Annotated in this window: 65 protein-coding genes, 1 tRNA gene and 1 pseudogene (1 of these 67 only partly in view); 32 read left to right on the forward strand and 35 right to left on the reverse strand. The window is 70.4% G+C overall.

Features of this window, described 5'->3' with window-relative positions; translation table 11 throughout:
• Positions 1 to 179: 179 nt before the first annotated feature.
• From ACWEJ6_RS34575 to ACWEJ6_RS34590, 4 genes are all read right to left on the reverse strand, one after another.
• On the reverse strand, positions 180 to 917 hold the full coding sequence (locus ACWEJ6_RS34575; RefSeq protein WP_358289230.1) for an energy-coupling factor ABC transporter ATP-binding protein: 738 nt from the start codon (positions 915 to 917) through the stop codon (positions 180 to 182).
• Positions 911 to 1666, reverse strand: a complete 756-nt coding sequence (gene cbiQ / locus ACWEJ6_RS34580; protein WP_387679267.1) for a cobalt ECF transporter T component CbiQ — start codon at positions 1664 to 1666, stop codon at positions 911 to 913. The genes ACWEJ6_RS34575 and cbiQ overlap by 7 nt, the downstream gene beginning before the upstream one ends.
• Positions 1667 to 1689: 23 nt before the next feature.
• Entirely contained in the window at positions 1690 to 2697 is a 1008-nt protein-coding gene (locus tag ACWEJ6_RS34585) for an energy-coupling factor ABC transporter permease (protein ID WP_387679270.1), read from the reverse strand.
• A 74-nt stretch (positions 2698 to 2771) separates the two neighbouring features.
• Positions 2772 to 4628, reverse strand: coding sequence for a glycosyltransferase family 2 protein (locus ACWEJ6_RS34590; RefSeq protein WP_452429221.1), 1857 nt, complete (start codon positions 4626 to 4628; stop codon positions 2772 to 2774).
• Positions 4629 to 4899: 271 nt separating this feature from the next.
• On the opposite strand from ACWEJ6_RS34590, the gene ACWEJ6_RS34595 reads away from it, so the two are divergent.
• Together ACWEJ6_RS34595 and ACWEJ6_RS34600 are read left to right on the forward strand one after the other, a co-directional pair.
• The gene (locus ACWEJ6_RS34595; RefSeq protein ID WP_387679276.1) at positions 4900 to 5292 is read left to right on the forward strand and encodes a hypothetical protein; all 393 of its coding nucleotides are present in this window, start codon (positions 4900 to 4902) and stop codon (positions 5290 to 5292) included.
• Between the two features lie 313 nt (positions 5293 to 5605).
• On the forward strand, positions 5606 to 6547 hold the full coding sequence (locus tag ACWEJ6_RS34600; protein WP_452429223.1) for a D-2-hydroxyacid dehydrogenase family protein: 942 nt from the start codon (positions 5606 to 5608) through the stop codon (positions 6545 to 6547).
• Positions 6548 to 6563: 16 nt separating this feature from the next.
• Here the strand turns inward: ACWEJ6_RS34600 and ACWEJ6_RS34605 are convergent, their stop codons facing one another.
• Positions 6564 to 7133 (reverse strand): CGNR zinc finger domain-containing protein, encoded by a 570-nt coding sequence (locus ACWEJ6_RS34605; protein ID WP_452429225.1) that lies wholly within the window; start codon positions 7131 to 7133, stop codon positions 6564 to 6566.
• Positions 7134 to 7204: 71 nt separating this feature from the next.
• Between ACWEJ6_RS34605 and ACWEJ6_RS34610 the strand changes: the two genes are divergently transcribed.
• From ACWEJ6_RS34610 to ACWEJ6_RS34620, 3 genes are read left to right on the forward strand one after another with little or no spacing between them, the layout of a single operon-like run.
• Positions 7205 to 7954 (forward strand): class I SAM-dependent methyltransferase, encoded by a 750-nt coding sequence (locus ACWEJ6_RS34610; RefSeq protein WP_452429227.1) that lies wholly within the window; start codon positions 7205 to 7207, stop codon positions 7952 to 7954.
• A gap of 54 nt (positions 7955 to 8008) precedes the next feature.
• Positions 8009 to 8779, forward strand: coding sequence for an arylamine N-acetyltransferase family protein (locus tag ACWEJ6_RS34615; protein ID WP_452429229.1), 771 nt, complete (start codon positions 8009 to 8011; stop codon positions 8777 to 8779).
• A gap of 40 nt (positions 8780 to 8819) precedes the next feature.
• Positions 8820 to 9524 carry a class I SAM-dependent methyltransferase gene (locus tag ACWEJ6_RS34620; RefSeq protein ID WP_452429231.1) on the forward strand — a complete coding sequence of 235 codons (705 nt, stop codon included), beginning with the start codon at positions 8820 to 8822 and terminating at the stop codon, positions 9522 to 9524.
• Between the two features lie 15 nt (positions 9525 to 9539).
• Here the strand turns inward: ACWEJ6_RS34620 and ACWEJ6_RS34625 are convergent, their stop codons facing one another.
• On the reverse strand, positions 9540 to 10043 hold the full coding sequence (locus tag ACWEJ6_RS34625; protein ID WP_452429233.1) for a hypothetical protein: 504 nt from the start codon (positions 10041 to 10043) through the stop codon (positions 9540 to 9542).
• Positions 10044 to 10389: 346 nt separating this feature from the next.
• Here ACWEJ6_RS34625 and ACWEJ6_RS34630 point away from each other — a divergent pair, with 346 nt between their 5' ends.
• From ACWEJ6_RS34630 to ACWEJ6_RS34645, 4 genes are all read left to right on the forward strand, one after another.
• The gene (locus tag ACWEJ6_RS34630) at positions 10390 to 11058 is read left to right on the forward strand and encodes a hypothetical protein (protein WP_452429235.1); all 669 of its coding nucleotides are present in this window, start codon (positions 10390 to 10392) and stop codon (positions 11056 to 11058) included.
• A 466-nt stretch (positions 11059 to 11524) separates the two neighbouring features.
• The gene (locus ACWEJ6_RS34635; protein ID WP_452429237.1) at positions 11525 to 12556 is read left to right on the forward strand and encodes a hypothetical protein; all 1032 of its coding nucleotides are present in this window, start codon (positions 11525 to 11527) and stop codon (positions 12554 to 12556) included.
• A gap of 104 nt (positions 12557 to 12660) precedes the next feature.
• On the forward strand, positions 12661 to 13221 hold the full coding sequence (locus ACWEJ6_RS34640; RefSeq protein WP_452429239.1) for a DUF6461 domain-containing protein: 561 nt from the start codon (positions 12661 to 12663) through the stop codon (positions 13219 to 13221).
• 124 nt (positions 13222 to 13345) lie between these two features.
• Entirely contained in the window at positions 13346 to 14368 is a 1023-nt protein-coding gene (locus ACWEJ6_RS34645; protein ID WP_452429241.1) for a hypothetical protein, read from the forward strand.
• Here ACWEJ6_RS34645 and ACWEJ6_RS34650 read toward each other — a convergent pair.
• Positions 14276 to 14662, reverse strand: a complete 387-nt coding sequence (locus tag ACWEJ6_RS34650) for a DUF5984 family protein (RefSeq protein WP_452429243.1) — start codon at positions 14660 to 14662, stop codon at positions 14276 to 14278. The two genes, ACWEJ6_RS34645 and ACWEJ6_RS34650, sit on opposite strands and share 93 nt — an antisense overlap.
• A pseudogene (locus ACWEJ6_RS34655) lies at positions 14568 to 14762 on the reverse strand (DUF5984 family protein). The gene ACWEJ6_RS34650 and the pseudogene ACWEJ6_RS34655 overlap by 95 nt, the downstream one beginning before the upstream one ends.
• A gap of 343 nt (positions 14763 to 15105) precedes the next feature.
• On the opposite strand from ACWEJ6_RS34655, the gene ACWEJ6_RS34660 reads away from it, so the two are divergent.
• Positions 15106 to 15240: a hypothetical protein gene (locus ACWEJ6_RS34660; protein ID WP_452429245.1), complete on the forward strand. Its 135-nt coding sequence runs from the start codon at positions 15106 to 15108 to the stop codon at positions 15238 to 15240.
• Positions 15241 to 15272: 32 nt separating this feature from the next.
• Positions 15273 to 15986 (forward strand): DUF3027 domain-containing protein, encoded by a 714-nt coding sequence (locus ACWEJ6_RS34665; RefSeq protein ID WP_452429247.1) that lies wholly within the window; start codon positions 15273 to 15275, stop codon positions 15984 to 15986.
• 715 nt (positions 15987 to 16701) lie between these two features.
• On the opposite strand, the gene ACWEJ6_RS34670 is transcribed toward ACWEJ6_RS34665, so the two are convergent.
• Together ACWEJ6_RS34670 and ACWEJ6_RS34675 are read right to left on the reverse strand one after the other, a co-directional pair.
• On the reverse strand, positions 16702 to 17622 hold the full coding sequence (locus ACWEJ6_RS34670) for a hypothetical protein (RefSeq protein WP_452429249.1): 921 nt from the start codon (positions 17620 to 17622) through the stop codon (positions 16702 to 16704).
• Positions 17615 to 18079, reverse strand: coding sequence for an RNA polymerase sigma factor (locus ACWEJ6_RS34675; protein WP_387679871.1), 465 nt, complete (start codon positions 18077 to 18079; stop codon positions 17615 to 17617). Before ACWEJ6_RS34675 ends, ACWEJ6_RS34670 begins: the two co-directional genes overlap by 8 nt.
• Before the next feature lie 232 nt (positions 18080 to 18311).
• On the opposite strand from ACWEJ6_RS34675, the gene ACWEJ6_RS34680 reads away from it, so the two are divergent.
• On the forward strand, positions 18312 to 18776 hold the full coding sequence (locus ACWEJ6_RS34680; RefSeq protein WP_452429251.1) for a hypothetical protein: 465 nt from the start codon (positions 18312 to 18314) through the stop codon (positions 18774 to 18776).
• Positions 18777 to 18855: 79 nt separating this feature from the next.
• Here the strand turns inward: ACWEJ6_RS34680 and ACWEJ6_RS34685 are convergent.
• Together ACWEJ6_RS34685 and rlmB are read right to left on the reverse strand one after the other, a co-directional pair.
• Positions 18856 to 18928: transfer RNA gene (locus ACWEJ6_RS34685), tRNA-Thr, on the reverse strand.
• Between the two features lie 20 nt (positions 18929 to 18948).
• Positions 18949 to 19920, reverse strand: coding sequence for a 23S rRNA (guanosine(2251)-2'-O)-methyltransferase RlmB (gene rlmB, locus ACWEJ6_RS34690; protein WP_387679325.1), 972 nt, complete (start codon positions 19918 to 19920; stop codon positions 18949 to 18951).
• Positions 19921 to 20318: 398 nt separating this feature from the next.
• Here rlmB and ACWEJ6_RS34695 point away from each other — a divergent pair, with 398 nt between their 5' ends.
• Both ACWEJ6_RS34695 and ACWEJ6_RS34700 read left to right on the forward strand, forming a co-directional pair.
• Positions 20319 to 21053 (forward strand): class I SAM-dependent DNA methyltransferase, encoded by a 735-nt coding sequence (locus ACWEJ6_RS34695; protein WP_452429253.1) that lies wholly within the window; start codon positions 20319 to 20321, stop codon positions 21051 to 21053.
• A 104-nt stretch (positions 21054 to 21157) separates the two neighbouring features.
• Positions 21158 to 21490: an NIPSNAP family protein gene (locus tag ACWEJ6_RS34700; protein ID WP_364326352.1), complete on the forward strand. Its 333-nt coding sequence runs from the start codon at positions 21158 to 21160 to the stop codon at positions 21488 to 21490.
• A 46-nt stretch (positions 21491 to 21536) separates the two neighbouring features.
• On the opposite strand, the gene cysS is transcribed toward ACWEJ6_RS34700, so the two are convergent.
• Complete coding sequence (gene cysS / locus ACWEJ6_RS34705; RefSeq protein ID WP_387679330.1) at positions 21537 to 22928, reverse strand: cysteine--tRNA ligase; 1392 nt, start codon at positions 22926 to 22928, stop codon at positions 21537 to 21539.
• A gap of 43 nt (positions 22929 to 22971) precedes the next feature.
• Positions 22972 to 23388 carry a PPOX class F420-dependent oxidoreductase gene (locus ACWEJ6_RS34710; protein ID WP_452429256.1) on the reverse strand — a complete coding sequence of 139 codons (417 nt, stop codon included), beginning with the start codon at positions 23386 to 23388 and terminating at the stop codon, positions 22972 to 22974.
• A 29-nt stretch (positions 23389 to 23417) separates the two neighbouring features.
• On the opposite strand from ACWEJ6_RS34710, the gene ACWEJ6_RS34715 reads away from it, so the two are divergent.
• Positions 23418 to 24473, forward strand: coding sequence for a DUF2637 domain-containing protein (locus ACWEJ6_RS34715; RefSeq protein WP_452429258.1), 1056 nt, complete (start codon positions 23418 to 23420; stop codon positions 24471 to 24473).
• Positions 24474 to 24577: 104 nt separating this feature from the next.
• Here ACWEJ6_RS34715 and ACWEJ6_RS34720 read toward each other — a convergent pair whose 3' ends face one another.
• The 4 genes from ACWEJ6_RS34720 to ACWEJ6_RS34735 form a co-directional block, all read right to left on the reverse strand.
• On the reverse strand, positions 24578 to 24847 hold the full coding sequence (locus tag ACWEJ6_RS34720; protein WP_352322341.1) for a GlsB/YeaQ/YmgE family stress response membrane protein: 270 nt from the start codon (positions 24845 to 24847) through the stop codon (positions 24578 to 24580).
• Between the two features lie 98 nt (positions 24848 to 24945).
• Complete coding sequence (locus tag ACWEJ6_RS34725; protein ID WP_352322343.1) at positions 24946 to 25236, reverse strand: GlsB/YeaQ/YmgE family stress response membrane protein; 291 nt, start codon at positions 25234 to 25236, stop codon at positions 24946 to 24948.
• Between the two features lie 187 nt (positions 25237 to 25423).
• Positions 25424 to 25894 (reverse strand): 2-C-methyl-D-erythritol 2,4-cyclodiphosphate synthase, encoded by a 471-nt coding sequence (gene ispF / locus ACWEJ6_RS34730; protein ID WP_358289293.1) that lies wholly within the window; start codon positions 25892 to 25894, stop codon positions 25424 to 25426.
• 17 nt (positions 25895 to 25911) lie between these two features.
• Positions 25912 to 26394, reverse strand: coding sequence for a CarD family transcriptional regulator (locus ACWEJ6_RS34735; RefSeq protein ID WP_043624891.1), 483 nt, complete (start codon positions 26392 to 26394; stop codon positions 25912 to 25914).
• A gap of 251 nt (positions 26395 to 26645) precedes the next feature.
• Here ACWEJ6_RS34735 and ACWEJ6_RS34740 point away from each other — a divergent pair, with 251 nt between their 5' ends.
• On the forward strand, positions 26646 to 27227 hold the full coding sequence (locus ACWEJ6_RS34740; protein ID WP_352322347.1) for a copper chaperone PCu(A)C: 582 nt from the start codon (positions 26646 to 26648) through the stop codon (positions 27225 to 27227).
• Positions 27228 to 27282: 55 nt separating this feature from the next.
• On the opposite strand, the gene ACWEJ6_RS34745 is transcribed toward ACWEJ6_RS34740, so the two are convergent.
• On the reverse strand, positions 27283 to 27975 hold the full coding sequence (locus ACWEJ6_RS34745) for a response regulator transcription factor (protein ID WP_352355444.1): 693 nt from the start codon (positions 27973 to 27975) through the stop codon (positions 27283 to 27285).
• The gene (locus tag ACWEJ6_RS34750; protein WP_387679874.1) at positions 27972 to 29144 is read right to left on the reverse strand and encodes a sensor histidine kinase; all 1173 of its coding nucleotides are present in this window, start codon (positions 29142 to 29144) and stop codon (positions 27972 to 27974) included. Before ACWEJ6_RS34750 ends, ACWEJ6_RS34745 begins: the two co-directional genes overlap by 4 nt.
• A 132-nt stretch (positions 29145 to 29276) precedes the next feature.
• Between ACWEJ6_RS34750 and phoU the strand changes: the two genes are divergently transcribed.
• Together phoU and ACWEJ6_RS34760 are read left to right on the forward strand one after the other, a co-directional pair.
• Entirely contained in the window at positions 29277 to 29921 is a 645-nt protein-coding gene (gene phoU, locus ACWEJ6_RS34755) for a phosphate signaling complex protein PhoU (protein ID WP_387679339.1), read from the forward strand.
• Between the two features lie 201 nt (positions 29922 to 30122).
• A complete protein-coding gene (locus ACWEJ6_RS34760; RefSeq protein WP_452429262.1) occupies positions 30123 to 30860 on the forward strand; it encodes an SAM-dependent methyltransferase in 738 nt (245 codons plus the stop codon).
• A gap of 27 nt (positions 30861 to 30887) precedes the next feature.
• Here ACWEJ6_RS34760 and ACWEJ6_RS34765 read toward each other — a convergent pair whose 3' ends face one another.
• The 4 genes from ACWEJ6_RS34765 to mshA form a co-directional block, all read right to left on the reverse strand.
• Positions 30888 to 31094 (reverse strand): hypothetical protein, encoded by a 207-nt coding sequence (locus tag ACWEJ6_RS34765; protein WP_352319699.1) that lies wholly within the window; start codon positions 31092 to 31094, stop codon positions 30888 to 30890.
• Between the two features lie 276 nt (positions 31095 to 31370).
• Complete coding sequence (locus tag ACWEJ6_RS34770) at positions 31371 to 32114, reverse strand: phosphoglyceromutase (RefSeq protein ID WP_352355458.1); 744 nt, start codon at positions 32112 to 32114, stop codon at positions 31371 to 31373.
• 39 nt (positions 32115 to 32153) lie between these two features.
• Positions 32154 to 32633, reverse strand: coding sequence for a type III secretion system chaperone family protein (locus ACWEJ6_RS34775; RefSeq protein ID WP_357967206.1), 480 nt, complete (start codon positions 32631 to 32633; stop codon positions 32154 to 32156).
• A gap of 42 nt (positions 32634 to 32675) precedes the next feature.
• Complete coding sequence (gene mshA, locus ACWEJ6_RS34780; RefSeq protein ID WP_452429265.1) at positions 32676 to 33953, reverse strand: D-inositol-3-phosphate glycosyltransferase; 1278 nt, start codon at positions 33951 to 33953, stop codon at positions 32676 to 32678.
• Between the two features lie 94 nt (positions 33954 to 34047).
• Between mshA and ACWEJ6_RS34785 the strand changes: the two genes are divergently transcribed.
• Positions 34048 to 34794: an SDR family NAD(P)-dependent oxidoreductase gene (locus ACWEJ6_RS34785; protein WP_358289304.1), complete on the forward strand. Its 747-nt coding sequence runs from the start codon at positions 34048 to 34050 to the stop codon at positions 34792 to 34794.
• Between the two features lie 5 nt (positions 34795 to 34799).
• Positions 34800 to 35591 (forward strand): class I SAM-dependent methyltransferase, encoded by a 792-nt coding sequence (locus ACWEJ6_RS34790; RefSeq protein WP_397154074.1) that lies wholly within the window; start codon positions 34800 to 34802, stop codon positions 35589 to 35591.
• Between the two features lie 37 nt (positions 35592 to 35628).
• On the opposite strand, the gene ACWEJ6_RS34795 is transcribed toward ACWEJ6_RS34790, so the two are convergent.
• Positions 35629 to 36138, reverse strand: coding sequence for an O-acetyl-ADP-ribose deacetylase (locus ACWEJ6_RS34795; RefSeq protein ID WP_452429268.1), 510 nt, complete (start codon positions 36136 to 36138; stop codon positions 35629 to 35631).
• Between the two features lie 88 nt (positions 36139 to 36226).
• Here ACWEJ6_RS34795 and ACWEJ6_RS34800 point away from each other — a divergent pair, with 88 nt between their 5' ends.
• The 5 genes from ACWEJ6_RS34800 (at position 36227) to ACWEJ6_RS34820 (ending at position 38939) form a co-directional block, all read left to right on the forward strand.
• Positions 36227 to 36583 (forward strand): BlaI/MecI/CopY family transcriptional regulator, encoded by a 357-nt coding sequence (locus ACWEJ6_RS34800; protein WP_352319711.1) that lies wholly within the window; start codon positions 36227 to 36229, stop codon positions 36581 to 36583.
• Positions 36580 to 37485: a M56 family metallopeptidase gene (locus tag ACWEJ6_RS34805; RefSeq protein WP_452429270.1), complete on the forward strand. Its 906-nt coding sequence runs from the start codon at positions 36580 to 36582 to the stop codon at positions 37483 to 37485. Before ACWEJ6_RS34800 ends, ACWEJ6_RS34805 begins: the two co-directional genes overlap by 4 nt.
• Before the next feature lie 61 nt (positions 37486 to 37546).
• Entirely contained in the window at positions 37547 to 38041 is a 495-nt protein-coding gene (locus ACWEJ6_RS34810) for a helix-turn-helix domain-containing protein (protein WP_352355473.1), read from the forward strand.
• A 3-nt stretch (positions 38042 to 38044) separates the two neighbouring features.
• On the forward strand, positions 38045 to 38455 hold the full coding sequence (locus tag ACWEJ6_RS34815; protein ID WP_352355475.1) for a hypothetical protein: 411 nt from the start codon (positions 38045 to 38047) through the stop codon (positions 38453 to 38455).
• A gap of 124 nt (positions 38456 to 38579) precedes the next feature.
• Positions 38580 to 38939 carry a DUF2516 family protein gene (locus tag ACWEJ6_RS34820; RefSeq protein WP_352319719.1) on the forward strand — a complete coding sequence of 120 codons (360 nt, stop codon included), beginning with the start codon at positions 38580 to 38582 and terminating at the stop codon, positions 38937 to 38939.
• A 16-nt stretch (positions 38940 to 38955) separates the two neighbouring features.
• On the opposite strand, the gene ACWEJ6_RS34825 is transcribed toward ACWEJ6_RS34820, so the two are convergent.
• Positions 38956 to 39564 (reverse strand): SGNH/GDSL hydrolase family protein, encoded by a 609-nt coding sequence (locus ACWEJ6_RS34825; protein WP_452429274.1) that lies wholly within the window; start codon positions 39562 to 39564, stop codon positions 38956 to 38958.
• Between the two features lie 115 nt (positions 39565 to 39679).
• Between ACWEJ6_RS34825 and ACWEJ6_RS34830 the strand changes: the two genes are divergently transcribed.
• Entirely contained in the window at positions 39680 to 40414 is a 735-nt protein-coding gene (locus tag ACWEJ6_RS34830) for an alanyl-tRNA editing protein (RefSeq protein ID WP_452429276.1), read from the forward strand.
• On the opposite strand, the gene ACWEJ6_RS34835 is transcribed toward ACWEJ6_RS34830, so the two are convergent.
• Positions 40411 to 41328 (reverse strand): TetR/AcrR family transcriptional regulator C-terminal domain-containing protein, encoded by a 918-nt coding sequence (locus ACWEJ6_RS34835; RefSeq protein ID WP_452429278.1) that lies wholly within the window; start codon positions 41326 to 41328, stop codon positions 40411 to 40413. The genes ACWEJ6_RS34830 and ACWEJ6_RS34835 overlap by 4 nt on opposite strands.
• Before the next feature lie 111 nt (positions 41329 to 41439).
• On the opposite strand from ACWEJ6_RS34835, the gene ACWEJ6_RS34840 reads away from it, so the two are divergent.
• Both ACWEJ6_RS34840 and ACWEJ6_RS34845 read left to right on the forward strand, forming a co-directional pair.
• Positions 41440 to 42528, forward strand: coding sequence for an FAD-dependent monooxygenase (locus ACWEJ6_RS34840; RefSeq protein WP_452429280.1), 1089 nt, complete (start codon positions 41440 to 41442; stop codon positions 42526 to 42528).
• Positions 42529 to 42555: 27 nt separating this feature from the next.
• Positions 42556 to 44160 carry a DUF2207 domain-containing protein gene (locus ACWEJ6_RS34845; RefSeq protein ID WP_387679371.1) on the forward strand — a complete coding sequence of 535 codons (1605 nt, stop codon included), beginning with the start codon at positions 42556 to 42558 and terminating at the stop codon, positions 44158 to 44160.
• 30 nt (positions 44161 to 44190) lie between these two features.
• On the opposite strand, the gene ACWEJ6_RS34850 is transcribed toward ACWEJ6_RS34845, so the two are convergent.
• Entirely contained in the window at positions 44191 to 45099 is a 909-nt protein-coding gene (locus ACWEJ6_RS34850) for an asparaginase (protein WP_358289333.1), read from the reverse strand.
• Positions 45100 to 45159: 60 nt separating this feature from the next.
• Here ACWEJ6_RS34850 and dtd point away from each other — a divergent pair, with 60 nt between their 5' ends.
• Entirely contained in the window at positions 45160 to 45591 is a 432-nt protein-coding gene (gene dtd, locus ACWEJ6_RS34855; RefSeq protein WP_452429283.1) for a D-aminoacyl-tRNA deacylase, read from the forward strand.
• Between the two features lie 5 nt (positions 45592 to 45596).
• On the opposite strand, the gene ygfZ is transcribed toward dtd, so the two are convergent.
• The 4 genes from ygfZ to ACWEJ6_RS34875 form a co-directional block, all read right to left on the reverse strand.
• On the reverse strand, positions 45597 to 46535 hold the full coding sequence (gene ygfZ / locus ACWEJ6_RS34860; protein WP_387679379.1) for a CAF17-like 4Fe-4S cluster assembly/insertion protein YgfZ: 939 nt from the start codon (positions 46533 to 46535) through the stop codon (positions 45597 to 45599).
• Positions 46536 to 46599: 64 nt separating this feature from the next.
• Positions 46600 to 47013 carry a Fur family transcriptional regulator gene (locus ACWEJ6_RS34865; protein ID WP_357967168.1) on the reverse strand — a complete coding sequence of 138 codons (414 nt, stop codon included), beginning with the start codon at positions 47011 to 47013 and terminating at the stop codon, positions 46600 to 46602.
• A 313-nt stretch (positions 47014 to 47326) separates the two neighbouring features.
• Positions 47327 to 47623, reverse strand: coding sequence for a DUF2470 domain-containing protein (locus tag ACWEJ6_RS34870; protein ID WP_387679382.1), 297 nt, complete (start codon positions 47621 to 47623; stop codon positions 47327 to 47329).
• A 2-nt stretch (positions 47624 to 47625) separates the two neighbouring features.
• Positions 47626 to 48114, reverse strand: coding sequence for an FABP family protein (locus tag ACWEJ6_RS34875; RefSeq protein ID WP_352319740.1), 489 nt, complete (start codon positions 48112 to 48114; stop codon positions 47626 to 47628).
• A 68-nt stretch (positions 48115 to 48182) separates the two neighbouring features.
• Here ACWEJ6_RS34875 and ACWEJ6_RS34880 point away from each other — a divergent pair, with 68 nt between their 5' ends.
• Both ACWEJ6_RS34880 and ACWEJ6_RS34885 read left to right on the forward strand, forming a co-directional pair.
• A complete protein-coding gene (locus tag ACWEJ6_RS34880; protein WP_452429286.1) occupies positions 48183 to 49676 on the forward strand; it encodes a sugar-binding protein in 1494 nt (497 codons plus the stop codon).
• Positions 49677 to 49685: 9 nt separating this feature from the next.
• Positions 49686 to 50048 (forward strand): DsrE family protein, encoded by a 363-nt coding sequence (locus tag ACWEJ6_RS34885; protein WP_352319743.1) that lies wholly within the window; start codon positions 49686 to 49688, stop codon positions 50046 to 50048.
• A gap of 4 nt (positions 50049 to 50052) precedes the next feature.
• On the opposite strand, the gene ACWEJ6_RS34890 is transcribed toward ACWEJ6_RS34885, so the two are convergent.
• Both ACWEJ6_RS34890 and ACWEJ6_RS34895 read right to left on the reverse strand, forming a co-directional pair.
• Positions 50053 to 50766, reverse strand: a complete 714-nt coding sequence (locus tag ACWEJ6_RS34890; protein ID WP_452429289.1) for a type 1 glutamine amidotransferase — start codon at positions 50764 to 50766, stop codon at positions 50053 to 50055.
• Positions 50756 to 51985: a Mur ligase family protein gene (locus ACWEJ6_RS34895; protein ID WP_358289348.1), complete on the reverse strand. Its 1230-nt coding sequence runs from the start codon at positions 51983 to 51985 to the stop codon at positions 50756 to 50758. The genes ACWEJ6_RS34890 and ACWEJ6_RS34895 overlap by 11 nt, the downstream gene beginning before the upstream one ends.
• Positions 51986 to 52166: 181 nt before the next feature.
• Between ACWEJ6_RS34895 and ACWEJ6_RS34900 the strand changes: the two genes are divergently transcribed.
• Positions 52167 to 52577 (forward strand): YjdF family protein, encoded by a 411-nt coding sequence (locus tag ACWEJ6_RS34900; RefSeq protein ID WP_452429291.1) that lies wholly within the window; start codon positions 52167 to 52169, stop codon positions 52575 to 52577.
• Positions 52578 to 52595: 18 nt separating this feature from the next.
• Here ACWEJ6_RS34900 and ACWEJ6_RS34905 read toward each other — a convergent pair whose 3' ends face one another.
• Positions 52596 to 52701 carry the final stretch of an ATP-binding protein gene (locus ACWEJ6_RS34905; RefSeq protein WP_358289352.1) on the reverse strand. The gene runs 2864 nt beyond the window's last position, so the window shows 106 of its 2970 coding nt (coding positions 2865-2970); the start codon falls outside the window, past its right edge; its stop codon occupies positions 52596 to 52598.

Genomic DNA, 52701 nt, shown 5'->3' on the forward strand with positions numbered 1-52701 from the left:
TTCTTCTTGGTCGTTGAACCAACTACCGGAGACCTCTTCTTTTAACGATCAACGACACGCCCAACCACGTCGTGATCTTTCGAAACACGGCCTAGACCGGACTAATCACGCGCTGGACGCGGCGCTGAGGGTTCTTACCCAGCCGGCCGCCCGGCCCGCGACCTGGGGACCAGGTTGCCTCACCCGGCCGGGACGGCGAAGCCGTACGGGAGTTCCAGGCGGTGCCCGGCCAGCAGCTCGGCGTCGGCCAGCAGCTCGCGCGTGGGCCCGTCGGCGGCGATCACGCCTCCCGAGAGGATCAGCGAGCGCTCGCACAACTCCAGCGCGTACGGCAGGTCGTGGGTGACCATGAGCACCGTCACGTCCAGCGAACGCAGGATCTCGGCCAACTCCCTGCGCGCGGCCGGGTCGAGGTTGGAGGACGGCTCGTCGAGCACCAGGATCTCCGGCCGCATCGCCAGCACCGTGGCCACCGCCACCCGGCGCCGCTGGCCGAACGACAGGTGGTGCGGCGGCCGGTCGGCGGCCTCCAGCATGCCGACCCGGTCGAGCGCGTCGCGGACCACCCGGTCGAGCTCGGCGCCCTTGAGGCCGGCGTTGGCCGGGCCGAAGGCGACGTCGTCCCGGACCGTGGGCATGAAGAGCTGGTCGTCGGGGTCCTGGAAGACCAGGCCGACGCGCTGCCTGATCTCCTTGAGCGTGTCCTTGCGCACCGGGACGCCGCCCACGGCCACGCTGCCGTGCCCGGCGGTGAGGATGCCGTTGAGGTGCATGACGAGGGTCGTCTTGCCGGCGCCGTTGGGGCCGAGCAGCGCCACCCGCTCACCGCGGCCGATCGCCAGATTCACGCCGAACAGCGCCTGAGTGCCGTCGGGGTAGGCGTAGGCCAGGTCACTGACCTCCAGAGAGTTCACCATGAGAGCCCCAGAACCGCGAGTGCCACGACGGGCAGGGCGAGCGCCGCCGCCCACTGCCCGATGGATGCCGAAATATCTTGAATTATCGGCATCCGTCCAGCGTAGCCGCGACTCAGCATCGCCAGATGCACCCGCTCGCCCCGCTCGTACGAACGGATGAACAGCGCCCCGGCCGAACGCGCGATCACCGGGATCTGCCGGAAGTTGCGCGCCTCGAACCCGCGCGACTCGCGGGCCACCCGCATCCGCCGCATCTCCTCCAGGATCACGTCCATGTACCTGAGCATGAACATGGCGATCTGCACCAGCAGGCTCGGCAGCCGCAGCCGCTGCGCCCCGACGAGGATGACCCGCGGCTCGGTGGTGGCCGCGAGCAGGATCGAGGCGATCACCCCGAGCGTGGCCTTGACCAGGATGTTCCAGGCCGCCCACAACCCCGGCACGCTCAGCGAGACCCCGAGCACCGTCGTGCGCTCGCCCATCCCGATCACCGGGATCAGGAACGCGAACAGCACGAACGGCAGCTCGATCACCATCCGCCGCAGCACGTGCCCGACCGGCACCCGCGCGGCCAGCGCGACGCCCCCGAGCAGCGCCGCGTAGACCGCGAACGCCCAGAAGCGCTCCCGCGGCGTGGCCACCACGACGACGGCGAAGACGAAGACGGCCAGCAGCTTGCACTGCGGCGGCAGCCGGTGGACGAGGGAGTCACCCGGCAGGTAGAGATCGTGCCGATGCCCCGCGCCCACCGTCACTCACCGTCTCTCACAGATCAGACCCCCACGTTCGTACGGCTGCGCGCGGCGAACGCCACGGCCCCGGCGATGAGCAGCACCAGCCCGACGCCGACGATCCCGGCCACGCCGACCGGGATGCCGCCCACCTCACCGTAGTCGGCCAGCGCCCACGACCCGAACGCGTGGTCGGCCGCCTGGCCGCTGAAGCCCTTGTTCTCGGCCACGGCCTCCAGCCCGTCGGGGTCGGAGGCGGCGAAGAAGGACACCACGCCGGCCAGCACCAGGGTCAGCCCGATCCCGCCCAGCAGGAACGGCTTGAGCGCGCCCGGCCGGGCCGCCGGCGCCGGCTCGTCCACGGTCGTGGTGGCGCCGTCGGCCCCCTTGAGCACCAGCGGCTTGGCCAGCCCGCGGGCGCCGTACACCAGGTCGGGCCGGACGGCCAGCACGGCGGCGACGGTGGTGGCGGTGATCAGCGCCTCGCCGATGCCGATCAGCACGTGCACGCCGCCCATGGCCGCGGCCACGGCCGACACCTCGATGGGCGCGGTGCCGCCGATCCAGAACAGCACGGAGAACACCAGCGCCGAGGCCGGCACCGAGATCAGCGCCCCGAGGAAGGCCCCGAGCGTCACCCCGCCCCGGCCCCTGGCCATCGCGGTGACCAGCCGGAAGACGCCCCACCCGACCAGCACGGTGACGATGCCCATGATGGTGATGTTGACGCCCAGCGCGGTCAGCCCGCCGTCGGCGAAGAACACGGCCTGCACCAGGAGCACCACGGCCATGCAGAGCACCCCTGTGTAGGGCCCCACGAGTATCGCCGCCAGCGCGCCGCCCAGCAGGTGGCCGCTGGTGCCCGCCGCGACGGGGAAGTTCAGCATCTGGACCGCGAAGATGAAGGCCGCCACGAGCCCCGCCATGGGCGCGGTCCGGTCGTCCAGCTCGCGACGGGCGCCCCGCAGGCAGACCGCTACCCCGGCGGCCGCCACCGCTCCGGCGGAGACGGATGTAGCTGCGTTGAAGAAGCCATCGGGTACGTGCACGGCAACGCCTCCAGAAGGACGAACAAATCCTCCTCACTTTAGAGCATCGCCTTGCACCTGCACATAGGTGGCAATTACTGAAGGAGCTTCCTGAGGATCGTTCGCGGCGTCAGCCGGTGCACGACCGTGCTCAGCCGTCCCTTCCCCGAGGTCGCGTACGGCCGCACGCTGCGCAGCAACGCCGCGCCCCGCCACCTGCGCGGGCCGGCGACCGTGGCGGCGTCGGTCTCGATCCTGAACAGCGCGGGCGGCCCGCCGAGGTCGAGCTCCAGGTAGGCGTCCCAGGTGCCGGGCGGGAGCCGGCCCACCGCCGGCCGGGCCGCGAAGCCGCCCCCGGGCAGCGCCGTCACGCGCTCGGCGCGCTCGCGGCCGGTACGCCGTTCGCGCCAGACGATCTGCCTGATCGCCGCGCACTCGGGCACCTGCCCGGCCACGCTGACCTCGCCGTGCACGACCAGCCGGTGGCCCAGCCCCCACCTGGTCCGCTCCAGCCGGACGGTGCCGGGCACGGCGACGACATGGCCGCCGACGTCGATGCTCAGGTTGCCGTTGTCCCTGGTGAAGTACGGCAGGGTCACCACGCCGCCGATCAGGCGGGGCTGCGGCCGGGTGACGCCGTTGTCCCGGTCGGCGCCCAGCCGGCCGTGGCGCACCACCCCCTCCAGCTCGACCGCCACCCGCAGGTCCCAGACGCCGGAGGCGAGCGCGGCGGCCTCCACCCGGGCGGTGAACTCCGCCCCCTGCCGCTCGGCCGGGACGACGAGCTCGGCGTGCGGGTCGTTGCGGGGGCGCAGCACCAGGGCCACGCCGTCGTCCTGGCTGATGCCCTCCAGCCCGGCCGTGCCGCTCACCACCAGGTGGTCCTCCTCCCAGCGCAGCCCGGTCAGCCGCCGCCGCACGGTGGCGCTCTCGATGCGGGCCAGCCGGACCAGGCGGTCGACGTCGCCGAGCGCGGCCACGCGCTGCTTGTCGATGGTGTTCAGCCGGGCGTGCACGCCGGGGGTGAACCACTCGTCGCACAGCGCGGCGACCTCCTGGGCGATCTCCTTGCGGCGCACGTCGTCGCTCTCCAGGAACACCGTGCCGAGCTGGCTGAAGGCGTCGAGCCTGAAGTGCCGGCGCAGCAGGTGGTCGCGCAGCGGGCCGGGCTCGACGTGCCGGGCCATGAGCCGGATGGGCCGCCGGATCATGGTCAGCCAGGCGATCGGGTCGCGGCTGCCCGCCTGCTGCATGATGCTGCTGCCGTCGGACCTGGAGACCAGGTGGTAGCAGTCGTAGTCGGCGACCACCGAGATCACGCCGGCGTGGCAGTAGGCGTGCACGGTGAACATGATGTCCTCGCCGACCAGCATGTCCTCGGCGAAGCGGATGCCGTGGCGCTCGACCATCTCCCGCCTGAACAGCTTGAAGCAGCTCAGGCTGTTGTAGACGTTGCTGTCGGCGAGGGTCAGGCGCTCGGCGTTCTGCTGGAACATCGAGGCCGGGGCCCGCCTGCCGTGGCCCACGATCTTGCCGAGCACGATGTCGGAGCCGTTCCTGTCGGCCATGGCGACCATGCGTTCCAGCGCCTCGGGGCCGAGGTGGTCGTCGGCGTCGCAGAAGAAGACGTACCGGCCGGTGGCGTGGGCGAGGCCGACGTTGCGCGGCCGGCCGGCGCCGCCCGACCCCTCGATGTGCACGACCTTGACGCTGGACTGGTGGTAGGTGGCATAGAGGTCGAGGAGCTCGGCGCCGCCGTCGGTGGAGCCGTCGTCGACGACGATGATCTCCTTCTTCACCCGCTGCACGAGCGCCGAGGTGAGGCACCTGTCCAGATAGGGACGGCAGTTGTGCACCGGGATGACGACGCTGACGTCGACCGTCTCGTCGTTGTTACCCGCCGCCGACATCGCCACCACTGCCGTCACCTCGGAGTCACGTTGCGCCGCCATGTCGTTTCAGTATGTGACGAACGCCCGTCGCCGCGGGGGGCGATCGGCCGTCTTGGAGTCACCTATTTGCCGACCCCGGCGATTCGTTGCATTCTTCGGATAGACCCCACAGATGGCTCTAATCAGCACATTCACCAGGGACCGAATGAGTTTCAGGGGAAAATCCTCGACCTGTCAGAGGAAGAAAACTCTCCGCCGGGATCAGGGACGTACTCCGTGGGCGTCTCAGGTCATCCTCCGGCGGGGTACACACGTCTACAGTTAGGCAACCTTGACCGGGGAGGTGGCGGTAATGGCATCGAATCTTCGCTGGCATCGGGCGGGCGGCACGGGTATGGGCAAGGCCGAGTTCGCTCGTTCATCGGCGCGCCTGACGGAGCTCTTCCAGTGCTCGGCGATGCTGCGACGTACGCGACTGCGGGCCGAGGAGATCGTCGACGAGGCCCGCGCGCTGCTGGCCGAGGCCGAGGCCGAGGAGTTCGCCGACCCCGACCGCATCGAACGTCTGCGCGGCCAGCTGGAGGAGGCCCGGGCTTCCTACTCCAAGGTGCTGACCGCATATGTCACGATCTGCCGCAGGATCAACCAGGAGCGGCAGGAGATTCTGGCGATGCAGATGGACATCGAGTTGAACCGCGATTCCGGCCTGTCGGGAGTCGCTTGATGATTTGTCCGGGACAATTCCCGGAACCCTCGGCGGAATGACTCCCCCTCCCTCCGGTCCGCGCCTCCCCTGAGAACGTTTCAGATAGATGTGAACCTATGTGACACCTGAGACGTCTTTTGTTCAGGGAGGCCCACCATGCGCGTCCTTGACGGTCTGGCGTCGCCGGACCTGGAGGAGCTCAACCTGGAGCTGATCCTGGTCGCGGCGCTGCACGAAGAGGCGGAAAGGCTAGCCGCCGAATGAACGGGCTCCAGCTCCCCGGCCCCGCCGGGGAGCTGGAGCAGGGGGCCGCGGCGTAGGATCACGGATCATGCTGCGCTGCGCCGTCCTCGACGACTACCAGGGCGTGGCCCTCGGGCTGGCCGACTGGTCGCGGGTCCGGGCCACGAGCTTCCGGGCCCACTTCACCAGCCAGGACGAGCTGGTGGCGGCCCTGGCGGACTTCGAGATCGTGGTCCTCATGCGGGAGCGCACGCCGTTCGGCTCGGAGCTGTTCGAGCGGCTGCCCCGGCTGCGCCTGCTGATCACCACGGGCATGCGCAACGCCTCCGTCGACCTCGACGCCGCCCGCGCCCGCGGGGTCACGGTGTGCGGCACCGGCAGCGCCTCCACCCCGCCGGCCGAGCTGACCTGGGCGCTCATCCTGGGCCTGGCCCGCCACCTGGTGCCCGAGGCCACGGCGATGCGCTCCGACGGCCCGTGGCAGAGCACCGTCGGCATGGACCTGCACGGCGGCACCCTCGGGCTGCTCGGCCTCGGCAAGATCGGGGCGCAGATGGCCCGCATCGGGCAGGCGTTCGGCATGGACGTCATCGCCTGGAGCCAGAACCTGACCGCGGCGCGCGCCGGCGAGCTGGGCGTGCGGGCGGTCGCCAAGGAGGAGCTGTTCGCCGAGTCCGACGTCGTCTCCGTCCATCTCGTGCTGAGCGAGCGCACCCGCGGGCTGGTCGGCGCGCGTGAGCTGGCGTTGATGCGGCCCAGCGCCTACCTGGTCAACACCTCGCGGGCGGCCATCGTCGACCAGGCCGCGCTGGCGTCGGCGCTGCGCGAGGGGCTGATCGCGGGGGCCGGGCTCGACGTGTTCGAGACCGAGCCGCTGCCCGCCGGGCACGAGCTGCGCAGACTGCCCAACGTGCTGGCCACGCCGCATCTCGGGTACGTCACCGGCGGCAACTACGAGACCTACTTCCGCGACGCCGTGCAGGACATCGACGCGTTCCTGGCCGGCGCGCCGATCCGCGTCCTGGGCTGACCCGGCTCACCACGGCTCACTCCGCCTTCGTCCTGGCCCGGAAGGCGGCGGTCTTGACGCGGTTCTGGCAGGCCGTGGAGCAGAAGCGGCGGGTGCCGTTGCGGGAGACGTCCACGTAGACGCGGTCGCAATGGGGGGCGGTGCAGACGCCGAGCCGGTCGCTGAACTCGCTGCCGAGCACGATCGCGAGCCCGGTCGAGCAGCTCGCCGCCCAGTCGCCCGCCACCGAGCCGCCGGGGCCGTGGAAGTGCAGGTGCCACGGCTCGCCGTCGTGGCGTTCGAGCATCGGCCTGGCCCTGCTCTCCTCCAGCAGCGCGTTCGTGGCCATGGCGGCGGCGTCGACGTCGCCGTCCGCCACCGCGCGGAACACCATGCGCAGCCGGGCCGCGATCTCGGCCAGCTCGGCGGCGTCGGCCGCGCCGATCCCGCGGTGGCCGGAATAGACGCTGCCCAGCGCGCCGGAGGCGGCCGCGGCGAGGTCGTCGGGGACGGGGAACTCGCGCCCGCGCTGCTCGCCCGGGGTCAGCGCGTTGACCAGCGCCACCGCGACCCGGACGATCGCATCTGTGTGACTGTTGTAATCCACTTGACCGGTTACACCTTCGCGTTCTAAGTTGTGACTGCTCAAATCTTAGACGACAGTTACAAGGAGATCTGATGCTCACTCAGGAAGCCGCGCTGGCATGGATCGAGCGTTGGGACCGTCAGCAGGAGGGCTATCTGCCCGACCGGGAGGCCCGCTTCACCGCGCTGATCGACGCGGTCGAGGCGCTGGGCCGGCCGGACCCCGTGGTCATCGACCTGGGGTGCGGGCCGGGATCGTTGTCCGCCCGGCTGCTCGAACGCCTGCCCGCGGCCACCGTGATCGCCGTCGACGCCGACCCGCTGCTCCTGGGGCTCGGGCGGGCCGCCTACCCGGGGCTGCGGTTCGTCTCGGCCGACCTGCGCACCGGCGGGTGGACCAGGGCGCTCGGCCTCGACCGTCCGGCCGACGCCGCCGTGAGCACCACCGCGCTGCACTGGATCTCGCCCGAGGAGCTTCAGGAGACGTACGCCGAGCTGGCCGGCGTGCTGCGCCCCGGCGGGATCCTGCTCAACGGCGACCACATGGACTCCTCCTCCCCCACCCTGGCCCGGCTGGAGCACGCCGTGCACCAGCGCGAGACCGACCGCGTCTTCGGCGACCGCCGGCCCGAGGACTGGCGCGCCTGGTGGGACGCCATCGCCGCCGACCCCGCCTTCGCCGACCTCAACCAGGAGCGCAGCACGGCCGGCGCCGCCCATCACGGCTCGGAGTCCCACCTCGTCGAGCAGCACGTCGGCGCGCTGACCAAGGCCGGGTTCGGCGAGATCGGCACGTTGTGGCAGCGCGGCAACAACCGCCTGCTGTGCGCCGTGCGAAGCTGACCCACGCCGCCATCCGGCGGGCGCAGGCGGGCGAGACGTGGTTTCCTGTAGGTCATGGACGAGTCGCAAGTCACCCGCTACCTGGACAGATTCGGAGCGTCCCGGCCGGTGCCGCCGGACGTCCACGGCCTGCGGGCCCTGCAGCTCGCGCACCTGCGGGCGGTGCCGTTCGAGAACCTGAGCATCCACCTCGGCGAGCCGATCTCCCTCGCTCCCGACGCCCTGTTCGACAAGCTCATCGCCCGCCGCCGCGGCGGCTTCTGTTACGAGCAGAACGGCCTGTTCGCCGCGCTGCTCACCGCGCTCGGCTACCGGGTGACCCTGCTCGCGGCGCGGGTGTTCGGCGGCGGCCGGCCGGGGCCGCTGTTCGACCACCTCGCGCTCCGCGTCGACCTCGACGAGCCCTGGCTGGTGGACGTCGGCTTCGGCGACTTCGCCGACGAGCCGCTGCGGATCGACGAGCGCGGCGAGCAGAAGGACGGCGCGGGGGTGTTCCAGATCGTCCCCGCTCCCGGGGAGCACGGCGATCTCGACGTGTCGCACAACGGCGAGCCCGCCTACCGGCTCACCGCGCGGCCGTACGAGCTGGCCGACTTCGTGCCGACCTGCTGGTGGCAGGCGACCTCGCCGGACTCGCACTTCACCAGGTCGCCGGTGTGCTCGATCCGCACGGCGGAGGGGCGTACCACGATCAGCGGGCGCAAGCTGATCGTCACCCGGCAGGGCGAGCGCGCCGAACGCATCCTGAACGAGAACGAGCTGCTTCCGGCGTACCGGGAGCACTTCGGCGTGACGCTCGACCGGGCCCCGGCGGCGGGAGCCTGACCCGGGGGACGTCACACCGGCTGCACTACGGTGGCCGATCATGGCCGACTACATCTCTCCCGTCTTCTACGATCTGCTCGCCGTGCACAGCCACGTACCGGGCGTGCGCGAGAAGTTGCCGTCCCTCCTGGCCGGGGTACGCCGCAGCGTCCTGGAGGTGGGCGCAGGAACCGGCCTGATCACCACGTCCCTGGCCGAGTGCACGCCCGCCGAGATCTTCGCGCTGGAACCCTCGGCCACGATGCGGGCGGTCCTGCTCTCCCGCCTGGCCGAACGGCCCGACCTGCTCGAACGGGTCACCGTGCTGCCCTGCGACGCCCTGAGCCTCGACCTCGACGAGCCGGTCGAGGCCATGGTGATGATCAACGTGTTGTACGCCCTGGAGCCCGGCTACCGCAGGCGGCTCTGGCCCGTCCTGGCCGACCGGCTGGAGCCCGGCGGGCTTCTCGTGCTCACCTGGCGCGACGGCGGTCCGCCGAAGCCGCGTCCCATGCGGCACCTGGACTCCCGCCGGGTGGGCCGCCACACGTACACGGTCTCGTCCGAGATCATCGAGTCGGACGACGAACGCGCCACGTGCCGCTACCTCTACCGGATCGCCCGGGGCGACGAAGTGCTCAGCGAGGAAGAACTCGTCGGGCACGCCTACCGTCCCGCCTGGGAGGTCCTGCGGGACGAACTCGTGAGCGCGGGTTACGTCCGCGCCGCCGCCCCCGACGGCCTCCTGGCCTGGCGACGCGCCTGATCTCCCGGGCGGGCCTCAGTCGTCGCTCCAGACGTACCAGCGTCCGTCGAAGTGGCGGTAGGAACCCGGCGCGTCGATGTCGGGCTCACCGTTCGAGCTCCAGGCGAATCCGTAACTGCCGAAGAATCCCGCGTCCTCGATCATGAACCCGAAGGCTCCGCGGGAGCCTTCCAGGTACTTGACGGGATAGAGCCCGACCCATCGCCGCTCCTCGGGCGGCGTCCCGTCTGCCACCGTCTGCGCGAGGTGCTCAAGACTGCCCCGCGACAACTCGAACCGCACCCTGACCGGCGCGCCGACGTAGACCAGTGCCCCTGCCAGAGCCGCGGCCAAGGGCGGCACGACCCAGGACCGCCAGTGACGGCGTAACTCGACCGCCCGGTCCCTCCGGAGCAGAGCGCCACCGAGCACGACAAGCCAAGGAACCCCGAACAACACCCAGCCGACACCGATGGCCATCAACCACATGAAATGCCAGCCGGGAACGCTGGTCGCATAAACCGTTCCCAGAGCCAGCACAACGGCAATCGCTCCCCATGCCCTGTCCCTGACACCCAAGGAACCCTCCGCGCGTGACGAGAGCGGACGCGAGGGCCGCTCTTTTTCCATCCTCGAAATCACCAGTCGGCACCCGATCGTTACGAGATATCGTCCGTCCGGCCGACACCTTTCTCTTACTCTTTTCCCTGCTATATCTTCAAAATGAAGGACACTGATGAAGCTTCTCTTCGCGGGCCTCGCGACCACGGCCGCAGTCGTGTGCGCGGCAGCCTTGCCCGCTCAGGCCGCATCTCCGGCGACCGCGCAGGCCGCCCCCGCGGACGCGGTGAAAGCCCTGAAAGCCCAACTACTACCAGGTAAGGGCGTGAAGATCACCGAATTAAGCAGCATCACCCTGGATTTCACCGTCGACGGCCAGGCCATGCAGGTGGAGGTGAAGACCCGCACCGCCGGCACGCTGGCGTTCGGCAAGGGAAAGGTGGCGGCCGCCGACCTCCGCGTCCGCATGACGTCCCGCCAGAAGGAGTTCGAACCTCCCTACCGGGTCGTGGCCGAAGGCAGGAACGCCTACGTGACCAACCCCGGCATCGCCAAGGCGTTGCCCGCCGGCCGCTCCTGGATCGGCTCGCGGACCAGTGATCGCGAGAACTCCATCCTCGACATGGGCGCCACCCCGGCGGACCTGAAGTTCATGCTGGATCACTCCTCCGAGGTGGCGCCCGGCGAATACCAGGGCACCTCCACCCTCGCCGCCTACCGGCACAACAAGGCGGCCGAAGGCAGCGTCGAGTTCCACCTGTACTTCGACAAGAACAACCTGCTCACCCGCACAGTCGTCGACTCGACCCCGTCCTCGGACGAGGACGACTACGGTCAGATGGCCTTCCACACCGACACCAGCTTCTCGGGCTGGGGCGCCAAGGTGCAGATCACCGCACCGGCGCCCGGCAAGGTCATCAACGAGAAGAAGCTCACCCCGAAGACCCGCAGGGCCGTCATCAAGGCCGGCTACCCGGAGCCCGGCCCCTTCTGACCACCTGGCACAGGGCCCGGTGTCACCGGCCCGCCACCCGCACGCCGAGGCGGGGCTGCCGCCGCAGCCCCGCCGATCCGCTCCGCCAGGTCGGAGCCTCCAGTACGGCGATCCGTTCACTCAACCACTCGGCGACCTTCTCCGGCCTGAAATTGTTCCTCGCCCGGCTAATCGACGACCCCGCCCATGCCTGCGAACTTCCGGAAATGCATGTCGGCCCTCAGGGGGAATCAGTTACCCAACGCTCCCCCGACGGTCGTTTCGGTGACATCCCCCGCGTTCATTGACGCACCTTTCACGGCCCACGAAGGGGAACTTACTTTTCGGCACCGACGTCTGAGAAGAGGTGAGACGTTCCGCATATTCGAGGCTGCTGATCAGCGCATTAGGGGCCCTGCTCACCGCCGGTACAGGCGGTTGCTCGACGCATATCTCGCAATCGGCGTCACGACCGGCTGCCCTTCCTATGGTGCCGGACCTGCCTGCGGCCGAGGACGTCTGGCCCGAGGCGTTCTTCTCGGCGCCACGCTGGTTCAGCGACACCCGCGACGTTCGGCCACTGGCGATGCTCAGCAGGCACGAGGTGCTGATGGCCGACCCGAACGAGCACCGGCCGATCCTGGTGAACTACGACCGGCGGACCGGCAGGCACAAAATCTTGGGGACCATCCCCGAAAGCGCGGCACACTATCACCGGATCGAGAACGTGACCGTCAGCGATTCGCAGATCGTGTGGATCGCCGCAGTCCGCCACCCGGACCGCACGAGCCCCGAGTTGCAACTGTGGACGATGCCGATCACCGGCGGTCACATCCGTTTCGTGGCCCTCGTCGCGCCCGCCCCCGACCGGCCCGGGGGCCGGGACGGCCGGACGTACCGCCTGGAGATCGCGGGCGACCAGATCGTCTGGTGGGACGACCGGGGAGGCTCCGTCCACCGCGTCCCCCTCACCGGCGGAACTCCCGCCCTGATGGGCTCCGGCCACGTCTCCACCTGGCCTTGGGCGCACGACGGCAGGAACACCGTCACCAACCTCGTCACCGGCGAGAAACGCTCCGCCGAAAAGGTCGACGGCACCGACCCGCGCTGCGGACCCGACTGGTGTGTCAGCGGCGTCGCCCGCGCCGCCGGCCGGCTGACTGAAGTGATCGTGCAACGCCGGGACGGCTCACGGCGCAGCATCGTCCCCGGCGGGTTCCGCAGAAACCCTCTCTTCCACGACAGGTTCGGGTTCTTCGATCCGCCGAAGGTCATCGGCGAGGGTTCCTCCATATCCACAGCCCGTGTCGGGACGTTGGAGAACGGCAGCGTGATCTACGACCGCTGCGCCGACAGGTCCGCTGCGCTCCGGCCGAAAACGGGCAAGCCGGCCGAAGGTGAGTTGACCGTTCAGGTCGGCGGTTCCCTCTCCGGCAGCCCGCTGTTGTTCTGGCGGGACGACGCCCGCAAGCGATACACGGTCATGGATCTGGCCGCCCTCCCCGGGCAGGGCTGCTGACCGACGTCCGGCTCGCCCACGGACACCTTCCGCGCGACGCCCACCGCCGGCCGCCTTCCGACGACAGAGCCCTTCCTGTCGGTGCCGACTACCAGCATGACGACATGTCCTTGCAACCCCCCGATGTCTCCTGGCTGCGCGGCGAATACGCCGAGGAGTGCTACAGCTTCATCTACGTGCGCGCCACGCCCGAACAGGTGATCGCGCGCCTCGGCGGCCGCTGGGAGGACTTCACCCCGGGCCCCTTCCTCGAAGAGCCGAACCCCGGGGCCCCTGTCGGCGTCACCTCCATCGGCGACTGGACGTTCATCTCCGAGCCCGACTGGCTCGGCACCTGCGAAGACCTGATCACCGAGCTGTCCACGGGCACCCGCCTCGTCTCCCAGGCCGCACTCGGCGTCAAGGGCCTCGACTACTTCTACTGGTGCGAGGACGGCGAGATCAGATTCGGCTGGGGCGGCGACGACGGCTTCCTGACGGAAACGCCCGCGGAACTCCTGGACACGATGGAGGAGATCGACAGGCTCTACCCGTCGCGTCCCCGGCTCTACGAAGGCCCCGCCTTCCTGCTCGTCGAGCACCTGACCGGCATCAGGACGACGGAGCACCTGCTGAAGAGCTCCCCGTTCAGATGGGGCGCCATCCCACCCACGACCAAGCCCTGACGCCGACGCGTCGAAGCCGAGTCGTCCCCATGGCGCCGTTCGTCGGTGGTCATGTGCCCACGTTTCCCCGCGGGGCGGGATGTTGTGCCACCATGATCGCCTTGTATGCGGCAAGGGAGGCTGTTTGGTCGTCTTCTCCTGTGCGTCGTGCGGCGCCGTGTTGACCGCGCGGGTGGCGCGGGTGGCGCTCCCCGACCACGCCGGCCAGAAGTACGGCCATGACCTGCTCCCCGGTCTGCTGGAGCCGGGAACATACGTCGTGGACCCTGGGGATGGCCGAGCAAGGGCTCCCTTGACGCCCGAACCGGAAGATCACGGCGTCCGGCAATTGATGTACGGCATCACGGGCCCTCCGGACAGGATCGGGATCGCGCCGGGCGACGTCCGCGGAACCGTCTTCATCCCGGACCGGTTGGGCGGCTGCTGTTGCGGCTGGGACGGCCAGTACGGCCCCAACCTGGCCTGCGCCGGATGCGGCCGCCCGGTGGCGACCCGCGTCGACGACTGCGGGTTCTGGCAGGTGGTGTGGCTGGAACCGGACGCCGTGCGTCCCGTCGCCGTCGCCGGTCCCGTCCAACGCGTGATGGACTGGACGGAGCTGCCGAGCACGCCGCCCGTTGATCCGCTGGGTTTCTGGAGCCCCCAGTGGGAGGCCGCAATCGCGGTGGCCCTGGCACATCTGGTGGTGGTCTCGGGCGGCAGGCGGGTGTCCGTCCCTGAGGGGCTCGTCGCGGAGACGTTTCGCCGGACGATCGACAGCCTCCTCCCTCCCGGGCCCCCGGAACGACACCTCGTCCTGGCCGGCCCCGGCCTCTCCACCCCGATCACGGACCTCGCCCTGGTGCCGAAGCACCCGCAGACCGGCGAGGTATGGCCGTGCGACGCGGGCACGGTGGTGCCGCTCGCTGCGGACGTGTGGACGTACCTGGCCTTCGACGACGATCGACGGCTCATGCCCGCGGCGCGCGGGATGCCTGCCGCGGTACGCCGTGACGACCCGCCCGCGCTGCTGCCACACACGCTGTTCCATCCCGATGGGCGCGCATTCTTCAGCTCACTGGAGCGACTGACGGCGGTTCGGCCACCGTGGCTGCGCCGCATCCACGACTCGATGAAGGACCGCCCGTACCTGGCCCCGTTCGCATAGGCCTCCGCGCTCAAGCTCAGCAATCCGCTTCTCCATGGCTGTGATCACCTGACGTCCGAAATCCTCGATCGCTGCGACGAACTCCGAGGTGGGCAAGACGACACGACCAGTGAGAGGACCCGCAAGAGCCACCTCATCGCGGGTCGCGTGCCGACTGAGAGCGGTCCAACAGGACTCCGGAAGGCCATCAAGACCTTCATCATCGATGAGGGACTCCGACGTCCTCCCACAACCGCACCACGTAGTAGTCCACGTAGGGCATGTCGCCGTGTCCCCTGCGCCTGAACAGCTCATGACCGTCGGCCTCGATCCAGTATCAGCCGTCAGTCAGCGCAAACCAATGCAGGACGGGTCGATCACCACCCCATGGCGCGACCTCAGAGAGCGGACGCATCCGGAAGCGAAATTTGATCAACCAATCATCCTTCCTCGCGCCACGGCACCAGACAACCTTCCGATGCCGCCCCCTACACAGCCCTGCCACGGTTCCAAGGCGATCTGATCACGGGCCACGGCAACGAGCTCGGCTTCGCTTATGGTGCGCATATGCGCCGCTTATGCGTGATCGCACCATGCCAGGACGATGATCGGATGCCCCTCTGCGTCGATGACTCGCCTCCCATAGCAGGGTCCACCGGCGTCAGAGACGACCTGCACTTCATCGCGCCGTCTCTGGACGGGCAGAGCGCGGCCGTCTGGCTGTCAGCACCAGCGACGTCAACTTCTCCGCCGACAGCGTGGCGGCTCTCACGCCGGGGCTGGTGCTGGTCCAGGGGTACGCCGACGGACGGTCGCTGGTCGATTGGGACAACATGACGATCACCTGGGAACAGTTCGACCGCCAGGGCCAGGATCCGGCCGGCTGTGAATGATCGCATATAACCCTGAGGATCATCACTGACCAATGACAAATACTCCCGACCATGCTGGCCATAGCGACGCCGAGCGCTCCGCAATTCACGAACGGTGGCTTGCGGAGCGCCATCGCCGTACCGAGGATCCCGATCATCGAGAAGAGTGGTACGCCGAGCAGTGCGGCGCCTGCCGATTCTGGTTCCCGCTGGCCGGCGCGCTGGGCAACGATTACGGTGGGTGCGCGAATGCGGCGTCCCCCTTCGACGGGCGGATCCGTTTCGAGCATGACGGGTGTGACGCCTTCCAGGAGTCGGGAACCTGGTCCGTGCCGGAGGACCACGAGACGTATCGACGGCGGAGGCTGTACCTCGACGCACTGAACAACACGGACGAGCGTGGCTTGTCGCTGCTGCGCGACGCGCTGACCGAAGAGCCCGACCGGGAGCTGGCACTGGCCGTGATCCTGCATGCGCTGGAGGCGGTGACCGCGGAGGAGCGGCGAGAGTGGATCGATCTGGCCCCTGCCGGACAGGATCGGGAGCGAGCCGAAGCCCGCGCGAAAGACCTCGAACTCCTGGCAGGCGAGCCGGCCGGTCAACCCGGCGAGTGGTCGGAGTGGATGCAGCTCAGACTCGCGGCGACCACCTCCGATCCGGCGACCCTCGAAACCCTCGCCCGGGCGGGGCGCACGAAACACGTCAGGCGCCTGGCCACAGAACGCAAGAGGGCGATGCACGACCCCGGCCCCCCGCCCGTCACCTGACGACGAATCGCCCAGCACTTGTACGACTACCTGCTCCCCGGCATCGTCAAGAGCACCGACTCCGACTTCGATGTCTTCGTGGCTCCCTGCCGGGGCGTCAGCACGCAACGAGAACGCTCGGCGCGGGCATCTCTGCTGATCATCCAGTCCGCGAGGGAAGCGGTCCTGACCACGAGGCCGAGGCGAAGTGCTCCACCAGACGAACGACATTGCCCCCGTCACCCAGGCCCACTCTGTTCGTCCTGGGCCGACGGCAGGCGGAATGAACGAACTCACGCCCTAGCCGCGCAGCGAGAGTGTTAGCAAGATCGCAACATTGTTCTGACAAATAACGAAGCCCCTGACGGCATAACGCCTGCTCAGGGGCTTTCTGTTGCAGAGCCGACGAGGGGAATCGAACCCCGTGACGACAGACCGAGCGGCGACCCATCGACCAGCAGACCTCATCCAATCGCAACGACGAAAAGGGCGTCAGCTCACGTAACGCATTCTAAGAGACCGGAACCGAAGTCAGCGATCGTCACGGCCTGCACCACTTCGATGCACACCCGGGCGAGAGAAGCCGTTCCTGATCATCAGACTCCATCCCGTACTACATTCATAGATTTCGTGGGAGCGGGTCGCCGCGTCGTCGGTAGTGGCCGGGTCAGGGCATGCGTCTGGCGAAGCCGCCGGAAGTCCGACCGGGCCAGGACGTGGTCGACGGCGATGGCCCTCAGCGGGGCCGGTCCAGGTCGAACGCCACACCGGCCAGGCGGATCGTCCGCACCCTCGGGTCCTTGAGCAGCTCCCGCAGCTCGCGGACAGAGCTGAGCTGGTCCACATAGCCGTAGGCGAGCCCGGCCTCGGCTGCCTTGCGCAGCCGAGCCAAGGACAGGTCGAAGGATCGCAGGTTGGCGTTGTCGTGGTCCCGCAGCAGGGCGACCCAGTCGCGGAACTGCGGCAGGTTGCCACCGCACATGTCCTCGGTCCTGTCGCCGCCCTTGCCGAGGTCCATCGCGTCGTTCCAGTAGTCGAAGCCCCAGGTGACAGGGAGGGAGCCGGGTCTGCGCTCGTACACGATCCGTTCGGCGCAGGTGCCGTACTGCTTCACGACCGACTTCATCTCGGCCTCGCCGAGCGGTTGCTCGAACTCCACCACCGCCAGCGAGCTGAGGTCGGCGGGCAGCCGGGCGAGCACCGCGCGCACGTCGTCCTTGGGCGCCAGCGTGGTGCCGATGTCGAACAGAGACTGGGAAAGCCTGGTGTGGGCGGTGCTGCCCAACGGCAGGCGACCCACGCGGCCGAAGAAGTCCTGACTGATCGCGTACGACTCGCTCCCGGCCGGCCAGTCTCCGGTCGGCGCGATGGGACGCGCGGCCACCTCGAACGACATCGAGACGGGCGTGGTATGGCAACAGGAGCCGATCGTCACCGTATACGCCGGGTTGTAGATCTTGAATGCGGTGCCGAGCACGGCCTGCATACGGCGTTCCCGGTCGCCGCGGGTCTGCACCAGGGACGACCCCTCGGTCGCGGCCACCGCGAGCAGCGCCAGCACGGCCAGCACGATGGTGACCGTCCTGAACAACCCCCGCCGGACCGCGCGCCGGGTGCGCTTGGGGTCAAAGTCCGGCAGGTCTGGCATTTCAGGCATGTTCATGGCTCTCCTCGTAAAGGTCGGCGAAGGCGGCCCTCGCCCGCCACACCGCGGTCTTGATCGAGTTGTGCGACCTGCCGGTCATCGCAGCCACCTCCACCATCGAGAACCCCTCGAAGTAGACCAGCGTGAGTAGCCGGCGTTGCTGCTCGGGCAACCGTTCGAGCGCGTCGCGCACGTCCAGCGACTCCACGTGCAGCGGCGGCACACCCAACTCGTCAGGGTTCGGTAGGGCCATCTCGCGGCGGCTCTTACGTACGTGATCGACCAGGACGTTGCGCGCGATCGTAAGCAGCCACGCCGCCGCGTTATCACCCCGCCAACCGAGCAGCGCTCTGGTCGCTTTGACGAACGTCTCCTGCGCCAGGTCCTCGGCGAGATGCGGATCGCGGATCCTGCGCAAGAGGAACCCGCACACGAGCGGCCAGTGCTCGCGATACAGCTCCTCGATGATGTCGCCCCCCGAACGGTTTCGATTGCCACGTCACATACAGACGCCACCGCGGCGAGAATGGTCACACGGGTTGCCGATCAACGTGCCGGCTGCATGACATCGCAGCAGAACCAGTGCCGACCCCCCGACCGAGTTCCGGCAAGAGCACCGTCAACGGTGCATCAGGTGAACGGACATGCTGTGGGCGGATTCCAGGGCCCCTTCTCATCGCGTGCCATGCTGAGATGGCGGAATGACCGAAGCCGATCGCGCTGCGGTGCTCGCCTTGCAGAATCTCTTCGCGACGCTGGGCGCCGATGCCCCTCAGGAGTGGGCTGCCTCAGAGATCTCAGAGGACATACCTCAGCTGGCTGGCTTCTTGGCGCTGCGGCGCATATGGCCAGACTTAATCAATGGCTGGGCCACACCGGGAGCGCTGGAAGGCATTCCCGCGGCTGCTCGACTGCTCGCCGACGGCGCGGACCCCACCGACCTTGCACGCGTCGCCCAGGTGGCCGCCTACGAAACAGCGTTCGGCCTCCTCTACAGCCTCACCGCCCACGGCCGCGACGACGACGCACCCACGGACACCCCTGGCTGGCGCCTCATGGAAACCACACCGTCAGGCGAACTCACTGGCAGGGCCGTACAAGGTCTTCATGAGAGCCTGCTCACCATGGACCCCTCAGGGCGCGACGGGCAGGACATCTTCGGCTAGAGACGGTTGCTGTACAACTCTGCTGCACGAGATCGAAAAGGCCCTCCCCCGATCACGGGAAAGGGCCTTCTACGTGCAGAGCCGACGAGGGGAATCGAACCCCTGACCTTCTGTTTACAAGACAGATGCTCTGCCGATTGAGCTACGTCGGCACGGCCTACCAGTGTAGACGCTAGCGGCGCCTGTGACGAGCGACCTCGTACAGTGCCACACCGGCGGCGACCCCCGCGTTGAGGGATTCCGCGGCGGCCTGCATGGGGATGCGGACGACCACGTCGCACTGCTCCCGGACCAACCGGCCGAGGCCCTTCCCCTCGGAGCCCACCACGACCACGAGCGGCTCGGCGAGGAGGTCGGCGTCGCCGATGTCGATCTTTCCGGCGCCGTCGAGGCCGACGATGAAGAGGCCGGCTTCGCGGTATTCGCGCAGGGCGGCCGTCAGGTTGGAGGCGCGGGCGACCCGCAGCGTGGCGAGCGTGCCGGCCGAGGTCTTCCAGGCGCCACCCGTCACCCCGGCCGAGCGGCGGGACGGGATGAGCAGGCCATGCGCGCCGAACGCGGTGGCGGAACGGGCGATGGCGCCCAGGTTGCGCGGGTCGGTGACCGAGTCGAGCGCCACGATCAGCGGGACCTCGGCCGCGTCCTGGGCCAGTTCGACCAGCTCGGACGGATGCGCATAGTCGTAGGCGGGGATCTGGAGCGCGATGCCCTGGTGGACGACGCCCTCCGTCATCCGGTCGAGCTTGTCGCGGGTGACTTCGAGCAGCGCGATCCCGCGCTCAGCCGCGATCTTGATGGAGTCGCGTACGCGGTCGTCGCTCTCGACGCGCTGGGCCACGTAGAGGGCGTTGGCGGGCACCCCGGCCTGCAGCGCCTCCAGCACCGGGTTACGGCCGCCGATGTATTCGGGGGCGTCCTCGGAACGCTTCTGCCGGGCCGGGCCGCTGCCCGGACGACGCGTCTCGCCGCCGCGGTCCTCCCTGGCGATGCGCTCGGACCTGGCCTTGTCCTTGTACCAGTGGCGCATCTCGGCAGGCGGCGTCGCGCCCCTGCCCTCGAGCGACCGGCGCTTCTGGCCCCCGGTGCCCTTGGAGGGGCCCTTCTTCTTCGCGGGCCTGCCCGATGCCCTACCGCCTGCTGCCATGCCATCAAGGGTATCGGCCCGTCGACCCACCCGATCCCGCCGGGCAGCCCCCATCCGATCCCGCCAAGAAGGACGGCCGTCCGCACACGACCGGCCGCGGCACACCCGGCGAGCCGCCTGCCCTCAGAGCGCACGTAACGCGCCGCTCACCACCTCACCTAGCGTCTTGCGTCAGCACATCACCACAAATCGCCTCATCGGGCCGCACGCGAGATCGGGCCGCACGCGACGCCGTGACCGCACATCGCGACGACCGCAGGCCCGCCCGCCCTCTCCCAGCACAGCCCCCACCCCCCAAACCGCCCCCGCACAGTGCAAAAGGCGCCCACCCCGAACCGGCCCCAGACGACTCCGAAAGCGCCCACCCCCACCCCAAAGGCCGGTTATGGTCCTTGGCCATGACTGAGTCCGCCTACCTCCAATCCACCCGAACGGCCTACGACACCGTCGCCCCCGAATACGCCGACCTGCTGAGGAACGAACTCGACACCAAGCCCCTGGACCGGGCCATGCTGGGAGCGTTCGCCGAGCTCGTGCAGGGCCCGGACGCCGGAGAGGTGGCCGACCTGGGCTGCGGACCGGGCCGTGTCACCGCCCACCTCCACGCCCTCGGGGTGAACGCCTTCGGCATCGACCTGTCGCCAAGGATGATCGACGTCGCCCGCCGGAGCCACACCGGCCTCCGCTTCGAAGTGGGCTCGATGACCGCGCTGGACCTGGCGGACGCGTCCCTGGCCGGCGCCGTCGCGTGGTACTCCACCGTCCACACCCCGCCGGAGCTCCTGCCGACGGTGTTCGCCGAGATCCACCGGGTGCTGGCGCCGGGCGGCCACCTGCTGATCGCGTTCAAGGTCGGCGACGAACGCCGCCACCTCAGCCAGGGCTACGGCCACAAGCTGTCACTGGACGTCTACTGGACTCCCCCGGAGCACATCGCCGACCTCCTCGCCAAGGCCGGCCTGTCCCTGGACGCCCAGCTCATCCGCGAACCCGACGAGAGCGAAAGACCCCGCTCAGGCCGCCAAGCCTTCTTCCTGGCCCACAAACCAACCGACAAGCCGACCGACGAACCGACCGCCAAGCCGATGGACAAGCCGATGGACAAGCCGGAAACCCCAAACTCCAGCAGCTAGCCCCCGAGCACGAGCCCCGAAACACTGACGGAGGATGTCAGCGACCACCGAATAACGTGCCCGCCACCCAGCACCACCCCGACCATCCCCCAAGGAGCAGCCACATGATCCTGGAAATCCGCACCTACCGCCTCAAACCCGGCACCCGCGCAGACTTCCTCCGGATCATGCACGAAGAAGCCCTCCCCCTCCTGGCGAAGGCCGGCATCGACGTGGTGAGCAGCGGCGCCTCCCTCGTGGACGAGGACGGCCACGAGGAGGCGTACCTCATCCGCGCGTTCCCCTCGAAACAGACCCGCGACGAGCAGGAGGACGCCTTCTACACCAGCCCGGCATGGCACCAGGGCCCGCGTGAGGGCATCGTCTCGCGCATCGACGGCTACCACACGATCGTGATCGAGACCACCGACGCCGCCGTCGCGGCCCTCCGCGGCTGACGGCGGACGCGAAGGGCGCCCGCCGTCACTCAGGAGCGGCGGAAGGTCAGCGGGCCAGCTCCCAGCGGGCGCCGTGCGGCGTGTCCTCGACCGTGATGCCCGCCGCGGCGAGCTGGTCGCGGATCGCGTCGGCCGCCGCGTAGTCCTTACGGGCCCGCGCGGCCTTGCGCTGCTCCAGGGCCACCGCCACCAGCGCGTCGACCACCGGCGACAGGTCGGAGCCGCCCCCGCGCCACTGCGGCGAGCGAGGGTCGAGGCCGAGCACGTCGAGCATGTTCTGGGTCTCGGCGAGGAGCCGCGCGATGGCCTCCTTGTCGCCCCGCGACAGCGCCACGTTGCCCTCGCGCACCACCTCGTGCACCACGGCGAGCGCCTGAGGCGTGCCGAGGTCGTCGTCGAGCGCGTCGGCGAACGCCTGCGGAAGGGGCGCGTCGGCGTCGACGTCGTGGATCACCTCGGCGGCGCGGGTGACGAAGCCCTCGATCCGCTGGTAGGCCGCCGCCGCCTCCAGCAGCGCCTCCTCGGAGTACTCGATCGAGGAACGGTAGTGCGGCGCGGCCAGGTAGTAGCGCAGCTCCACCGGACGCACCTTCTGCACCATCTCGGGGATCAGCAGCGAGTTGCCGAGCGACTTGCTCATCTTCTCGGCGCCGATCTTGAGCATGCCGTTGTGCATCCAGTAGCGGGCGAAGCCGTCGCCGGCGGCCTGCGACTGGGCGATCTCGTTCTCGTGGTGAGGGAAGATCAGGTCGATGCCGCCGCCGTGGATGTCGAACGTCGGCCCGAGGTACTTGGTGGCCATCGCCGAGCACTCCAGGTGCCAGCCGGGACGCCCGAGCCCCCACGGCGTGGGCCAGGTCGGCTCGCCCGGCTTGGCGCCCTTCCACAGGGCGAAGTCGCGCGCGTCGCGCTTGAGCGACTCGTCGTCGGTGTCGGCCGCGGCCCGCATGTTCTCCAGCTTCTGGTTGGAGAGCTTGCCGTAGTGGTCGGCGTAGGACTGGACGCTGAAGTAGACGTCGCCGCCCGAGGCGTAGGCGTGGCCGCGCTCGATCAGCCGCTCCATCAGCGTGATCATCTCGGGCACGTGGCCGGTCGCCCGCGGCTCGACGGTGGGCGGCAGGCAGCCGAGCGTGTCGTAGGCCCAGGTGAAGGCCCGCTGGTTGCGCTCGGCGATCACGAACCAGGGCACGTCCTCCGCGGCCGACACCCTGATGATCTTGTCATCGATGTCGGTGACGTTGCGGCAGAACGTCACGTCGTATCCGGACCGCGTGAGCCAGCGCCTGAGCACGTCGAAGTTCACGCCTGAGCGGATGTGCCCGATGTGCGGAGGAGCCTGCACGGTGGCCCCACACAGGTAAATCGACGCCCGGCCGGCTTCGACCGGAACGAATTCACGGATGGCGCGCGTGCTGGTGTCGTAGATGTGCAGGCTCACGATGGCAAGGCTAACGCCTCGGGGGCTCTCGTAGGCCGATTACTCAGCCTCGTACCGTGACCTTGTCGGGACGGATCCGGATGATCAGGCGCTCGGTGCCCGGCTTGTCCTCCCACGGCTCGCCCGTGTACTTCTGGGCCAGCTCCTGGATCAACGCGCCCTCGGGGTCCTCCTCGATCGTCACCCGGCCGCGCACCTCCACGTAGCGGTCGGGGCTCTTCGGGTCGATGACCAGCAGACTCGTCCGCGGGTCGCGCTCGAAGTTGCGCGGCTTCACCCGCCCCCGGACGGTCGAGAACAGGACGTCGTCGCCGTCCGTGCGCACCCACACCACCGTCGACTGCGGTCCGCCGTCGGGGTTGAGGCTGGTCACCGTCGCATGATTCGGGGCATCCAGGAGTTCGCGCGCTTCTTCCGGCAGCTCGGGCATGTGTCTCCCTCGATCGGTCGTGATCCCCATTCTTCTGTAGTCTCGAAGGCGCCATGGACGTGACTCCCCCCTCTACGCTCCGTCGCCTGGGCATCGCCCTGGCCGGGCTCGCGGTGGCCGCTCTGACCGGAGCCGCCTGCGCGCTGTCCTTCGACGATCTGCGCGCGCTGGCCGTCACCGGCGAGGCGCGGCAGGACCTCGCCTTCCTCTATCCGGCCGCCTTCGACGCGCTGCTCGTGGTCGCGCTGCTCGGCGTGCTGCTGCTGCGTCCCGCCCGGCCGCTGGTGCGGGCACAGGCCGCCACCGTGCTGGTCCTGCTCATCGTGGCCGCCGCGGCGGCCAACGTGGCGACCGCGCTGCGGTTCACCTTCGACGCGCGCCAGGTGGCCGTGGGCGTGGCCCTGGCGCCCTGGGTCATGCTGGCCGTGGCCCTGTGGCTCTGGCTGCTGCTGATCAAGCACGTCCAGGCTCACCGGGGCGCGGCGCGCGAGGAGGCGGACGACGACGACTTCGTGCCCTTCCACCCGGGCCGCGCGGCCGACACGCCGCCGCCGCTCGTGACCGAGGCGCCCCCGCCGGTGCTGGAGTCCACGCCGCTGGTGGGGCCCACGGCCGCGCCGGAGACGCCGCCGGTCCCGGCCCAGGTGTCCGAGTGGCAGGCCGTGCCGCAAGATCCGGACCCCGAGCCCGTACGCGCCCCTGAGCCCGTACGCGCCCCTGAGCCCGAACGAGCCCCCGACCCCGACCCCGACCCGGAGCCCGAGCCGGAGCTGGAACCCGAACCGGTGCCGGATCCCGAGCCGGAACCCGAGCCCGAGCCCGAGCCCGAGCCCGAGCCGTTGAGGCGGCCGGTCCGGTGGGGCGACCGGGTGAAGCCGACCGACGTCCTGGTCCACCCCCGCACCGACACCCGGGCCACCGACACGCGCGACGTCGACACCCAGCCCGTCCCCGTCATCGAGGACGACCGCCGGACCCGCCCCGCCGCCGACGAGCCCCGGACGCCCCAGAGCGACTCTGAGGCCACCGCGCCCCACCCGGTGATCCACGAGGACACCCAGGCCCCCTCCGGCCGCCTGCGCAGCACTCCGCGCCCGCCGGACCCCGAGGAATAGCGGCCACGTCCCGAAAAAACGCGAGAAGCACGAGAGGCCCGTCCGGGATGATCCCGGACGGGCCGTTTCGTGTGCGTCTATCTCGTCTACACCCCTGGCGCCCGCTAGACCCTGGAGCCGCGGCGTAGGCCGGCGACCAGGCCGACACCGACGATCGCCAGGACGACCTGCATCACGAGCTCGATCCAGTCGATGCCGGGGGTCGTCTCGACGCCGAGCACCTGGGCGATGAGGGTGCCCAGCAGGGCGGCGACGATGCCGACGACGATGGTGAGGATCCACCCGATGGCCTGCCTGCCGGGCAGCAGCAGGCGACCGATTGCGCCAATGACGGCGCCAATCACGATGGCGCCAAGGATGGACTGAATGGTCATGACACGAAACCTCCCCGTGAGAGTGAGCCGTTCACTCTCACGGGGAGCTTCGCTACCCGATCGCCGGCGATTATGCGCCGGCTTTACGAACGAGCAGGTCAGGTCGTGGTTCGGCCGGTACGTCCACCGCGTCCTCCCCAGCCCATCCGCGTCACGAGGAGCACGCCGACCACAGCCAGGACGAGCTGGAGTATGTGTTCGAGCCAGTCGATGCCCTTCGTGTCGGCCCAGCCGAACGCCTGTGCGATCAGGGTGCCGATCAGGGCGGCCACGATGCCCACGATGAGCGTCAGGCCGATGGACATGTTCTGCCTGCCAGGCACTATCAGCCGGGCCAGCGCACCGACGATGGCGCCGATGACTACTGCGGAAACGATCGCGCCGATCATGTGTAGCTCCCCCCGAGACGTTCACATGTCTTAGGTGGGGACATACCCGACACCTGGGGAAACTACCCCCTGAGGAAGGCGGCGGTCCGTACCGCGCCAGTGACGAACCGCCGCCCCCACAGTTGGCGGGTTCGGCGACGACCCGCCGGGACACCCTCACGCATCCCACACATAAGACGCTGAATGCCTAGGAAAGGTTGACCACGAGGGCCGTGGCGATGGCGGCGATCCCCTCGCCGCGCCCGGTGAGCCCGAGCCCGTCGGTGGTGGTGGCCGAGACGCTCACCGGCGCCCCCACGGCGCCGCCGAGCGCCAGCTCGGCCTCGGTACGCCGAGGAGCCATCTTGGGACGGTTGCCGATCACCTGGACGGCCACGTTGCCGATCTCGAAGCCCGCCGCGCGCACCTGGCGGGCGGTCTCCTCCAGCAGGGTGACCCCGGAAGCCCCGGCCCAGCGGGGATCGGACGTGCCGAACAGCCCGCCCAGGTCGCCCAGGCCGGCCGCGGACAGCAGCGCGTCGCAGGCGGCATGCGCGGCGACGTCGCCGTCGGAGTGGCCGTCGAGCCCGATCTCGGCCGGCCAGTGCAGGCCGGCGAGGCTGAGCTCACGCCCCGAGTCCGCCGAAGCGAACGGGTGGACGTCGACTCCGACGCCCACCCGTGGAAGATTCGTGTTCAGGAGTTGAGAACCTCGTCGAGCAGGGCCTCAGCCTTGTCCTCATTGGTCTTCTCGGCGAGCGCGAGCTCGCTGACGAGGATCTGACGAGCCTTCGCGAGCATGCGCTTCTCGCCCGCTGACAGGCCGCGCTCGCGGTCGCGACGCCACAGGTCGCGAACCACCTCCGCAACCTTGTTCACATCGCCGGAGGCGAGCTTCTCCAGATTGGCCTTGTAACGGCGCGACCAGTTGGTCGGCTCTTCCGTGTGCGGCATCCGAAGAACATCGAAAACCCGCTCAAGGCCTTCCTGGCCGACGACGTCGCGCACACCGACGAGTTCCGCGTTTTCTGCTGGCACCTGGACGGTAAGGTCGCCCTTGTCGACCTTGAGCACCAGGTAGGTCTTTTCCTCACCCTTGATGGATCGCTTCGTGATTGCTTCGATCCGAGCAGCCCCATGGTGGGGGTAGACGACAGTGTCGCCGACCTGGAAAGTCATGTGACAAGTACCCCTTCCGCTGTACTCCAGGGTACCACGCATCCACAGGCTCCCGGAACAGTGAAATCCTCATAACTGCAGGTCAAAGCCGCATATTGGGGCTTGACAAGTCCTCGACCGTATGAATCGCATTTCCGGACATAGCGAATGACCTGCAGGGGTGCGGATATGACCATGGATTCAGGTGGATATGGTAGGCGCTGCCCAACACCCCATGCGCCATACCGCGCAAGAGCAAGGAGAACCCGCACGTGACCAGCCGTCGCTGGATTGTCGTAGCCGCCGCGTTCTTGGCAGCCCCCGTGCTCGCGGGCTGCGGGGCAGGATTCGACGCCAACACCAACAAGCCGTACGCCCCGAACGAGGCGGTCGCACTCATCGACCAGGGTGCTTATGGCACGCGCGGCATTCACATCCCGCAGGCGTTCATCCTCGGCCCTGACTCCGGCGCCCAGCTCCCGTGGCGCGGTTCAGCCCCGATCTACCTGAACATCCTCAACACCGCGGGCGCCGCCGACACGCTCCAGGCCGTCTCCGCGGGCTCGGTCGGGTCCGTGAAGGTCGCCACGCCGATCCAGCTTCCCCCCAACCAGCTCGTCAACACCGGCAAGCCGCAGCCCCAGCTGATGCTGGAGAGCATCTCCACGAGCCTCAGAGGCGGCGAGAGCGTGCGTCTGGACCTCCAGTTCGCCAACGCCGGGACAGTGACCCTGAACGTCCCTGTGGTCACGCGCAGCCGTGAGTTCAAGGACTACCCCGCCGCCCCCAACGCCACCCCGGTCGCGACGCCCTCGGCGTCGCCCACCCCCACGGCCACCGAAGAGGCCCACTGACGGCATGAGAGAACCCTTGTTCTGGTACGAACCCACGTACCAGAACAAGGGTCGTTCACTCCTCGGCGGCGTCGAACTTGTAGCCCAGGCCGCGCACGGTGAGGATGCAGCGCGGGTTCGACGGGTCCGCCTCGATCTTGGCCCGCAGGCGCTTGACGTGGACGTCGAGCGTCTTGGTGTCGCCCACGTAGTCGGCGCCCCAGACGCGGTCGATGAGCTGGCCGCGGGTGAGCACCCGGCCGGCGTTGCGCAGCAGCACCTCCAGCAGCTCGAACTCCTTCAGCGGCAGCTGCACCTGCGCGCCGCGCACCGCGACGACATGCCGGTCGACGTCCATGCGCACCGGGCCCACGGCCAGGACGGCCGTCTCCAGCTCCTCCACCACGTCGCCCTGACGGCGCAGCACCGCGCGGATGCGGGCCACCAGCTCCCGCGAGGAGAACGGCTTGGTCACGTAGTCGTCGGCGCCCAGCTCCAGGCCCACGACCTTGTCGATCTCGCTGTCCTTGGCGGTCAGCATGATGACCGGCACCTTCGAGCGCTGCCGCAGCGAGCGGCACACCTCGGTGCCCGGCAGGCCGGGCAGCATCAGGTCGAGCAGCACGAGGTCCGCGCCGTTGCGGTCGAACGTGTCGAGCGCCTCGGGCCCGGTCGCCGCGACCGACACCTCGAAGCCCTCCTTGCGCAGCATGTAGGACAAGGCGTCGGAGAAGGACTCCTCATCCTCAACCACTAGAACTCTGGTCATTTTGCGGTCTCCAGGGGAATCGAGGGTGGTACTGCCACCGCCGTGCCGCCGAAGGCGGGCAGACGGAGGGTGAAGGTGGAGCCGGAGCCTTCCTTGCTCCAGACGGACACCTCGCCCGCGTGGGCCGCGGCGACGTGCTTGACGATGGCCAGGCCGAGCCCGGTGCCGCCGGTCGCCCGTGACCTGGCCGCGTCGACGCGGAAGAAGCGCTCGAAGATGCGCTCCAGAGACTCCTCGGGGATGCCGATGCCCTGGTCGCTGACGCTGATCTCGACGGAGTCGCCGGCCGGACGGACGCTGACCACGACCCGCGTGTGCTCGGGGCTGTAGGCGACGGCGTTGTCGATGAGGTTGCGCAGGGCGGTGACGAGCAGCTCGTCGTCGCCCCAGATGCGCAGGCCCTCGGTGCCGCCGGTGACCAGCGTGATGTCTTTGGCCACCGCCTTGGTGTTGCAGTGGTCGATGGCGTCGTGGACGGCCTCGTCGATGGCGACCTGGCCCGGGGTGGGGATGGGCTCGGCGCCCTGGATCCTGCTCAGCGTGATCAGGTCCTGGACCAGGTAGGTGAGCCGGGCGGCCTCGTGCTGCATGCGCCCGGCGAAGCGGGTGACCGCCTCGGGGTCGTCGGCGGCGTCCTGGATGGTCTCGGCCAGCAGGCTCAGCGCGCCCACGGGGGTCTTCAGCTCGTGGCTGACGTTGGCGACGAAGTCGCGGCGCACCGCCTCGACCCTGCGCCGCTCGGTCTGGTCCTCGGCCAGCACCAGCACCTGGCCGTAGGAGCCGAGGGGGGCGACGCGGACGGCGAAGTTCGTCGTCTCCTGGCCGAACTTGTGGCCGGCGACGTCGATCTCGCTCTCGCGGATCTCGCCGTCGCGGCGTACCTGTCTTGCCAGTGCGAGCAGCTCCGCGGCCATCAGCCTGTCGCCCTTGACCAGCCCGAACGCGCGCGCGGCCGAGCTGGCGCGCAGCACGCGGTCGTGCGCGTCGAGCACGACGGCGGACGAGGGGAGCACGGCGAGCACGGAGGCCACGCCCTGCGGCAGCGCCGCTCCGGTCTCGACGCCGTCGGCTGAATCGGTCCTCTTCGGAGCCTCGATCTGGTTCCGGTAGAACAGGACCGCCAGGGCTCCCACGACGAACCCGGCCAGGGCCGCGAAGCTCATGGCCATCTCACTCATGCCTCCGATGGTAGGTGGCGAAGCCCAAGGGACAGACCTCTCACCTGCGGATGAACGGCCCTTTCCTGGAAAGTTCATCTCGCAGTAGAGGTTCGTTCATCGAGCGGCACGTACGGTGACGACATGCGCGACGCGTACCATGAAGAACTTGATCTCCTGACGGGCAAGCTGGTCGAGATGACGAGGCTGGTCCGCTCGGCCATCTCCCGTGCCACCACGGCCCTCCTCGACGCCGACCTCCAGCTCGCCGAGAGCGTCATCTCCCGCGACCAGGAGGTGAACGCCCTCTTCGCCGACATCGAGACGTCGATCTTCGAGCTGATGGCCAGGCAGCAGCCGGTCGCGGTGGACCTGCGAATGGTCATCACTGCGCTGCGCATGGGCACCGACCTCGAACGCATGGGCGACCTCGCCGTCCACGTGGCCAAGGTGGCCCGGCTGCGGCACCCCGACTCGGCCATTCCGCCCGAGACTCGCTCGACCATCGTGGAAATGGGGCAGATCGCCGAGAACCTGGTCACCAAGGCCGGGAGCTGCGTGGCCTCCAGGGACGTGGAGTCGGCCCTTGAGCTGGAGGAGGATGACGACGCGATGGACCGGCTGCACCGCCGGCTGTTCCGCAACATCCTGGCCAAGGACTGGCAGCACGGCGTGGAGCCGGCGATCGACATCACACTGATCGGCCGGTACTACGAGCGGTACGCCGACCACGCGGTACGGGTGGCGCGGGACGTCGTCTACCTGGTCACTGGCACCCGTCCCAGCTGACGGCCTCCCGGAGGCGAGCTCTTCACCCGGACGCAGCGGGCGGCACCTGTCGGGGGGCCGCCCGCTTCGCACGTCCCCGGCCGGGCACGGGGCGATCCGGCGGGACGAACAGCGGCAAGCAGCGACAGACGCCCGCCAAGCGCCCTGTCTCCTGGCCAAAAGCGGATGCGGTGACGTCTCCGCATGTGGCAGGCTCCGCCGGTGAATCGTGAACAGATCTCCCGACTCGCCCACGCGGACCATCCGATCGCGGCTCCGCTCGACGACGACTCGGTGCGCCGCCTGCTCGACCGCGCCCTCCCCGAGGGCGGCTCACGCGTGCTCGACCTCGGCTGCGGCGGCGGGGAGTGGCTGCTGCGCGCGCTGGGCACGCATCCCAAGCTGCGGGCGGAGGGCGTGGACATCGCCGAGGGCTCGCTGGCGCACGCCCGCGCGAGCGCGGAGGCGCTCGGCGTCCACGACCGGCTCGTCCTCCATCGTGCGGACGCCGCCGAGTTCACCTCGCCGCACGCGTTCGACCTGGTGATCAGCGTCGGGGCGACGCACGCGTTCGGCGGCCTTCCGCCCACGCTCGCGGCGGCGCGCGAGCACCTGGCACCCGGCGGGCGCGTCCTGGTCGGCGACGGTTTCTGGGCCGGGGAGCCGTCCGCCGAGGCGGTGGAGATGCTGGGCGAGCTCACCGGCCTGCCGGCCCTGATGGACCGCGTCACCGCCGACGGCTGGACGCCGGTGCACGGCCACATCAGCACCCGCCAGGAGCTCGACGACTACGAATGGGCCTGGACGGGCTCGCTGGCGTCCTGGGCTCTGGACAACCCCGACCATCCGGACAGGTGCGAGGCCCTCACGACGGCCGACACCCACCGCGCCGAGTGGCTGCGCGTCTACCGGGACGTCTTCGGGTTCGTCACCCTCGTCCTGCGCCCGACGTCCGACTGACGGGCCGCGCCCGCCCCTCGGTCGACGTCAGGAGGCCGCCTGCCGGCTCCTGCACACATGCCGCCGCGCCAGCTCGGCCCAGACCGCGGCGGCACGGGCGTACGGGCCCCTGGCGGTCTCCTCGTGGTCCCCGCGCTCGGTGACCCGCCGCACGAAGAACTGCGCCGCCTCGAAGCACAGGACGTACTCCTCGCAACAGGACGCTTCGACCACGCGTACGAGCCCGCGCGACACATGGGGCTCCCACGTCGGCACGTCAGACCGTCCCGCCCGGAACGCGGGCTTCCCCGGCGGACGGAAGGGGGCAGGAGCGCTCAGCTCTGGCAGAGGTGCTCACATCCCCGAAAGCATAGGCACCTCGCCGCAAGACGGCCCACACATTTCAGTGTCCGGCATCAGTGACATACCTTCCCCGCCGCCGACGCCAAGCCCCGAGCCCTCGCACGGTCGTGCGAAGGCGCCTCGCGCGGCACGCCGGGCGCCGCGCGAAGCGCCCGAAGGGCTGTGGGGTCAGCGGCCCTGGTTGGCCACTGCTTCGATGGCGGCCTTGGCGGCCTCCGGGTCGAGGTAGCGCCCGCCGCGCACCTGCGGCTTGAAGTCGGCGTCCAGCTCGTACGCCAGCGGGATCCCCGTGGGGATGTTGAGCCCGGCGATGTCGTCGTCGCCGATGCCGTCGAGGTGCTTGACCAGGGCCCGCAGCGAGTTGCCGTGCGCGGTCACCAGGACCGTGCGCCCCGCGGCCAGGTCGGGGACGATCTCGTCGTACCAGTACGGGAGCATGCGGTCGACGACGTCCTTCAGGCACTCCGTGCGCGGCATGAGCTCCGGCGGCAGGAGGGCGTAACGAGGGTCGCCGGCCTGGGAGTACTCGTCGTCGTCGGCGATGGGCGGCGGCGGCACGTCGTACGAGCGGCGCCAGAGCATGAACTGCTCGTCGCCGAACTCCTCACGCGTCTGGGCCTTGTTCTTGCCCTGCAGGGCCCCGTAGTGGCGTTCGTTCAGCCGCCAGCTGCGCTTGACCGGGAGCCAGAGCAGGTCGGCCTCGCCCAGGGCGAGCTGGGCCGTCTGGATGGCCCGGGTCAGGAGGCTGGTGTGCAGGACGTCGGGCCGCAGACCGGCCTCCTGCAGGAGCCGGCCGCCGCGCCGGGCCTCGTCCTCGCCCTTGGCCGACAGGCTGACGTCCACCCAACCGGTGAACAGGCCCTTCGCGTTCCAGTCGCTCTCACCGTGCCGTAGCAGCACCAAAGTCGCCATGCGGCCAATCCTATGGCCGCCGCCCGGAGCGCCGGCAGGTCACTGCCCGGGGTCGGCGAATCGGGCGAAAGCCTGCAGGTTGGCCAGGGATTCGCCGCGTTTGGCACGCCACTCCCACTCCCGCCTGATGGAGGAGGCGAAGCCCAGCTCCAGCGCCCGGTCGAACCAGTCGTCGGCGTACGTCAGCACGCAGCCGAGCAGCCGGTCGACCTCCTCCTCGCTGACGGCGGCCAGCGGCACCCGGCCGACCAGATAGACGTCGCCGACGGGGTCGAGGGAGAAGTGCACGCCGTACATGGCGCCGTTCTTGCCGAGGAGCCAGCGGTAGAACTCCTCGTGGTTCTCGTCCGGCTGGCGGCAGAAGAACGCCTCGACGTGCAGCACCCGCTCGCCGACGATCAGCCAGGTCATGGTGGCGAGCTTGTGCTGTCCGGGCAGCTTGACCAGGAACGCCCCGGGCCGCGGCTCGTCGTAGGAGACGTCCGCGGCCTTGAGCGCGGCTTCGACGACATCGCGCATGGGATACAGCTTAGGAGCGCGCGACGTGAGGCCGTCCAGCCGCTAGAAGTTGAGCGCCACGGGCACCTTGTGCAGATTCGCGACGGCGCCCGCGTACACCTCCATGAGCCGGCCCGCCGTCGCCTGCCAGCCGAAGGCGGCCGCGTGCGTGCGCGCCCCCCGAGACAACTGCTCACGCCAGTCCGGCAGGGTGACCAGGCGGTGCAGGACGCGGGCCCATTCGTCGGGGTCGTGCCCGTCCACCAGCACGCCGGAGACCCCGTCGTGGACGGCGGTGCGCAGCCCGCCCACGGCCGCGGCGGCGACCGGCGTCCCGCAGGCCTGCGACTCCAGGGCCACGAGCCCGAACGACTCGCTGTAGGACGGCACGACCGTCACGTCCGCCGCCCGGTACCAGTCGGCCAGTTCCTCCTGCGGGGCCGGCGGCACGAGCCGGACGACGTCGGAGATGCCCAGCTCACCGGCCAGTTCGGTGAGGATGGACGGCCGGGCGAGCCCGTTGCCCGACGGCCCGCCGACGCAGGCGACGACCAGCCGGCCGCGCAGCGAGGGGTCGTCGATGAGCATGCGCGAGGCCGCGCGCAGCAGCACGTCGGGGGCCTTGAGCGGCTGGATGCGGCCGACGAACAGCAGCACGCGGGCGTCCTGCGGCAGGCCGAGCCGCTGCCGGGCGGCGCCCTGCGAGGCGGGCTGGAAGACGGTGAGGTTGACGCCGGGGTTCACGACGGCCACCCGCTGCCGGGCGGCGCCGTACAGGTCGATGAGCTCGCGGGCCTCGTCGGCGGTGTTGGCCACGAGGCGGTCGGCGATCTCCACGACCTGTTCCTCGCCCACCACGCGGGCCTGCGGCTCCGGCTTGTCGTCCTGGGCGAGCAGCAGGTTCTTGACCTTGGCCATGGTGTGCATGGTGTGCACGAGCGGCACGCCCCAGCGCTCCTTGGCCAGCCAGCCGACCTGCCCGGACAGCCAGTAGTGGGAGTGGATGACGTCGTAGTGACCCGGTTCGTACATGGCCTCGGTGCGCAGCACCTCGGACAGGAACGCGCACAGCTGCCCGGGAAGGTCCGCGCGGTCCATCTCCTCGTACGGCCCTGCCGTCAGGTGACGTACCAGGACGCCTGGGGCGAGTTCGGCCACGGGTGGCTGGTCGCGGGCGGTGGCCCTGGTGAAGATCTCCACCTCCACGCCGAGTTGCGCCAGCCTCCTGGCCGACTCGACGATGTACACGTTCATCCCACCGGCGTCGCCCGTGCCGGGCTGGTCCAATGGCGATGTGTGCATGCTGATGGTCGCGACCCGGCTGACCCGTCGTCGCCTCACTCGACATCACCTCCAAGCGGAATACAACTATCCGAATTTTTTCGACATTCCCTGCCGCGGTTCGCACCGCGTCCGCCCTGGCAGGATGAGGGGCATGCAGAGAACGGCAGTGGTGACCGGCGCGAGCGGCGGGATCGGCGAGGCGACCGCGCGGCGGCTCGCCGCTGAAGGTTACGTGGTGGTGGCGGGCGCACGACGCCGCGACCGGCTGGACAAGCTGGCCGCGGAGGTGCCCTCGATCAGGCCGGTGACGCTCGACGTGACCTCTCAGGAGTCGGTCGACGCGCTGGTCGGCTCGCTCGACCGCTGCGACGTGCTGGTCAACAACGCCGGTGGCGCGCTCGGCATGGAATCGGTCACGGACGGCCTTCTGGACGACTGGCAGCAGATGTACGACACGAACGTACTCGGCTCCCTACGCATGACCCAGGCGCTGATCCCCAAACTCGTGGAGTCGGGCGACGGCGTGCTGGTGATGCTGACCTCGACCGCCGCCCTGGTCTCGTACGAGGGCGGCGGTGGCTACTGCGCGGCCAAGCACGCCCAGTCCGCGATGGCCGAGACCCTCCGCCTGGAGCTGGTCGGGCAGCCGGTCCGGGTGGTCGAGATCGCGCCGGGCATGGTCAAGAGCGAGGGCTTCGCGGTCACCCGCTTCCGCGGCGACGAGACGGCCGCCGCCCGCGTGTACGAGGGCGTCCCCGACCCGCTGTCCGCCGACGACGTGGCCGACGCCATCGCCTGGTGCGTGACCCGCCCGTCGCACGTCAACATCGACCGCCTGGTGATCAGGCCGCGCGCCCAGGCCGCCCAGCACAAGGTGCACCGCGTCAGCGGCGGCTGAGCCCGATGGCCAGACCGGTCGGCGCGATCACCCGCGGCACGACGTGGCACAACCGGCTGCGCCGGGTCGACCGCTGGACGGCCGCCGTGCACGGCCCGGCCCTGCGCGCCGCCGTCCGCCCGCTCGTCGTCGACCTCGGCTACGGCGCCTCGCACACGACCACGCTTGAGCTGTTCACCCGGCTGCGCGCGGTCGCGCCCGACGTCGAGGTGGTCGGCATCGAGATCGACCCGGCCAGGGTGGCCCTGGCCAAGCCGTACGAGCGGGAGGGGCTGAGCTTCGCGCTCGGCGGCTTCGAGCTGCCCGTCCCGCGCCCGCCGACGCTGGTCCGCGCCTTCAACGTGCTGCGCCAGTACGGCGAGGCGGAGGCGTGGCACTACTGGGACGTGCTGTGCGGCAAGCTGGCCCCCGGCGGCGTGCTGGTCGAGGGCACCTGCTCCGAGACCGGACGGCGAGCGGTCTGGGTGGGCCTGTCCCCCGACGGCCCGCGCACGCTGACGTTCTCCGCCCGTTTCGACGCCTTCGAGCGGCCTTCCGACCTGGCCGACCGGCTGCCGAAGACCCTCATCCACCGGAACGTGCCGGGTGAGCGCATCCATGCGTTCCTGCGCGACTTCGACCACGCGTGGGCGGTCAGCGCCCCTTACGGGGTGCACGGGCTGCGGCAGCGCTGGCTGGCGTCCGTGCGGCTGCTGGCCGGGCAGTGGCCGGTGGCGGTGCGCCCGCCGCTCGGCGGCCCGGCCCGCTGGCGGCTGGGCGAGCTGACACTGCCCTGGTCGGCGGTGGACCCGCGCTGACGGATCCGGGCCATCGGGAGAGCTGACGGGATCCGGGCTATCGGGAGAGCTGGGCGAGGAACACCTCGTAGGCGGCGGTGTCGAACAGCACGAACCTGACCTCCTCCACCGACGTCCCGGCCGCGCGCACGGCGGCGACGGCGATGCGGGCGGCGTCGTCGAGCGGCCAGCCGTAGACGCCCGTGGAGATCGCGGGGAAGGCCACCGTCCGCGCGCCCAGCTCGTCCGCCACCCGCAGCGACTCCTGGTGGCAGGAGGCCAGCAGCTCGGAGCGGTCCTGCGACCTGGAGTAGACCGGCCCGACCGTGTGGATCACCCAGCGGGCCGGCAGCAGCCCGGCGGTGGTGGCGACGGCCCGGCCGGTCGGCAGGCCCTTGCCGTAATGTCCGGCGCGCAGCCGCCTGCACTCCTCCAGGATCGCCGGCCCGCCGCGGCGGTGGATGGCGCCGTCGACGCCCCCGCCGCCGAGCAGCGAGGAGTTGGCCGCGTTCACGATCGCGTCGGCCCGCTGCTCGGTGATGTCGCCCTGCACCAACGTGACATTCATCTCACCGAGCCTGCCAGGCGGGGTTCCGCGCCGCCACTTGCCGCTCCCGGATGCCAGCTCGACGCTCTGTAGAGCTACCCTGAAGGGCGTGAAGGGTCTTGGCGAGCTTGAGCGCAGCATCATGGACATCCTCTGGGCGGAGCACAACCCGCTGACCGCCCGCGAGGTCGGCAGGCTCATTGCCGATCGCGACCTCGCCCCCACGACGGTGATGACCGTACTCGACCGCCTCACGCGCAAGGGCTTCCTGGAGCGCACCAGGGACGGCCGCGCGTGGCGTTACGAACCGGCCGCGAGCCGTGACGCCTACATCGCCGAGCTTATGCTTGAGGCGTTGGACCTGACGGGCGACCGATCGGCCGCCCTGACCCGCTTCGCCCAGGCCGTGTCGGGCCCGGAGGCGGAGATCCTGCGGAGAGCTCTCACGGAGCTGGAGGAAGAGTGATCACGGCAGCGGTGCTAGCGGCGCTCGCCACGGCGTGCGCGCTCGGCTCCTGGCGTTTCACGACGGCCCGGTGGACCTCCCGCGCCCCGAGGCTCGCCATCATCGTCTGGCAGTCCCTGGGCGTGGCCTGGGGGCTGGCCACCACCGGCGCCATGCTGGCCTACGCGGTCCTGCCCTACAACGTGGGCGTGCTGCCGGGGCTGATCGCCTTCGCCCGCGGCAGGACGCCGGCCGAGGCCTGGGACCCGCTGCACGTCCTGGCCATGATCGCCGGTCTCACGTCGCTGGCGGTGCTGGTCGTGGTGCTGCTGACGGCCGGCGTGCAGGCGTTGCGCGCGCGGCGGCGGCATCGCGTGCTGCTCGCGCTGATCTCCCGCGACGATCCGGGCGTGCCGGGGGTGCGGGTGCTCGACCATCCCAGCGCGGCGGCGTACTGCGTGCCGGGGCTGCGCTCGCAGGTCGTGGTCAGCGCGGGCGCGCTTGAGCTGCTGTCGCCCGACGAGATGGCGGCCGTGCTGGCGCACGAGGCCGCCCACGTGCGCGAGCGGCACGACCTGGTGCTGCTGCCGTTCGCCGCGCTGCGCCGGGCGCTGCCCTGGTCGAAGGTGGTGGCCGACGCGCAGGCGCAGGTGGAGCTGCTGATCGAGATGGCCGCCGACGACCGCGCCCGCCGCTACTGCTCACCGCGCAGGCTCGCGACCGCGCTGCTCAGGTTCGGTACGGCCGGCGCCATGCCGACCCCGCAGGGCATGCTCGGCGTGCACGCGCACAATGTCATGGCCAGGGTGGACCGCCTGATCAAGCCAGGGCCGGAATTGTCAGCATTTGTCCGGTACGGCTACCTCGCCCTCTCTGTGAGCTTGCTCACCACCACCCCCTTCCTGTGGGTCTACCAGCTCTGACTGCTTGCAGGTGTTAGCCGTTCCGTTTGCAATTGCAAGCACGGGACGGCAGACTGTGGGTATGGCACTACCGAAGGTCGGCTCGATCGGCGAGTACATCCGCGAGCAACGGCAACAGGCGAAGATCTCGCTGCGCCAGCTCGCGCAGGCGGCAGGGGTCTCCAACCCCTACCTGAGCCAGATCGAGCGCGGGCTGCGCAAGCCGAGCGCGGAGATTCTCAACCAGATCGCCAAGGGTCTGCGCATCTCCTCGCAGGCGCTCTACGTGCAGGCCGGCCTCATCGAGGACCGGGAGCCGCCGAGCGACGTGATCACCGCCGTCAACGCCGACACGCTGCTCACCGAGCGGCAGCGCCAGGTGCTGATCGACATCTATGAATCGTTCCGCAAGGAGAACCGCACCGAGGGCGAGCAGACCTCCCAGAACGCCCGCCCTCAGCACGACTCCACCGCGGACGACGAGCCGCCGCTGCCCGAGGAGTATCTCGCCGCGCTTGAGCCCTACGCGGCCTCCCCCGGCAACGGGACCGTCACCCAGGAAACCAAGGAAGGTTAACCCATGACGCTTGCCACCGAGGTCAAGAAGCTCACCGACTCCAAGCCGTTCTACGCCTTCGCCGGCGCCGGCGACTTCGCCGTCGAGAAGCTGCGCGAGCTGCCCGAGCAGCTGCGTCAGCTCCAGTCCCGCCGCTCGGAGCTGGCCAGGGACCTGCCGGAGAAGACCCGCGCGTACGCCGACAAGGCCGAGGGCTTCGTCCGCGAGTTCCCGGACAAGGCCCGCGAGTACGCCGACCAGCTGAGCAGCAAGGCCACCGAGGTCTACGAGGACTTCGCCACCCGTGGCCGCAAGGTCGTCAGCAAGACGACCGGCGAGGCCGCCCTTGAGCTGGAGGAGGTGTCGGAGGCCGCCGAGCCGCCCGTCGCCGAGCCCGTCAAGAAGACCACGCGCACGCCTCGGGCCAAGGCCTGAGTGAGCGAGCGGGCCCGCCTCTTCGGAGGCGGGCCCGCTCCTGTTCCGGTGCCCGCTTGCGGGGGACGCCTATTAGGCTGGGGCCGATTTCATCGCGGCGTTGGGTGGAGCCAGCAACATGAATATGATCAACGGCGTTTTCAACTTCCTTTTCCTGGTGCTCGCCGCCGTCATCTTCGGCATGTCGGTCTACGCGCTGGTGCACGCGGCGCGCGTGCCGACCAACGCGTTCGTCTCGGCGGGCAAGCTGCAGAAGAAGATCTGGGTGCTCATCCTCGCGCTGGCGACCCTGCTGTCCGGCGGCGGCGCGCTGGGCTACTTCAACGACTTCATGCTGATCGGCGGCTTCCGGTTCATCGGCCTCAACGGGCTCGGCCTGTTCTCCATCCTGGCCGTCATCGCCGCCACGATCTACATCGTCGACGTCAAGCCCGCGGTCAAGGGCATGGGCCGCGGCAACAGCGGCCCCTACGGCCCCTGGTAGGCCGGCCCCGCCCGGATCAGGCCAGCTCCGCCGCCAGCCACGCGGCGATGCGCTCGTGCCCGGCGAACGTGGGATGCACGCCGTCGGGCAGCACCGTCTCCGACGGCCTGCCGGTCACCCATTTCCGGCGCATCGGGTCGAGGAACGGCACGCCCGCGGCGTCGGCCACCTCCGCCAGGGCGTCGCGCACCCGGTAGGCCTTGGCCGGGGTGTCCTCCAGCCAGATCGGGCCGACCATGACGACCTTGGTGACCGGCCAGCGGCGGCGCACCTCGGCGAGCAGGGCGGCGGCGGCCGCGCGCACCTGCCCGGTGCTCCAGCGCTGGTCGTTGTGGCCGCCGGAGATGACCAGCACGTCGGGGGCCGGCCGCCAGGCCAGCTCCTCCTCGAACGACCGCCGGAACGTGCGGCCCACCTTGCCCTCGTTGAGATAGCCGGTGCCGCCGGCGCCGGCGATGACCGGCTGCCAGCCGAGCAGCCGCGCCGACTCCGAGGCATAGGTCCGCCAGGGCGGCACCGGGCCGGATCCGACGGTGAAGCTGTCGCCCACGAACATCATCACGGGAACCGCCGGACGGGCGGGAGGGACGGCCTCGGGCGGCCGCTGCGGCGGCGTCCGGGCCACCGCACTCGTACATGCCGAAATTCCAGCAAATATCCCCATTAGTGCGACGACCGGGGCGATTCTTCCTCGAAGCATCAGGCCACGCATAATCACCCCGGGGCACTAGGCTGCCGATATGACCGCCGACCTCCACGGACGCACGCAGCGGCTCGAACTGTCGGACCAGAGCCTGCGAGATTTCGAAGCCGTCGTGCTGGACGCGACGCCTGAGGGGATCGTGCTGAGCAGGTCGGCATTCTATCCAGGCGGCGGCGGCCAGCCTGCCGATCACGGAGTTCTGGTCTGGCAGGGCGTGGAGACGCGCATCGTCGGGGTGCGCAAAGGCGACGATCTCTACCTGATCCCCGCCGAAGGCGACCCGATCCCGCCCGCCGGCACGGTGGTCGAGGCAGCGGTGGCCGACGCCCGGCGTTCGGCGCTCATGCGGACGCACTCGGGCCTGCACGTGTTGTGCGGCGTGGTGTTCAGGGACTACGGCTGCCTGGTCACCGGCGGCAACATGGACGAGCTGAGCGCCCGCATGGACTTCGACCTGCCCGAGGTGCCGCCCGGCTTCAAGGAGGCCGTCGAGGACGCGTGCAACGCCGAGATCGCCGCCGACCGCCGCATCGACGTGCGCGTGCTGCCGCGGCGGGAGGCGTTCGAGATCCCCGACATCATCCGCACGGCCAGCAACCTGGTGCCCGAAGCCGTCCAGGACGTGCGCATCGTCGACATCGTGGGCCTCGACACGCAGGCCGACGGCGGCACCCACGTGGCCTCGACCAAGCAGATCGGCCGCATCAAGGTAGCCAAGATCGAGAGCAAGGGCCGCGGCTTCCGCCGGCTGCGCATCGCGATCTCCGACTAGCGCCCCTCGACCAGCCCGGCGAGCCCGTCGAGCAGCGCGTCGAGACCGAAGGCGAACAGCCGGTCGAGGTCGAGGTCGAACTCGCCGCCCAGCTCCTCGATGACGCCGGTGAAGGCGGTCAGCCGCCCCGACTCCGCCAGCGCCTGGAGCTCCCCCTCCCGGCTGGTCATCCACTCGTCGGCGGTCAGCCCGGTCGCGGCCTGGGCCTGCTGCTCCATCTCGATGTTGGCGGCCAGGCCCTGGACGAAGCTGAACAGCAGGGTGTGCACGTGCATCTTGCTGACGGGATCGAGGGGCGAGCCCTCCAGCGTGCGCATGACCCACTCGGTGTGAGCGATCAGGCTGGCCGAGGGCAGCGGCCTGGTCAGTGACGTGACCCTGGCCATCCACGGGTGGGTGCGGTAGCCCGCCCACTGCACCCGGGCGGCGGTCTCCAGCCTGGCCCGCCATCCGTCGGGCGGCGGGTCGGGCAGCGGGAACTCCCTGATCACGTGGTCGATCATGAGCATGACCAGGTCGTCCTTGCCGCCGACGTGCCGGTAGAGGGACATGGTGGCCACGCCGAGGCGGCCCGCGACGCCGCGCATGGTCAGCTCGGCGAGCCCGTCGGCGTCGGCGATCTCGACGGCCGCGGCCACGATGCGGTCGCGGGTCAGGTCGTCGCCGGACGGGACGGGGGCCCGCCGCGCCCTGCCGCCGCGGATCTCGGCCACGATCGTGCCGACGCGCGGCTCGGCGACCACCGCGCCCTCCTGGGCCAGGACCGTGAGCGCCTTGGCGGCCGTGGCGAGCGCGACCTCCCAGTCGCGGGCGAGCTGCCTGGTGGAGGGCACCCGGTCGCCGGGGCGGAGCCGGCCGTCGGCGATGCGCCGCCTGATGTCCTCGACGATGCGCGCGTAGGGCGGAGCGGTCATCACAACCCCTTCTCTGTACTAGTACAGATCGTACCAGCGAACCCTTGTGAGCTGCTGTATGTACGACGTACATTCAGTTCCGCGTACAACGTCAACAGCAAGGGGCGCGTCATGAAGGTTCTGGTCTCGGGAGCGAGCGTCGGCGGGCCCGTCCTGGCTCACTGGCTACGGCGGCGGGGCTTCGAGGTCACGCTGGTCGAGCGCGCGCCGCGCCCGCGCAAGGGCGGCCAGGCCGTCGACCTCCGCGGCGCCGCCCTGGTCGTGGCCGACCGTATGGGCATCCTGGAGCAGGTCAGGGCCGCGCGGACGACCATGCGCGGCATGTCCATGGTCGACGGCGACGGCAACGAGATCATGCGCAGCACCGAGGAGACGATCAGCGGCGGCCGGCTCGACAGCCCGGACGTCGAGATCGCCCGCGACGACCTCACCGCGATCGTCGGCGCCGTCACCGACGCCCCTTGCCGCTACGGCGACTCCATCGCCGCCCTCGTCCAGGACGACGACGGCGTGGACGTGACCTTCGACAGCGGAGTCCGGGAACGCTACGACTACGTGATCGGCGCCGACGGCCTGCACTCCAACGTCAGGCGTCTGGTGTTCGGCCCGGAGCAGCGCTTCCTGCGGCACCTCGGCATGTACGTCTCCATCTACACCGCCGACAACTTCCTCGGCCTGGACCACTGGCAGCTCTGGCACCGCGAGGGGGAGGCCGGGTTCGGCCTGTTCAGCGACCGGGAGCCGGCGGTGATGAAGGTGAACATGGGCTTCGCCGCGGGCCCGATCGACTACGACCACCGCGACGTCGAGCAGCAGAAGCGCCTGGTCCAGGAGCACTGCTCGGGGCTGCGCTGGGAGGCGCCCAAGCTGCTCGCGGCCATGTGGCAGGCCGACGACTTCTACTTCGACGCCATGGCCCAGGTGGAGATGGACCGCTGGTCGCAGGGCCGGGTCGCGCTGATCGGCGACGCCGCCCACTGCCCCTCGCCGCTGTCGGGGCAGGGCACCAGCCTGGCCCTGGTGGGGGCGTATGTTCTGGCCGAGGAGCTGGGCCAGGCCCCCGAGGGGGCGTTCGACCGGTACGAGCGGCGCATGCGGCCCTACGTCGCCCTGAACCAGGCTCTGGCCCTGGAGAACCCGGGCATGGCCGCCTCGCCCGAGAGCGTACGCCGGGCGGCCGACGCCATCACCCTGGATTGACACCCGCAACCGCTACGATGTCCCGCCATGACGGGTTTCAGACTCACATTGGCCGCCCTGGGAGCCACCGCACTGACGTTGCTGGCCACCCCCGCCTCGGCGGAGGCCGGGATCACGGACCAGGTGACGATGACGCTCGCCAAGGACGGCACTCTCCACGTGGTCGAGAAGATCACCGGGGCGTCCGGCGGCCTCAAGCGCACCCTGCTCACCAAGACCCGCTACGACGACGACAACGACCGCGTCTACCGGGTCACCAACGTCAAGGGCGGCAAGCTCGACGGCGACGTCCTGACCGTGACCGGCCAGACCGTCGAGTACGACGTCAAGGGCGCGGTGACCACCTCCGGCGGGGTCGAGGAGCTGCGCTGGTTCGCCGTCAGCGGCTGGAGCGTCCCCGTCACCAAGGCGACCGTCCAGGTCAGCGGGCCCGGCCAGGTGCAGAACCTGTCGTGCTTCGCCGGTGACCTGACCTCGGCGATCGGCTGCACCTCGGCCTCGATGGACCACACCGCCACCCGGGCCGACTTCGAGCAGGACAACCTCGCGGCGGGCCAGGCCCTGACGGTGGTCGTCGGCTACCCCAAGGGCTCCAGCTCCGGGGCGCCCATCCTGGAGCGCCGCTTCTCGCTGGCCTCGGCGTTCACCCTCGACCTGGTCACCGGCGGCGCGCTGGCCGCCCTGCTCGTGCTGCTGCTCGGCGGCGTCGGCCTGCTCTACTGGACGCGCGGCCGGGACGCCCGGGTCGCGGGCCACGAGAAGGGCGGGGTCGATCCCATCCAGAACGGGCACTTCACCCCGCCGGACGGCGTGCGTCCCGGCCAGATCGGCACGCTGGTGGACGAGCAGGCCGACGTGGTCGACGTGACCGCCACGATCGTCGACCTCGCCGTCCGCGGCTACCTGCGGATCGACGAGCAGCCCCGCCAGACCTACGACGCCCCCGACTGGCTGCTGGTCAGGCTGCCGAACGCGCCAGTCAACTCGCTGCTGACGTACGAGCGCGCTTTGTACGACGCGGTCTTCGACGGCCGCGACGCGGTGCTGCTCTCCCAGCTGTCCGGCTCGTTCGCCGGCCATCTGGGCAAGGTGCGCGACGCGCTCTACACCGACGTGGTCGAGCAGGGCTGGTTCGCCCGCCGTCCCGACACCGAGCGCACCCGGTGGACGACGATCGGCGTCGTGCTGATCGGCCTGGGCCTGCTGGCCACGGTCGGGCTGGCCTGGTTCACCACGTACGGGCTGCTGGGGCTGGCCCTGGTCATCGCGGGCGGCGCGCTGGCCGTCGGCGGCCAGTACATGCCGGCCAAGACCGCCAAGGGCTCGGCCGCGCTCGCGCACACGATGGGCTTCCGCGAGTACCTGTTCTCCGGCGACCTCGGCGAGGTGCCCGAGCAGCACCGGGTGGAGCTGTTCTCGCGCTACCTGCCGTACGCGGTGATCTTCGACGGGGTCGAGCACTGGTCGCGGGTGGTGGCCTCGGTGACCGGCAACGGCCACCAGGCCGACAACCTCTACTGGTACCACGGGCCGGCGGAGTGGGACCTGTCCAAGTTCGCCGGGTCGATGCGCACGTTCACCACGACGACCTCGGGGGCCATCTCCGCCAGCCGCCAGTTCCGCACCCTGTAGACACTCCGCGCGGCGGCGGCTCTCGCCCCTCTAGCGGATCCGCAGCTCGCCGACCGGCCGGCCGCCGCCCAGCAGCGCCGGCCTGGCCAGCTCGGCCAGCTCGGGCGCGTCCAGGCCGAGCGAGCGCAGGGCCGCCACGGTGACGGGCACGCGGGCCCGCGACGAGCCGTCCTCGATCTTGATCGTGCCGGCTCGGCCGTCCTCGAACGCGAACGCGTCGAACGCCTCCGCGCCCGCCTTCAGCATCAGCCCGGGGATCGCCCGCATGAGCTTGGCCTCGGGCCGGTCGGTGCCGGAGGTCCACTCGGGGTGGGCGCGCATGGCGTCGAAGATGCGCCGCTCGAACGAGCCCTCCGCGGCCAGCGGAAAGGCCCGGAACGCCTTGGTCACGCCGAGCATCGAGACGAAGAACAGCGGCGCGCCGCAGCCGTCCACGCCGGAGGCGGCCACCCGCTCGCCGGTCAGGTCCTCGACCGTCGCGCGGATCGCGCGCTGGAGCGGGTGCGCGGGCTCCAGATAGGTGGTGAGCGGCCAGTCGTTGAGCACGCAGGTGGCCAGCATGGCGGCGTGCTTGCCGGAGCAGTTCATGTAGACCCGGCCGAACTCGGTCGAGGTGCGCTCGAACGGGTGGTCCTCCGGACACAGCAGGGCGGACTCATCCAGGCCCGCTCCGGCCAGGATGTTCCGCACGCCGTCCACGTGGAACGCCTCACCGGAGTGCGAGGCGCAGGCCAGCGCCAGCAGCTCACCCTCCAACTGGAGGCCGTTGCGCATCATGCCGAGCGCCTGCAGCGGCTTCATCGACGATCGCGGCGAGGCCGGCACGTGCACCGCTCCCCGCGTCTCCACCGGGACGCCCTGCGCGTCCACGGTGAGCATGCGGGCCAGATGGGTGGACTCCACGAACCCCGACCGGACAACCTCGACAACAAGCGACATTACGCGCCCCCTTTCGGCACGAGTCTACGAACAGTTCTTTCTGCGCCAGAATGGGATGCCATGCGAGCAGTCGTACAACGAGTGAGCTCGGCCTCCGTCGAGGTCGAGGGGCAGACGGTCGGCGCCATCGACGAGCCGGGGCTGCTCGTCCTGGTCGGCGTGACGCACACCGACACCCGCGCCGAGGCCGCCAAGCTCGCCGCCAAGCTGTGGGGCCTGCGCGTGCTGCACGGCGAGAAGTCGTGCTCCGACGTCTCCGCCCCGCTCCTGGTGATCAGCCAGTTCACCCTCTACGGCGACGCGCGCAAGGGCCGGCGCCCCACCTGGCAGGCCGCGGCCCCGGGGCCGGTCGCCGAGCCGCTGGTGGAGGCCGTGATCGAGGAGCTGAGGACGCTCGGCGCCCACGTGGAGACCGGCCGCTTCGGCGCCGACATGAAGGTCTCGCTGGTCAACGACGGGCCGATCACGCTCGTCCTCGACATCGACGCCTAGCGGGGTCAGCGGATCCGGCGGCGCAGCGAGGGGTCGATGCTGACGTTGCGACCGGCGTCCGGCGGCACGACGACCTCCTGGGCGGCGGCCACGCCACCGGCCAGCAGCGGCGCGTCGACCGGGACCGTGCGCTTGACCACGGCCAGCGCGATCGGGCCCAGCTCGTGGTGGCGGGCGGCCGAGCCCACGACGCCGATCTCCTGGCTCTCGAAGATCACCGGGTCGCCGTGCGCGGGCAGGGTGTCGACGCTGCCGTCGAGGTGCAGGAACACCAGGCGGCGCGGCGGGTGGCCCAGGTTGTGGACGCGCGCGACCGTCTCCTGGCCGCGGTAGCAGCCCTTGCTCAGGTGCACGGCCGAGCCGATCCAGCCCACCTCGTGGGGGATCGTCTTGTGGTCGGTCTCGAAGCCGAGCCGCGGCCGGTGAGCCTCGATGCGCAGCGCCTCGTACGCCCACAGCCCCGCCAGGGGCCGGCCCAGATGATCGGCCAGCTCAGCCCGCGGCACCAGGAAGTCTTCGGTGGCCGTGGAGAGCACCGCCAGGTCGTCGGCCCGCGACACCTCCACGCGCAGCATGAACCGCATGCGGTCGAGATAGTCGACCAGGCTCTGCGCCGTGCCGGGCTCGACGTGCGCCAGCACGCTCTCGCCGTCGTCGACCAGCGTGAGGTGGTGCAGGACGCGGCCCTGGAGGTCGAGGTCGAGCGTCTGGGTCCACTGGCCGGGCGTCAGCGTGTCGAGCTTCTGCGAGGTCAGGTCGTTGAGCCATTTCAGCCGGTCGACGCCGGAGACGCGGATCACCTCGCGGTTGCTGCGGTCGACGACCGCCTCACCCTTGGCCAGCGCGCGCTGCTCGGCGAACAGGTCGCCATAGTGCGCGGCTACGTCGGCGTCCGGCCCGTCGGCCGCGACGGCGCCGGGGAGATCGAGCAGAGGGCTACGCATGCATCCAAGGCTATCCGCCCCAGCGACGACGCCCGACGCCGGTGCCCGACGCCGGCGCCGCGGGTCAGCGGCAGTTGCGGCAGCGGCCGAACACCGTGAGGTGATGGACGTCGGCCGCGAACCCCAGCTCCTCGTCGAGCCCCTTCACCAGCCCCTCGGCCAGCTCCGGACGCACCTCGAAGACCTCGTCGCAACCCCGGCACACCAGGTGGACGTGGTCGGCCTCGGCCGCCAGGTGGTAGGTCGGCGCGCCGTGACCGAGGTGGGTGTGGGTGACCATGCCGAGCTCTTCGAGCAGTTCGAGCGTGCGGTAGACGGTGGAGATGTTGACCCCGCGCGCCGTCTCGCGCACCTTGGTGCAGATCTCCTCGGGCGTCGCGTGCTCCAGATCCTTGACCGCTTCGAGCACGAGCTGCCGCTGCGGGGTGACCCGGTAGCCCTTGGCGCGGAGTTCCTCGTGCCACTGCGTCTCGGTCATGCCCCCGAGTGTAAAGCGCACGATCGCCTGTTCGCGGCCGTCCGATAATTACTTGCCCCCGGCGCTCGCGACCGCATAGCTTCGTGAGTACGCGGAAAGGAGGTGGTCCGAATAATGGATAGTCATAGTCGGGCTAGCGAGGTGGTTGTCCGCTAGCGCTGCGGACTGTTGTCTCGTGTCGCAAGCGAATCCGAGGCAACCACCGGGGCCCCTGGCAGCCGGAGGGCGGGATGACGCATCCCGGCCATTGGTCCATCCGGCCCGTCTGCTCGGCAGGCGGAGTGTTGCCCGGGGCCCTTCTTTGTTTTCTCCCTCAGTGTTCCCCGTGGGGTTCGATCCCCAGTTCGGCGCAGGCCGCCCGGTAGAGGCGCACGACCGCCTTGCGCACCTGGGCGCGCTCGGTCAGCGTCTCGCCCCACGGCACGCGCACCCGCTCGCCGCCGTCGACCGTGAACTCCATGGCCTCGGCGTCGACGTCGCTGGTCACCGCCGAGGCGGCCTGCGGCCGGCCGCCGAGCCCCCGCACGATGACCAGGGCGTCGCCGGTGTGGTCGTCGTTCATGTGCCGCTTGATCGCCTCGACGGCGTCGGGGGTGAAGGGCGAGGTCATGCTCAGGACACCTTCTTCAGCTCGGCCGACATGTGGTCGGTGAGCGGGTGGCCGACGGCGGCCATCTCGTAGGCCCACATCAGGTTGCCGTTGACCAGGCCGTAGAGGCGGTGGCCCGCGGTGTACTCCTTGGCCGTGGAGGTGCGGGCCACGACGTCGGTGCGCAGCTCGATCTTGTGGAAGACCACCTCGCCGATGTAGATCTCGACGATGCCGGTCGGGTGCGCGAGCACCACCTCGATCTGCCGGTCGGGCTGCGGACGCCAGTAGCCGGACTCGGTGGCCAGCGGCCTGACCCGGTTGCCGTCGTTGTCGAGCAGCCAGGTGCGGCTGACGTAGGTCAGGAACGGCTTGCCGTTGTGGCCGAACTCGATCTCCTGGCCGAAGTTGAAGCTCTCGATCGTCGGATAGCCGCCCACGCCGGCGCCCTCCCAGCGGCCGAGCAGGAACGCGATCTGCTCCAGAGCGGGGTGCACCTCAGGTTCTTCCATGCTCACCAAGCCTAGCGCCGGTGGCTAACCTTCTGGATCGGGGAGACGTTTCGCCGGGGGGAGCCGCGATGCTGGATGCCTGGGCCGTGCCGCCGCACGTCGACGTGCTGTTCGTGGGCGCCCATCCGGACGACGAGTACCAGTCGTTGTCCACGTTCGGGCAGTGGCGCGAACGCCTGGGGCTGACCACCGGGGTCGTGACGGTCACCCGCGGCGAGGGCGGCGGCAACGCCGCCGGGCCGGAGAAGGGCGCGGCGCTCGGCCGGATCAGGGAGGCCGAGGAGCGCGAGGCGGTCGCGCACGCGGGCATCCGCGACGTCTTCTACCTGGACAGACCGGACTTCTGGTACACACTGTCGGCGCCCCTGACCGCCCGCGCGTGGGGGCCCGGCACCCTCCGGCGGCTGGTCGAGACGATCAGGGCGACCAGGCCCTCGACCGTGGTCACGATGGACCCGCGGCCCTTCAACCAGCACGGCGGGCACCAGCTCGCCGCCCGGCTGGCCGTCGAGGCGTTCCGGCTGGCCGCCGACCCCGCCGCGTTCCCGGGGACGGGCGCGCCCTGGCGGGCCACCCGGCTGCTGACCCAGAACTGGGGGCTGCGCGGCCCCGTGGGCCCCGGCTGCGCGACGGCCGGCCTGCGCGACCCGGCCACCGGGCTGCCGCAGCTCGGCGTCTGGGCGGGCGCCTGGTCGCCGCGCCACCGGGCCACGTGGGCCCAGCGGGAGCGCGACGCCGAGCGCGTGTACCGCACGCAGGGGTTCGCCGCGCGGCCGGCGAAGGTGGCCGGGCCGTTCGGGTGCGACTGGTTCTCGGTCGTCTTCGACGGCGGGCGGCCGGTGCCGGCTCCCGTCGTCGAGCAGGCGGGCCTGCGTCCTCTGTACGCCGAGTTCCGCGACTGGGCGCGCGCGACCGGCCTGCCCTGGCTGGCCAACCGGGCGCAGCCCGACTACCCCGAGCCACCGGCCACCACGCTCCCGGTCGCCGGGCGCGCCCCCGTGCTCGACGGCGTCGCCTCCCCCGGCGAGTACACGGGCCCGGCCCTGCACCTCGCCCACTGGGAGGGCGAGCGCTGCCCGGCGGCCGACTGCGCCGCGACCGCCCGGCTGACCCGCCACGGCGCCGACCTCTACGTCCAGGTCGAGGTCACCGACGAGGCACGCGGCGCGGCCCTCGACGCGTGCGAGCGCCACTGGCGCACCGACGCGGTCGAGATCGCCCTCGACCCGCGCGGCGACTCCGACGACACCTCGACCACGTTCAAGCTGGGCGTCCTGCCCTACACCGCCGAGGGCGGCCCGTGCGCGGCCCGCGACGCCGACGCCCGCCAGGGCCCCGCCCCGCGGGTGGGCGTGGCGTCCGCGGTTCACGACGGCGGGTACGGCGTCGAGGTGCGCATCCCGTTCGCGCTGCTGCCCGCCCCGCCCACCGCGCTGAGAGCGAACGTGCTCGTCTACGACTCCGACACCGGGGACAGGACCGGGCAGACGCGCCTGGCCTGGTCGCCGTTCGGCAGCGCCCAGGCCGATCCGTACGTGTGGGGCCGCGTCGGTCGGGGTTAGGGTGACGCCATGGCACGATCTTTGGTGATCAAGGTGACCGCGGGGGCGGACGCCCCTGAGCGGTGCAACCAGGCATTCACGGTGGCGGCGGCCGCGCTCGCGAGCGGCGTGCCGGTCTCCCTCTGGCTGACCGGCGAGTCGTCGTGGTTCGCCCTGCCGGGGCGGGCCAAGGAGTTCTCCCTGCCCCACGCGGCGCCGCTGGCGGACCTGCTGGAGGCCGTCCTGGCGGCCGGCCGGGTGACCCTGTGCACGCAGTGCGCCGCCCGCCGCGACATCACGGTCGACGACGTGATCGAGGGCGTGCGCATCGCCGGCGCGCCCGCGTTCGTGGAGGAGGCGGTCAGCGAGGGCGCCCAGGCCCTGGTCTACTAGGCCGTCAGCCGGACAGGACGGTGTTCAGCCGCTCCTGGCGCAGGGCCTCGTAGCGGGAGTCGTCGAGCGGCGTCAGGTCGCCCACGCGCCACGACAGCAGCAGGTCGGCCAGGGCCGGGTTGCGCGCCAGGGCCGGGCCGTGCAGGTACGTGCCCACCACGTGGCCCGCGTAGCAGCCCTCGAAGCCGTCGCCGTTGCCGACCCCGGCGACCGTCTTCGACAACGGCCGCACGCCCGGGCCGAGGTGCGTGACGCCCATGTGGTTCTCGAAGCCGGTCAGCGTGGGCAGGTTGAGTGCGGCGTCGACCTCGGCGACCAGCTCGCCCACGGCCCGGGCGGGGCCGCGCGAGCTGGCGATGTCGAGCAGGCCGATGCCGTCGACCGGCTGGCCCTCCTCGCCGCCGAACGTGCTGCCCATGATCTGGTAGCCGGCGCACACGGCCAGCATCGCCGCGCCCCGGGCGATGGCCCGCTGGAGGCCGCCGTCGCGGCGCAGGCGCTGGGCGGCCAGGATCTGCGGACGATCCTCGCCGCCGCCGATCAGGTAGATGTCGCCGGTCTCCGGCACGGGGTCGGCCGAGCGGACGTAGACGGTCTCGACCTCGATGCCCCGGCGCTGCGCACGCTGCTCCAGGACGAGCACGTTGCCCTGGTCGCCGTAGGTGCTCAGCAGGTCGGGGTAGATCCAGACGATGCTGAGGGCGCTGTCAGACGGCACGTCCGAACTCCGATCGGATCTGCTGGAAGGCGGTGTAGTTGGCGATCACGTCGACCCGGCCGGGCGGCTGCATGGCCAGCGCCTCGGAGAACGAGCTGCACAACGTGAACGGCACGTCGGCCACGTCGAGCCGGAGCGCCAGGTCGAGCCGCCGCTCACCGGTGACGAAGACCGGACGGCCACGCAGGATGCGGTAGTCGACGTCCCACAACCACGAGGTGTCGCGGCCGTCGGGGCCCTGCGCGTTGACCGAGAGGATGATCGGCAGTTGCGGGTCGGCGACGTCGAAGGCCTCCAGCCAGCCCGCCGGGTTCTTGGCCAGCAGCAGCCGCGCGTGGCGGCCCTCGCGCTCGACCGTGGTGTAGCGGCCGGCCACCGAGGTGACCTCGCGCAGCCGCGGCAGCGCCCGGTCGACGGGCAGCCCGAACGCCTCGGCCACGGCCAGCGCCATCACCGCGTTGGAGCGGTTGGCCAGGCCGGGGAGCTGGATGTCGAGCATCCAGCGCTGCCCGCGCGGGTCGATGGCGACGTCGTCGTCGAGCACCCACTGCGGCTCTGGACGGTGGAAGGTGCACTCACGGCAGGACCAGTCGGCGTCTTTGCGGTCGAGGGGGCCGCCGCACTCGGGGCAGCACCAGGAGTCCTCCTTCCAGCGCTGGCCGCCGGCGACCCAGGTGACCTTGGCGGCGGTGGAGGCCCCCCAGGTGACGAGGGGGTCGTCGCAGTTGGCGATGACGTGGGTGGGCCTGCCCGACAGCGCCCTGCGCCACTTCTGCGCGAGCAGCCAGATCTCGGCCGCGCGGTCCATCTGGTCGCGGCTGAGGTTCATCAGGCAGACGACGCCGGCGCCGGTGGTGTCGAGCACCTCCGGCAGGTACTTCTCGTCGACCTCCAGCACGCCGTAGGGGGCGCCCTTGTGCTGGGAGAGCGCCGAGACGTGCCCGGCCGGCATGTTGGCGCCGAAGGCGTTGGTGGCGACCTCGCCCATCTCCAGCAGCGCGGAGGTGATCAACCTGGTCGTGGTGGTCTTGCCGTTGGTGGCGCTGACCAGGGCCAGCTTGCGGTCGCGGGCCAGCTTGCGCAGGAGGTCGGGTTCGAGCATCAGGCCCACCCTGCCGCCGATCACCGAGCCGTCACCGCGCCCGGTCATCCGCGAGAGCGTGGCAGCGCTGCGTCCCAGGGCGCTGGCGAGCTGAGCCCGCAGAGGAAGCTGGGTCATGCACATGGATCCTAGTCGCCGTTGAGTCCTACTCTGGAGTCGCACACGAAAACGCGGCCCGGTTGGTAGCCCGGGCGAAGCATCACGTATCCGCCCTTCCAGGGATGTCCGGTGTGCCGGAGGCGGCCTGTCCAGGTCGCTTTCCCGGCATGTCTGGTGAAGGGCGGAGAAGATGGTCACGTTGTCGGTCTATTTGGACGGCCCGTTCTGGGTCGGGGTGCTGGAGGTCGCCGAGGGCGGGCGGCTGCGGGCGACCCGGTTCACCCTCGGGTCAGAGCCCACCGATCCCGAGCTGCACGCGTTCCTGATGCGCCATGGCGTTTCGCTGCTGGAGCAGGCCCATGCCGCGCCCGCCGTGGCCGGCGGGGAGCGGGCGCGGCGGGTCAACCCCAAGCGGGCGGCCAAGCTGGCGGCGCGGGCCGCCGCCCAGGTGTCCGTACGGAGCACGGCCGCGCAGGAGGCGATGCGGCTGGAGCTGGAGAGCCGCAAGCAGCAGGCCGCGCAGGGACGGCGGGAACGGCGGCGCGAGCTGGCCGAGCACAAGCGCGAGGTGGCCCGCCGCAAGCGCCTCGAACGCCGCCGCGACCGCTGACCCGTCCCCGGACGGGCGTCAGGCCGAGGGGGCGTCGACGAAGGCGATCTCCGGGGCGCCCCCGTGGTCGAACGGCAGGACGAACCGCTGCGGCCACGACAGCACCCCCTCCAGCCAGCCCGCG

The sequence above is a fragment of the Nonomuraea sp. NPDC004702 genome (assembly GCF_053601695.1).

Coding starts and splice junctions, on each gene's coding strand:
- ACWEJ6_RS34895 (WP_358289348.1), bottom strand. CDS start 51,985: ATGACCCAGCTTCCTCTGCGGGCTCAGCTCGCCAGCGCCCTGGGACGC.
- ACWEJ6_RS34810 (WP_352355473.1), top strand. CDS start 37,547: ATGGCACTACCGAAGGTCGGCTCGATCGGCGAGTACATCCGCGAGCAA.
- ACWEJ6_RS34770 (WP_352355458.1), bottom strand. CDS start 32,114: ATGGCGACTTTGGTGCTGCTACGGCACGGTGAGAGCGACTGGAACGCG.
- ACWEJ6_RS34635 (WP_452429237.1), top strand. CDS start 11,525: ATGGTGCCGGACCTGCCTGCGGCCGAGGACGTCTGGCCCGAGGCGTTC.
- ACWEJ6_RS34790 (WP_397154074.1), top strand. CDS start 34,800: ATGGCCAGACCGGTCGGCGCGATCACCCGCGGCACGACGTGGCACAAC.
- rlmB (WP_387679325.1), bottom strand. CDS start 19,920: ATGGCAGCAGGCGGTAGGGCATCGGGCAGGCCCGCGAAGAAGAAGGGC.
- ACWEJ6_RS34710 (WP_452429256.1), bottom strand. CDS start 23,388: ATGGGGATCACGACCGATCGAGGGAGACACATGCCCGAGCTGCCGGAA.
- ACWEJ6_RS34590 (WP_452429221.1), bottom strand. CDS start 4,628: ATGGCGGCGCAACGTGACTCCGAGGTGACGGCAGTGGTGGCGATGTCG.
- ACWEJ6_RS34665 (WP_452429247.1), top strand. CDS start 15,273: ATGACAAATACTCCCGACCATGCTGGCCATAGCGACGCCGAGCGCTCC.
- ACWEJ6_RS34735 (WP_043624891.1), bottom strand. CDS start 26,394: ATGACTTTCCAGGTCGGCGACACTGTCGTCTACCCCCACCATGGGGCT.
- ACWEJ6_RS34865 (WP_357967168.1), bottom strand. CDS start 47,013: ATGACCGAGACGCAGTGGCACGAGGAACTCCGCGCCAAGGGCTACCGG.
- ACWEJ6_RS34875 (WP_352319740.1), bottom strand. CDS start 48,114: ATGGAAGAACCTGAGGTGCACCCCGCTCTGGAGCAGATCGCGTTCCTG.
- ACWEJ6_RS34695 (WP_452429253.1), top strand. CDS start 20,319: ATGACTGAGTCCGCCTACCTCCAATCCACCCGAACGGCCTACGACACC.
- ACWEJ6_RS34880 (WP_452429286.1), top strand. CDS start 48,183: ATGCTGGATGCCTGGGCCGTGCCGCCGCACGTCGACGTGCTGTTCGTG.
- ACWEJ6_RS34720 (WP_352322341.1), bottom strand. CDS start 24,847: ATGACCATTCAGTCCATCCTTGGCGCCATCGTGATTGGCGCCGTCATT.
- ACWEJ6_RS34610 (WP_452429227.1), top strand. CDS start 7,205: ATGCTCACTCAGGAAGCCGCGCTGGCATGGATCGAGCGTTGGGACCGT.
- ACWEJ6_RS34885 (WP_352319743.1), top strand. CDS start 49,686: ATGGCACGATCTTTGGTGATCAAGGTGACCGCGGGGGCGGACGCCCCT.
- ACWEJ6_RS34615 (WP_452429229.1), top strand. CDS start 8,009: ATGGACGAGTCGCAAGTCACCCGCTACCTGGACAGATTCGGAGCGTCC.
- ACWEJ6_RS34830 (WP_452429276.1), top strand. CDS start 39,680: ATGACCGCCGACCTCCACGGACGCACGCAGCGGCTCGAACTGTCGGAC.
- dtd (WP_452429283.1), top strand. CDS start 45,160: ATGCGAGCAGTCGTACAACGAGTGAGCTCGGCCTCCGTCGAGGTCGAG.
- ACWEJ6_RS34680 (WP_452429251.1), top strand. CDS start 18,312: ATGACCGAAGCCGATCGCGCTGCGGTGCTCGCCTTGCAGAATCTCTTC.
- ACWEJ6_RS34670 (WP_452429249.1), bottom strand. CDS start 17,622: ATGCCTGAAATGCCAGACCTGCCGGACTTTGACCCCAAGCGCACCCGG.
- ACWEJ6_RS34785 (WP_358289304.1), top strand. CDS start 34,048: ATGCAGAGAACGGCAGTGGTGACCGGCGCGAGCGGCGGGATCGGCGAG.
- ACWEJ6_RS34750 (WP_387679874.1), bottom strand. CDS start 29,144: ATGGCCATGAGCTTCGCGGCCCTGGCCGGGTTCGTCGTGGGAGCCCTG.
- ACWEJ6_RS34835 (WP_452429278.1), bottom strand. CDS start 41,328: ATGACCGCTCCGCCCTACGCGCGCATCGTCGAGGACATCAGGCGGCGC.
- ygfZ (WP_387679379.1), bottom strand. CDS start 46,535: ATGCGTAGCCCTCTGCTCGATCTCCCCGGCGCCGTCGCGGCCGACGGG.
- ACWEJ6_RS34700 (WP_364326352.1), top strand. CDS start 21,158: ATGATCCTGGAAATCCGCACCTACCGCCTCAAACCCGGCACCCGCGCA.
- ACWEJ6_RS34850 (WP_358289333.1), bottom strand. CDS start 45,099: ATGTCGCTTGTTGTCGAGGTTGTCCGGTCGGGGTTCGTGGAGTCCACC.
- ACWEJ6_RS34870 (WP_387679382.1), bottom strand. CDS start 47,623: ATGACCTCGCCCTTCACCCCCGACGCCGTCGAGGCGATCAAGCGGCAC.
- ACWEJ6_RS34650 (WP_452429243.1), bottom strand. CDS start 14,662: ATGAGCTGTTCAGGCGCAGGGGACACGGCGACATGCCCTACGTGGACT.
- ACWEJ6_RS34725 (WP_352322343.1), bottom strand. CDS start 25,236: ATGATCGGCGCGATCGTTTCCGCAGTAGTCATCGGCGCCATCGTCGGT.
- ACWEJ6_RS34575 (WP_358289230.1), bottom strand. CDS start 917: ATGGTGAACTCTCTGGAGGTCAGTGACCTGGCCTACGCCTACCCCGAC.
- ACWEJ6_RS34795 (WP_452429268.1), bottom strand. CDS start 36,138: ATGAATGTCACGTTGGTGCAGGGCGACATCACCGAGCAGCGGGCCGAC.
- ACWEJ6_RS34620 (WP_452429231.1), top strand. CDS start 8,820: ATGGCCGACTACATCTCTCCCGTCTTCTACGATCTGCTCGCCGTGCAC.
- phoU (WP_387679339.1), top strand. CDS start 29,277: ATGCGCGACGCGTACCATGAAGAACTTGATCTCCTGACGGGCAAGCTG.
- ACWEJ6_RS34745 (WP_352355444.1), bottom strand. CDS start 27,975: ATGACCAGAGTTCTAGTGGTTGAGGATGAGGAGTCCTTCTCCGACGCC.
- ACWEJ6_RS34815 (WP_352355475.1), top strand. CDS start 38,045: ATGACGCTTGCCACCGAGGTCAAGAAGCTCACCGACTCCAAGCCGTTC.
- ACWEJ6_RS34640 (WP_452429239.1), top strand. CDS start 12,661: ATGTCCTTGCAACCCCCCGATGTCTCCTGGCTGCGCGGCGAATACGCC.
- ACWEJ6_RS34775 (WP_357967206.1), bottom strand. CDS start 32,633: ATGCGCGATGTCGTCGAAGCCGCGCTCAAGGCCGCGGACGTCTCCTAC.
- ACWEJ6_RS34845 (WP_387679371.1), top strand. CDS start 42,556: ATGACGGGTTTCAGACTCACATTGGCCGCCCTGGGAGCCACCGCACTG.
- ACWEJ6_RS34840 (WP_452429280.1), top strand. CDS start 41,440: ATGAAGGTTCTGGTCTCGGGAGCGAGCGTCGGCGGGCCCGTCCTGGCT.
- ACWEJ6_RS34600 (WP_452429223.1), top strand. CDS start 5,606: ATGCTGCGCTGCGCCGTCCTCGACGACTACCAGGGCGTGGCCCTCGGG.
- ACWEJ6_RS34820 (WP_352319719.1), top strand. CDS start 38,580: ATGATCAACGGCGTTTTCAACTTCCTTTTCCTGGTGCTCGCCGCCGTC.